Annotated in this window: 49 protein-coding genes and 1 riboswitch (2 of these 50 running past the window's edge); of the genes, 30 read left to right on the top strand and 19 right to left on the bottom strand. The window is 60.6% G+C overall.

Features of this window, described 5'->3' with window-relative positions; all coding sequences use genetic code 11:
- Positions 1-604: the 3' portion of a co-chaperone DjlA gene (gene djlA / locus ACJ8KE_RS15495; RefSeq protein WP_015376627.1), read on the top strand. The gene continues 218 nt to the left of window position 1, outside the view; only the last 604 of its 822 coding nucleotides appear in the window; its start codon lies beyond the left edge, outside the window; it ends in the stop codon at positions 602-604.
- A gap of 143 nt (positions 605-747) precedes the next feature.
- Here djlA and rluA read toward each other — a convergent pair whose 3' ends face one another.
- The 3 genes from rluA to ACJ8KE_RS15510 all read right to left on the bottom strand — a co-directional run bounded on the left by rluA (position 748) and on the right by ACJ8KE_RS15510 (position 6976).
- On the bottom strand, positions 748-1398 hold the full coding sequence (gene rluA, locus ACJ8KE_RS15500) for a bifunctional tRNA pseudouridine(32) synthase/23S rRNA pseudouridine(746) synthase RluA (RefSeq protein WP_016929114.1): 651 nt from the start codon (positions 1396-1398) through the stop codon (positions 748-750).
- Positions 1399-1455: 57 nt separating this feature from the next.
- Positions 1456-4362 (bottom strand): RNA polymerase-associated protein RapA, encoded by a 2907-nt coding sequence (gene rapA, locus ACJ8KE_RS15505; RefSeq protein ID WP_028127862.1) that lies wholly within the window; start codon positions 4360-4362, stop codon positions 1456-1458.
- Between the two features lie 247 nt (positions 4363-4609).
- On the bottom strand, positions 4610-6976 hold the full coding sequence (locus ACJ8KE_RS15510; protein WP_239442109.1) for a DNA polymerase II: 2367 nt from the start codon (positions 6974-6976) through the stop codon (positions 4610-4612).
- A gap of 215 nt (positions 6977-7191) precedes the next feature.
- Between ACJ8KE_RS15510 and ACJ8KE_RS15515 the strand changes: the two genes are divergently transcribed.
- Positions 7192-7962, top strand: a complete 771-nt coding sequence (locus ACJ8KE_RS15515; protein ID WP_016929111.1) for a DedA family protein — start codon at positions 7192-7194, stop codon at positions 7960-7962.
- A 28-nt stretch (positions 7963-7990) separates the two neighbouring features.
- On the opposite strand, the gene ilvN (ACJ8KE_RS15520) is transcribed toward ACJ8KE_RS15515, so the two are convergent.
- The 7 genes from ilvN (ACJ8KE_RS15520) to sgrR all read right to left on the bottom strand — a co-directional run bounded on the left by ilvN (ACJ8KE_RS15520) (position 7991) and on the right by sgrR (position 15431).
- The gene (ilvN, locus tag ACJ8KE_RS15520) at positions 7991-8284 is read right to left on the bottom strand and encodes an acetolactate synthase small subunit (protein WP_016929110.1); all 294 of its coding nucleotides are present in this window, start codon (positions 8282-8284) and stop codon (positions 7991-7993) included.
- A 3-nt stretch (positions 8285-8287) separates the two neighbouring features.
- Positions 8288-9982, bottom strand: a complete 1695-nt coding sequence (ilvB, locus tag ACJ8KE_RS15525) for an acetolactate synthase large subunit (RefSeq protein ID WP_028127860.1) — start codon at positions 9980-9982, stop codon at positions 8288-8290.
- Positions 9983-10093: 111 nt separating this feature from the next.
- On the bottom strand, positions 10094-10207 hold the full coding sequence (gene ivbL, locus ACJ8KE_RS15530; protein WP_154747116.1) for an ilvB operon leader peptide IvbL: 114 nt from the start codon (positions 10205-10207) through the stop codon (positions 10094-10096).
- Positions 10208-10295: 88 nt separating this feature from the next.
- Entirely contained in the window at positions 10296-11000 is a 705-nt protein-coding gene (gene thiQ / locus ACJ8KE_RS15535; RefSeq protein WP_016929108.1) for a thiamine ABC transporter ATP-binding protein ThiQ, read from the bottom strand.
- Complete coding sequence (thiP, locus tag ACJ8KE_RS15540; protein WP_442517305.1) at positions 10987-12594, bottom strand: thiamine/thiamine pyrophosphate ABC transporter permease ThiP; 1608 nt, start codon at positions 12592-12594, stop codon at positions 10987-10989. The genes thiQ and thiP overlap by 14 nt, the downstream gene beginning before the upstream one ends.
- A complete protein-coding gene (gene thiB, locus ACJ8KE_RS15545; protein ID WP_261460064.1) occupies positions 12570-13556 on the bottom strand; it encodes a thiamine ABC transporter substrate binding subunit in 987 nt (328 codons plus the stop codon). Before thiB ends, thiP begins: the two co-directional genes overlap by 25 nt.
- A gap of 57 nt (positions 13557-13613) precedes the next feature.
- A riboswitch (TPP riboswitch) is annotated at positions 13614-13732 on the bottom strand.
- A gap of 37 nt (positions 13733-13769) precedes the next feature.
- Complete coding sequence (gene sgrR, locus ACJ8KE_RS15550) at positions 13770-15431, bottom strand: HTH-type transcriptional regulator SgrR (RefSeq protein WP_305179419.1); 1662 nt, start codon at positions 15429-15431, stop codon at positions 13770-13772.
- A gap of 90 nt (positions 15432-15521) precedes the next feature.
- Between sgrR and sgrT the strand changes: the two genes are divergently transcribed.
- The 3 genes from sgrT (at position 15522) to ACJ8KE_RS15565 (ending at position 18667) form a co-directional block, all read left to right on the top strand.
- The gene (gene sgrT / locus ACJ8KE_RS15555) at positions 15522-15695 is read left to right on the top strand and encodes a glucose uptake inhibitor SgrT (RefSeq protein ID WP_016929104.1); all 174 of its coding nucleotides are present in this window, start codon (positions 15522-15524) and stop codon (positions 15693-15695) included.
- Between the two features lie 158 nt (positions 15696-15853).
- Complete coding sequence (locus ACJ8KE_RS15560) at positions 15854-17050, top strand: sugar efflux transporter (RefSeq protein ID WP_079451071.1); 1197 nt, start codon at positions 15854-15856, stop codon at positions 17048-17050.
- Between the two features lie 144 nt (positions 17051-17194).
- Positions 17195-18667, top strand: coding sequence for a DASS family sodium-coupled anion symporter (locus ACJ8KE_RS15565; protein ID WP_016929102.1), 1473 nt, complete (start codon positions 17195-17197; stop codon positions 18665-18667).
- Between the two features lie 42 nt (positions 18668-18709).
- Here ACJ8KE_RS15565 and leuD read toward each other — a convergent pair whose 3' ends face one another.
- The 4 genes from leuD to leuA are packed head-to-tail and all read right to left on the bottom strand — an operon-like array spanning position 18710 to position 23392.
- Entirely contained in the window at positions 18710-19312 is a 603-nt protein-coding gene (leuD, locus tag ACJ8KE_RS15570; RefSeq protein WP_004932829.1) for a 3-isopropylmalate dehydratase small subunit, read from the bottom strand.
- Positions 19313-19321: 9 nt separating this feature from the next.
- The gene (leuC, locus tag ACJ8KE_RS15575; RefSeq protein WP_033637093.1) at positions 19322-20722 is read right to left on the bottom strand and encodes a 3-isopropylmalate dehydratase large subunit; all 1401 of its coding nucleotides are present in this window, start codon (positions 20720-20722) and stop codon (positions 19322-19324) included.
- Between the two features lies 1 nt (position 20723).
- Positions 20724-21815 carry a 3-isopropylmalate dehydrogenase gene (gene leuB, locus ACJ8KE_RS15580; RefSeq protein ID WP_028127858.1) on the bottom strand — a complete coding sequence of 364 codons (1092 nt, stop codon included), beginning with the start codon at positions 21813-21815 and terminating at the stop codon, positions 20724-20726.
- A gap of 2 nt (positions 21816-21817) precedes the next feature.
- Positions 21818-23392, bottom strand: a complete 1575-nt coding sequence (gene leuA / locus ACJ8KE_RS15585; protein ID WP_016929098.1) for a 2-isopropylmalate synthase — start codon at positions 23390-23392, stop codon at positions 21818-21820.
- An 874-nt stretch (positions 23393-24266) separates the two neighbouring features.
- On the opposite strand from leuA, the gene leuO reads away from it, so the two are divergent.
- The 5 genes from leuO (at position 24267) to cra (ending at position 31240) form a co-directional block, all read left to right on the top strand.
- Positions 24267-25214 carry a transcriptional regulator LeuO gene (gene leuO, locus ACJ8KE_RS15590; protein ID WP_016929097.1) on the top strand — a complete coding sequence of 316 codons (948 nt, stop codon included), beginning with the start codon at positions 24267-24269 and terminating at the stop codon, positions 25212-25214.
- Positions 25215-25679: 465 nt separating this feature from the next.
- On the top strand, positions 25680-27488 hold the full coding sequence (locus tag ACJ8KE_RS15595; RefSeq protein ID WP_097102759.1) for an AMP-dependent synthetase/ligase: 1809 nt from the start codon (positions 25680-25682) through the stop codon (positions 27486-27488).
- A 316-nt stretch (positions 27489-27804) separates the two neighbouring features.
- Positions 27805-29523, top strand: a complete 1719-nt coding sequence (gene ilvI, locus ACJ8KE_RS15600) for an acetolactate synthase 3 large subunit (protein WP_274985215.1) — start codon at positions 27805-27807, stop codon at positions 29521-29523.
- Positions 29524-29525: 2 nt separating this feature from the next.
- The gene (gene ilvN / locus ACJ8KE_RS15605) at positions 29526-30017 is read left to right on the top strand and encodes an acetolactate synthase small subunit (RefSeq protein ID WP_004932806.1); all 492 of its coding nucleotides are present in this window, start codon (positions 29526-29528) and stop codon (positions 30015-30017) included.
- A gap of 218 nt (positions 30018-30235) precedes the next feature.
- Positions 30236-31240 (top strand): catabolite repressor/activator, encoded by a 1005-nt coding sequence (gene cra / locus ACJ8KE_RS15610; RefSeq protein ID WP_016929094.1) that lies wholly within the window; start codon positions 30236-30238, stop codon positions 31238-31240.
- Positions 31241-31279: 39 nt separating this feature from the next.
- Here cra and ACJ8KE_RS15615 read toward each other — a convergent pair whose 3' ends face one another.
- Positions 31280-31720, bottom strand: a complete 441-nt coding sequence (locus ACJ8KE_RS15615) for an L-alanine exporter AlaE (protein ID WP_004932798.1) — start codon at positions 31718-31720, stop codon at positions 31280-31282.
- An 861-nt stretch (positions 31721-32581) separates the two neighbouring features.
- Between ACJ8KE_RS15615 and mraZ the strand changes: the two genes are divergently transcribed.
- The 16 genes from mraZ to lpxC all read left to right on the top strand — a co-directional run bounded on the left by mraZ (position 32582) and on the right by lpxC (position 50433).
- Entirely contained in the window at positions 32582-33040 is a 459-nt protein-coding gene (gene mraZ, locus ACJ8KE_RS15620; RefSeq protein WP_004932796.1) for a division/cell wall cluster transcriptional repressor MraZ, read from the top strand.
- A gap of 2 nt (positions 33041-33042) precedes the next feature.
- Positions 33043-33984, top strand: coding sequence for a 16S rRNA (cytosine(1402)-N(4))-methyltransferase RsmH (gene rsmH, locus ACJ8KE_RS15625; protein ID WP_016929092.1), 942 nt, complete (start codon positions 33043-33045; stop codon positions 33982-33984).
- Entirely contained in the window at positions 33981-34301 is a 321-nt protein-coding gene (gene ftsL, locus ACJ8KE_RS15630) for a cell division protein FtsL (protein WP_015376645.1), read from the top strand. Before rsmH ends, ftsL begins: the two co-directional genes overlap by 4 nt.
- 42 nt (positions 34302-34343) lie before the next feature.
- Positions 34344-36107, top strand: a complete 1764-nt coding sequence (locus tag ACJ8KE_RS15635) for a peptidoglycan glycosyltransferase FtsI (RefSeq protein WP_004932790.1) — start codon at positions 34344-34346, stop codon at positions 36105-36107.
- Positions 36094-37581 carry a UDP-N-acetylmuramoyl-L-alanyl-D-glutamate--2,6-diaminopimelate ligase gene (gene murE / locus ACJ8KE_RS15640; protein ID WP_060444862.1) on the top strand — a complete coding sequence of 496 codons (1488 nt, stop codon included), beginning with the start codon at positions 36094-36096 and terminating at the stop codon, positions 37579-37581. The genes ACJ8KE_RS15635 and murE overlap by 14 nt, the downstream gene beginning before the upstream one ends.
- The gene (gene murF, locus ACJ8KE_RS15645) at positions 37578-38939 is read left to right on the top strand and encodes a UDP-N-acetylmuramoyl-tripeptide--D-alanyl-D-alanine ligase (RefSeq protein WP_028127855.1); all 1362 of its coding nucleotides are present in this window, start codon (positions 37578-37580) and stop codon (positions 38937-38939) included. The genes murE and murF overlap by 4 nt, the downstream gene beginning before the upstream one ends.
- Entirely contained in the window at positions 38933-40015 is a 1083-nt protein-coding gene (gene mraY / locus ACJ8KE_RS15650) for a phospho-N-acetylmuramoyl-pentapeptide-transferase (protein ID WP_004932782.1), read from the top strand. Before murF ends, mraY begins: the two co-directional genes overlap by 7 nt.
- Before the next feature lie 2 nt (positions 40016-40017).
- Positions 40018-41337 (top strand): UDP-N-acetylmuramoyl-L-alanine--D-glutamate ligase, encoded by a 1320-nt coding sequence (murD, locus tag ACJ8KE_RS15655; protein ID WP_049300163.1) that lies wholly within the window; start codon positions 40018-40020, stop codon positions 41335-41337.
- The gene (gene ftsW, locus ACJ8KE_RS15660) at positions 41334-42536 is read left to right on the top strand and encodes a cell division protein FtsW (protein ID WP_015376649.1); all 1203 of its coding nucleotides are present in this window, start codon (positions 41334-41336) and stop codon (positions 42534-42536) included. The genes murD and ftsW overlap by 4 nt, the downstream gene beginning before the upstream one ends.
- Positions 42537-42539: 3 nt before the next feature.
- A complete protein-coding gene (gene murG, locus ACJ8KE_RS15665) occupies positions 42540-43604 on the top strand; it encodes an undecaprenyldiphospho-muramoylpentapeptide beta-N-acetylglucosaminyltransferase (RefSeq protein WP_028127853.1) in 1065 nt (354 codons plus the stop codon).
- Between the two features lie 84 nt (positions 43605-43688).
- A complete protein-coding gene (gene murC, locus ACJ8KE_RS15670; protein ID WP_028127852.1) occupies positions 43689-45164 on the top strand; it encodes a UDP-N-acetylmuramate--L-alanine ligase in 1476 nt (491 codons plus the stop codon).
- Positions 45157-46077, top strand: a complete 921-nt coding sequence (locus tag ACJ8KE_RS15675) for a D-alanine--D-alanine ligase (RefSeq protein ID WP_239442117.1) — start codon at positions 45157-45159, stop codon at positions 46075-46077. Before murC ends, ACJ8KE_RS15675 begins: the two co-directional genes overlap by 8 nt.
- Position 46078: 1 nt before the next feature.
- Positions 46079-46930, top strand: coding sequence for a cell division protein FtsQ (gene ftsQ / locus ACJ8KE_RS15680; protein ID WP_004932761.1), 852 nt, complete (start codon positions 46079-46081; stop codon positions 46928-46930).
- Positions 46927-48183, top strand: a complete 1257-nt coding sequence (gene ftsA / locus ACJ8KE_RS15685; protein ID WP_004932758.1) for a cell division protein FtsA — start codon at positions 46927-46929, stop codon at positions 48181-48183. Before ftsQ ends, ftsA begins: the two co-directional genes overlap by 4 nt.
- A 74-nt stretch (positions 48184-48257) precedes the next feature.
- Positions 48258-49412 carry a cell division protein FtsZ gene (gene ftsZ / locus ACJ8KE_RS15690; protein WP_004932757.1) on the top strand — a complete coding sequence of 385 codons (1155 nt, stop codon included), beginning with the start codon at positions 48258-48260 and terminating at the stop codon, positions 49410-49412.
- Between the two features lie 103 nt (positions 49413-49515).
- Positions 49516-50433, top strand: a complete 918-nt coding sequence (lpxC, locus tag ACJ8KE_RS15695; RefSeq protein WP_004932754.1) for a UDP-3-O-acyl-N-acetylglucosamine deacetylase — start codon at positions 49516-49518, stop codon at positions 50431-50433.
- Between the two features lie 106 nt (positions 50434-50539).
- On the opposite strand, the gene ACJ8KE_RS15700 is transcribed toward lpxC, so the two are convergent.
- Positions 50540-51055 (bottom strand): DUF721 domain-containing protein, encoded by a 516-nt coding sequence (locus tag ACJ8KE_RS15700; RefSeq protein ID WP_004932751.1) that lies wholly within the window; start codon positions 51053-51055, stop codon positions 50540-50542.
- A 26-nt stretch (positions 51056-51081) separates the two neighbouring features.
- Here ACJ8KE_RS15700 and secM point away from each other — a divergent pair, with 26 nt between their 5' ends.
- The 3 genes from secM to mutT all read left to right on the top strand — a co-directional run bounded on the left by secM (position 51082) and on the right by mutT (position 54889).
- A complete protein-coding gene (gene secM, locus ACJ8KE_RS15705) occupies positions 51082-51612 on the top strand; it encodes a secA translation cis-regulator SecM (RefSeq protein ID WP_033641259.1) in 531 nt (176 codons plus the stop codon).
- 82 nt (positions 51613-51694) lie between these two features.
- Positions 51695-54403 carry a preprotein translocase subunit SecA gene (gene secA, locus ACJ8KE_RS15710; RefSeq protein WP_033641260.1) on the top strand — a complete coding sequence of 903 codons (2709 nt, stop codon included), beginning with the start codon at positions 51695-51697 and terminating at the stop codon, positions 54401-54403.
- Between the two features lie 81 nt (positions 54404-54484).
- On the top strand, positions 54485-54889 hold the full coding sequence (mutT, locus tag ACJ8KE_RS15715) for an 8-oxo-dGTP diphosphatase MutT (protein ID WP_028127851.1): 405 nt from the start codon (positions 54485-54487) through the stop codon (positions 54887-54889).
- Between the two features lie 39 nt (positions 54890-54928).
- Here mutT and yacG read toward each other — a convergent pair whose 3' ends face one another.
- The 3 genes from yacG to coaE are packed head-to-tail and all read right to left on the bottom strand — an operon-like array spanning position 54929 to position 56544.
- A complete protein-coding gene (gene yacG, locus ACJ8KE_RS15720) occupies positions 54929-55120 on the bottom strand; it encodes a DNA gyrase inhibitor YacG (protein ID WP_004932737.1) in 192 nt (63 codons plus the stop codon).
- Positions 55121-55171: 51 nt separating this feature from the next.
- Entirely contained in the window at positions 55172-55924 is a 753-nt protein-coding gene (gene zapD / locus ACJ8KE_RS15725) for a cell division protein ZapD (protein ID WP_121976316.1), read from the bottom strand.
- Positions 55925-55929: 5 nt separating this feature from the next.
- Positions 55930-56544 carry a dephospho-CoA kinase gene (gene coaE, locus ACJ8KE_RS15730; RefSeq protein WP_079451066.1) on the bottom strand — a complete coding sequence of 205 codons (615 nt, stop codon included), beginning with the start codon at positions 56542-56544 and terminating at the stop codon, positions 55930-55932.
- A gap of 362 nt (positions 56545-56906) precedes the next feature.
- Here coaE and ACJ8KE_RS15735 point away from each other — a divergent pair, with 362 nt between their 5' ends.
- Positions 56907-57671: the 5' portion of a GMP reductase gene (locus tag ACJ8KE_RS15735; RefSeq protein WP_033641262.1), read on the top strand. It continues 279 nt past the right edge of the window; the window shows 765 of its 1044 coding nt (coding positions 1-765); it begins with the start codon at positions 56907-56909; the stop codon falls past the right edge of the window.

Genomic DNA, 57671 nt, shown 5'->3' on the forward strand with positions numbered 1-57671 from the left:
CGTTACCGAGGCGGATATCCAGATCGCCAGCCTGTTCATGGATCGCCTGCAGCTACACGGCGAAGCGCGCACCGCGGCGCAGCAGGCGTTCCGCGAGGGCAAACAGAGCCAGTTCCCGCTGCGTGAGACGCTGCAGCAGTTCCGCAGCATCTGTTTCGGCCGCTTCGATCTGATTCGGATGTTTCTGGAAATTCAGATCCAGGCGGCGTTCGCCGACGGCTCGCTGCACCCGAACGAACGTCAGGTGCTGTACGTCATCGCCGAAGAACTCGGCATTTCGCGCGCGCAGTTCGATCAGTTCCTCAGCATGATGGAGGGCGGGCGTCAGTTCGGCGGCGGTCAGCAGGGCGGGTATTCGCAGGGCGGCTATCAGCAGGCTCAGCGCGGCCCGACGCTCGACGATGCCTGCAAGGTGCTCGGCGTGCGCAGCAGCGACGATGCCGCCACCATCAAACGCGCCTACCGCAAGCTGATGAGCGAACACCATCCGGATAAGCTGGTGGCGAAGGGCTTGCCGCCGCAGATGATGGAAATGGCCAAGCAGAAAGCGCAGGAGATCCAGGCGGCGTACGACCTGATCAAACGCGAGAAAGGCTTCAAATAACGATACCCGTCATACTTCGAGCCGCAGGTGTATTGGCTGCCCGCGCTTACCCCGGTCACGTACTTTTTGTACGCTCCCGGGGCTGCGCTTGCTTGCCGCCTTCCTGCAACTCGAATTATTTAGGGTATCCCTGAGCGGTGGGCTCAGAAATCCGGCTCGGCGCGAAAGTGCATCGGCGTCTGGAAGGCGGGGTGGGTGATGCGCAGCTCTTGCGCATGCAGCTGTAGCCGTGGCGCCATCGCCTTAGCCTCCGGCGGGGCGTAGAAACCGTCGCCGAGGATCGGATGCCCCAGCGCCAGCATGTGCACCCGCAGCTGATGCGAGCGGCCGGTGATCGGCGTCAGCTTCACGCGCGTGCTGCCGTCGGCGTCGCGCGACAGCACCTGATATTCCGTTTGCGCCGCTTTGCCGGTGTCAAAACACACCTTTTGCAGCGGCCGGTTCGGCCAATCGCAGATCAGCGGCAAATCCACCAGTCCTTCGTCATGTTCCATATGCCCCCAAACGCGGGCGATATAGGATTTCTTCGGCTCGCGTTCGCGGAATTGACGCTTCAGCTCACGTTCGGCGGCCTTGTTGAGCGCCACCACGATCACCCCGCTGGTGGCCATGTCCAGCCGGTGCACCGATTCGGCGGCTGGATGATCGGCCTGAATGCGGGTCATCAGGCTGTCTTTGTTTTCCGGCGCGCGGCCGGGCACCGACAGCAAGCCGCTGGGCTTGTTGACCACCATGATGTGTTCATCCTGATACAGGATGTGCAGCGGGTCCTGCGGGGGATTGTAGGGTTCCATCTTGGCTCCGCGAAAAGGGCCGAACGGGGAGACGGTTGCCTCCCCATGTCGCGCCGGTTACTGGTGGGTGACCACCACCAGACGAATGGCGTCCAGGCGCCAGCCGGCTTCATTGAGGTTGGCCAGCACCTGACGGCGGTTGAACTCCAGCGCTTCGACTTCGTCGTCGCGGATGTTCGGGTTGACCGCCTTCAGCGCTTCCAGACGCGCCAGCTCGGCGCTCAGCTTGTCGTCCGCTTCTTGCTTCGCCTGTTCGATCAGCGTGCGCGCCTGCGCTTCCACCAGGCTTTCCGCCTGCTGCAGCATGGCGTGCACGTCTTGCTGCACGGCGTTGACCAGCTTGCTGGAGGTGTGGCGGTTGACCGCGTTCAACTGACGGTTGAAGCTTTCGAACTCGACCTGCGCCGCCAGGTTGGTGCCCTTGCGATCCATCAGCATGCGGATCGGCGTCGGCGGCAGGAAGCGGGTCAGCTGCAGGTGTTTCGGCGCCTGGGCTTCCACCACGTACACCAGCTCAACCAGCAGGGTGCCGACCGGCAACGCTTTGTTTTTCAACAGGGACACCGCGCAGCTGCCGGTATCGCCGGACAGGATCAGATCCAGGCCGTTGCGGATGATCGGGTGTTCCCAGCTGACGAACTGCGCGTCTTCACGTGACAGCGCCCGATCGCGATCGAAGGTGACGGTGCAGCCGTCCTGCGGCAGGCCCGGGAAGTCCGGCACCAACATATGGTCGGACGGCGTCAGCACGATCAGGTTGTCGCTGCGGTCTTCCTGATTGATGCCGACGATGTCGAACAGGTTGAGCGCGAAGCCCACCAGGTTGACATCGTTATCTTGCTCGGCGATGGCGGCGGCCAGCGCCTGGGCCTTGTCGCCGCCGTTGGAGTGCATCTCCAGCAGACGGTCGCGGCCCTGTTCCAGCTGCGCTTTCAACTGGTCATGCTGCTGGCGGCAGGCGTGGATGAATTCGTCCAGGCCTTCCTGCTCGGTCGGCGCGGCCAGATAGCCGATCAACTGCTCGTAGCAGCTGTCGTAGATGGTGCGGCCGGTCGGGCAGGTGTGTTCGAAGGCGTCGAGCCCTTCGTGGAACCAGCGGCCCAGCACCGCCTGTGCGGTGTGCTCCAGGTAAGGCACCATGATTTGGATATCGTGCATCTGGCCGATACGGTCCAGACGGCCGATGCGCTGTTCCAGCAGATCCGGGTTGAACGGCAGATCGAACATCACCAGTTGGCTGGCGAACTGGAAGTTGCGGCCTTCGGAACCGATCTCGGAACACAGCAGCACCTGCGCGCCTTCCTCTTCGGAGGCGAAGTAGGCGGCGGCGCGGTCGCGCTCGATGATCGACAGCCCTTCGTGGAACACCGCGGCGCGGATCGCTTCACGCTCGCGCAGCACCTGCTCCAACTGCAGCGCAGTATCGGCCTTGGCGCAGATCACCAGCACCTTTTCGTTGCGGTTGGCCAGCAGGTAATCCAGCAACCATTCGACGCGCGGGTCGAAGTTCCACCAGGTGGCGTTTTCGCCTTCGAATTCCTGATAGATCTGCTCCGGGTACAGCATGTCGCGCGCGCGCGCTTCGACGGATTTCTTGGCGCCCATGATGCCGGACACTTTGATCGCGGTCTGATATTGGGTTGGCAACGGCAGCTTGATCTGGTGCAGGTTGCGGTGCGGGAAGCCCTTCACGCCGTTACGGGTGTTGCGGAACAGCACGCGGCTGGTGCCGTGGCGATCCATCAGCATGGCCACCAGCTCCTGGCGCGCCTGCTCGGCGTTGTCGCCTTCGCTGTTGGCCGCTTTGAGCAGCGGTTCGATGTCCTGCTCGTCGATCAGCTCGCCCAGCAGGTTAAGCTTGTCGTCGGCCAGGCGTTCACCGCTCAGCAGCAGGGTGACGGCGTCGGCCACCGGACGGTATTTCTGCTGTTCGGCGACGAACTCGCCGTAGTCGTGGAAACGGTTCGGATCGAGCAGGCGCAGGCGCGCAAAGTGGCTCTGTTGACCCAGCTGTTCCGGGGTGGCGGTCAGCAGCAGTACGCCGGGGATATGCTCGGCCAACTGTTCGATCACCTGATATTCGCGGCTCGGCGCTTCTTCGCTCCAGGCCAGGTGGTGCGCTTCATCGACCACCAGCAGATCCCACTGGGCGTCCGCCAGCTCTTCCAGGCGCTGCTTGTTGCGGCGCACGAAGTCCAGCGAGCAGATCACCAGCTGTTCGGTCTCGAACGGGTTGCTGCTGTCGAGCTTGGCTTCGGCGTAGCGGCTGTCGTCGAACAGCGAGAAATAGAGGTTGAAGCGGCGCATCATCTCTACCAGCCACTGGTGCTGCAGCGTTTCCGGCACCACGATCAGCACGCGCTCGGCGCGGCCCGCCAGCAGTTGCTGGTGGATGATCATGCCGGCTTCGATGGTTTTGCCGAGGCCGACTTCGTCCGCCAGCAGAACGCGCGGCGCATGGCGCTGGCCGACTTCATGAGCGATGTGCAGCTGGTGCGGGATCAGGCTGGCGCGCATGCCGCGCAGGCCGGCGAACGGCAGGCGATACTGCTCGCTCTGGTATTTGCGGGCGCGAAAACGCAGCGCGAAACGATCCATGCGGTCGATTTGGCCGGCGAACAGGCGATCCTGCGGCTTGCTGAAGGTCAGTTTGCTGTCCAGCAGCACTTCGCGCATCGCCACGCCGCTTTCCTGGGTATCCAGGCGGGTGCCGATATAGGTCAACAGACCGTTTTCCTCTTTCACCTCTTCCACCTGCAGCTGCCACCCCTCGTGGCTGCTGACGGTATCGCCCGGGTTGAACATCACGCGGGTGATCGGCGAATCGTTTCTGGCATAGAGGCGGTTTTCACCGGTGGCGGGGAAAAGCAGGGTAATCATGCGCGCGTCCAGCGCCACGACGGTGCCCAGTCCTAATTCGCTTTCCGTGTCGCTGATCCAGCGTTGACCAAGAGTAAAAGGCATATATTGTCGGCTCGATTCTTTGTAAGTAAGTCTTGTTACCGGGCGGGAAGGGCCGCGGCACCTGTACTGAACGTCTGCTAATCCCGGTTTGTTTTAAATTTGGCGGGCAATAGCCGTTCACGCCATGCAGACGTCGCGAGACGGCAGGGCTAAGCGTGGTTCAGTTTTGGGAAGGGCGCTATGGTAATGGAAGGCGGCGCGTTCGTCACCTGCAAAACCGGATGATTTTTCTTAACCTGGCGCAATCTCAAAACAGCCCCATCTGCCCGGTGACCAGCGTGGTGAAGTCGTCGTGCAAGAAAGGGAGTATAGCGTCTGCCACCGGTTGCAGCTGGCGTTCAAGGTAGTGCTGATAATCGATGGGCGAATGGCGGGTTTCCAGCGGTTCCGGCCCGGCCACGGTCATCACGTAGCTGATCCAGCCGCCGTTCTGATACTGCAGCGGCCGCCCCTGACTGCGGTTGTAGTCGTCGGCGATGCGCGCGGCGCGGGCGTGCGGCGGCACGTTGCGCTGATAGTCATCGAGCTTTCTGCGCAGCCGTTTGCGGTACACCAGTTGATCGTCGAAGTCGCCGTTCAGGGTTTTGCCGACGTAGTCGCGCACATAGTCCTGATAAGGTTGCCGTTTGAAGATGCGCTGATAGAGCTGCTGCTGGAACTGCTGCGCCAGCGGCGTCCAGTCGGTGCGCACCGTTTCCAGGCCTTTATACACCATCTCTTCCTCGCCGTCGGCGCGCGCGACCAGGCCGGCGTAGCGTTTTTTGCTGCCCTGTTCGGCGCCGCGAATGGTCGGCATCAGGAAGCGGGAATAGTGGGTTTCGAACTCCAGCTCCAGCGCGTTCTCCAGCCCGAACTGCTGTTGCAGATGCTGCTGCCACCAGGCGTTGACCCGTTGCACCAGCGCCCGGCCGATCTGCGCCGCCTGTTGCTCGTCATGCGGCTGTTTCAGCCAGACGAAGGTGGAGTCGGTGTCGCCGTAAATCACCTGATAGCCTTCGGCTTCGATCAGCTCGCGGGTTTGGCGCATGATCTCGTGGCCGCGCAGGGTGATCGACGACGCCAGCCGCGGATCGAAGAAGCGGCAGCCGCTCGATCCCAGCACGCCGTACAGCGCGTTCATGATGATCTTCAGCGCCTGCGACAGCGGCTTGTTGTGCTGGCGTTTGGCGGCCTCGCGCCCTTGCCAGATCTGCTCGACGATCGCCGGCAGGCAGTGTTTGCTGCGCGAGAAGCGGGCGTTGCGAAAGCCGGGCACCGAGTCGGCGTCGTTTGGGTGGCGCATGCCTTCCACCAACCCGACCGGATCGATCAGGAAGGTGCGGATGATCGACGGGTACAGGCTTTTATAGTCCAGCACCAGCACCGAGTCGTACAGGCCGGGCCGGGAATCCATCACGAAGCCGCCGGGGCTGTGCTCTTCCGGCTGTTCGCCGAGGTTGGGGGCGACAAAGCCAAGGCGATGCATGCGCGGCATATAGAGGTGGCTGAAGGCCGCCACCGATCCGCCGCTGCGATCGGCCGCCAGCCCGGTGACGGTGGCGCGCTCCAGCAGGAAGTTGAGCAGATCGGCCTTGGCGAAGATGCGCGTCACCAGTTCACAGTCCTTCAGGTTGTAGCGTGCCAGCGCCGGCTTGTCTTCGGCGAAGCGCCGGTCGATCTCCGCCATGCGTTGATAAGGATTGTCGATCGCCTTGCCTTCGCCCAGCAGTTCCTGCGAAACGTACTCCAGGCTGAAGGAGGGAAAATTCCAGGTGGCGGATTTCAGCGCCTCGATGCCGTCGATGATCAGGCGGCCGGCGGCGGCGGCGAAAAAGTGATTCTGCTTGAAGCCATGCTCGCGCCACTCCAGCAGGTTGCCGCCACGTCCCAGCCGCAGCGGGATTTGGTAGCGCTCGGCGTGCTTCTGCAGCACTCGCAGATCGAACTGCACCAGGTTCCAGCCGATGATGGCGTCGGGATCGTGCCGCTCCAGCCAGGCGTTCAACTGCTCCAGCAGCTGAGGGCGGCTGGCGCAGTACTCCAGATCGAAATCCAGCGGCGCATCGCCGCCGTTGGCCGGCCCCAGCATATAGACCTGACGCTGGCCGCAGCCCTCCAGCGCGATAGAGTAAAGTTCGCCGTGGGCGGTGGTTTCGATATCCAGCGACACCAGTTTTAGCGTTGGACGGTACTCCGGCGCCGGCTTCATCTGGCCGTTGAGCAACGGGCCGCCGCCGTCGGGGCTGCCGTTGAACCATACCGGCGCGGTGATGAAGCGTTCCATCAGGTAACGCTCCGGCGGGCGAATGTCGGCCTCGTAGACCGTAACGCCGCCTTCCCGCAGCAGTTTTTCCAGCTTGATGAGCTGACGGTGCTGGCGGCAGTACAGCCCCAGCATCGGGCGGTGATGAAAATCCGTCAGCGCCAGCGGTTTTAGTTCGACTTGCCGCTCTTCCCGCAGCAGCAGTTCCGCGCGCTGCCTTTGTTCGGCGGGGATAAACGCCACCGAGGTCTGCGGCGGCAGACGCAGCTGACGCGGGCCTGCGTCGGTCGCCAGCCAAAATTCGACCTCGGTGCCGGCTGGCGTGTCGCGCCAGTGGCGAGTGAGCAGGAAACCCTGTTGCAGTGCAGTCATAACCCCTTCGTTTTCCACCGGGCGGCGTGCGCGACGTTCAGCGTGATGTCGGTTTTGGCGCTAATATAGATAAATTATAGTATGGGTTTTTATACAGTAATTGTCCATCGCCGCGCGGCGTTGCCAAATACGCATACAATTCATCGATTGACTCGTCAGCGGCGGCGCTGGAAAATCCTCCGCCCCGTTTGGCCCGAATAATCCGCAGAGGTGTAATGGAAGCCTATTTACAAGATTTGATCACCCAGTCACTGGCTTTCACCCTGATGGTCGTCCTGCTGGTCGCTTTTCTGGAGTCGCTGGCGCTGGTGGGGCTGTTGCTGCCCGGCACGGTGATGATGGCCAGCATCGGCGCGCTGATCGGCAGCGGCAAGGTGGACTTTTACTACGCCTGGGCGGCGGGCATCGTCGGCTGTCTGCTCGGCGACTGGATCTCTTATTTCGTCGGCCGCGCGTTCAAGGGGCCTTTACACCGTTGGTCATTCCTGAAGAAGAACAAGGCGCTGCTCGACAAAACCGAGCATGCCTTGCACCAGCACAGCATGGCGACCATTCTGATCGGCCGCTTCGTCGGCCCGACGCGCCCGCTGGTGCCAATGGTGGCCGGCATGCTCGATTTGCCGCCGTACAAGTTCGCGCTGCCGAACATCATCGGTTGCCTGACCTGGCCGCCGGTTTATTTCTTCCCCGGCATTCTGGCGGGCGTGGCGATCGATATTCCCGCCGGCGCCGACAGCGCGATGTTCAAGTGGCTGCTGCTCGCGGCGGCGCTGCTGGTCTGGCTGGCGGTATGGTTGAGCTGGCGTTGGTGGCGTGAGGGTAAGCGCAACGCCGATCGACTGAGCCGTTGGCTGACGCCGCTGCGGCTGCGCGTGGTTTGCGGATTGAGTTGGCTGGCGGCGCTGGCGGTCGGTTATGCGCTGAGTCAGCAGCCGCTGATGCCGGTGTATCGCCACCTGCTGTGGCAGGTGTTGTCGGGTCAATGACCAAAGGGGGCGAAAGCCCCCGTTCGCCTTATTGGAAGAACGCTTCCAGCTGTTCAAATACCCGCACGTCTTCGCTGTGGCGCTTCACCTGCAGCACGTCTTCCAGCTTTTCCACCTGGCTGATCATTTGCTCCAGCCGCTGATCGTCGGCGACCAATAGCCAAATGCGGCTCTGCTGGCCGTCTTTTAGCGGCAGACACAGAATGCCTTCGACGTTGAACGCGCGGCGGGCGAACAGCCCGCAAACGTGCGACATCACGCCGGGATGGTTACGCACTGCCAGCTCCAGGATCACTTGGGGTTTATCTTGTGGTTGCAGCATGGCTTATTCTCCAATCATGTCGATGTTGGCGGCGCCCGGCGGCACCATCGGGAATACTTTTTCGTTGATATCGATCAGCGCGTGGATCAGGCAGGGGCCCGGGCGTTGGATCGCCTCGGCCAGCGCCGCCTGCGGATCTTCCGCGGCGTTCAGATCGCAGGTATCCAGCCCGAATCCGGCGGCGATCTTCAGGAAGTCGGTGCGCTTCGGGTAGGCGGCGGCGAAGATGCGCTGCTGGTAGAACAGGGTTTGCTGCTGGTGCACCAGCCCCAGCGCCTGGTTGTTCATCAAAATGATTTTCACGTCCAGATTGTGCTCGACCGCGGTGGCCATTTCCTGAATGTTCATCATCAGGCTGCCGTCGCCGGAGAAGCACAGCACTTTGCGCTCGGGCTCCGCCAGCGCTGCGCCGATCGCCGCCGGCAGACCGAAGCCCATGGTGCCCAGACCGCCCGACGTCAGCCACTGGCGCGGCCGGCTCAGCGGATAGGCTTGCGCCACCCACATCTGATGCTGGCCTACGTCGGTGGTGATGATGGCGCTGTCGTCCACACAGCGCGCGGCGGCCAGCACCAGGCCGTAATGGCTCAGCGGATCGTCGGCGTTCGGCATGTTGAACGGGAATTCGCGTTTCAGGTCATTGACGGTGTTCAGCCATGCGCTGCGCGGCTGCGTGTCGATCTGCGGCAGCAACTGGCGCAGCACCTGGCCGACGTCGGCATGGATCGCAACGTTGGCCTGTTTGACCTTGCCCAGCTCGGCGCGGTCGATATCCACATGAATGATGGCGGCGTTAGGGCAGAACTGCTCGGTTTTGCCGATCGCCCGATCGTCGAAGCGCGCGCCCAGCACGATCAGCAGATCGGCTTCCTGCAGAATGAAGTTGGTGCTGCGCGCCGCGTGCATGCCCAGCATGCCCAGCGACAGCGGGTGTTCCACCGGCATCGCGCCCAGCGCCATCAGCGTCATGGTGGTGGGCAGACCGGCGCGTTCGGCCAGTTCCACCGCTTGCCGGTGGGCGTCGGCGCAGATGATGCCGCCGCCCAGGTAGAGGATCGGGCGTTTCGCCTGATTGATCATCGCGGCCGCTTGCGAAACCAGCGCCGGATCGAAGCTTGGAGCGGCGTCCGGCACGGCGATCGGCGGCAGCTCTTCCAGCGTGATGGTGGCGGTTTGCACGTCTTTCGGCACATCGATCCAGACCGGGCCGGGGCGGCCGGACTCGGCGATACGGAAGGCGTCGCCAATCACCTGCGGCAGTTCACGGATATCGCGCACCAGATGGTTGTGCTTGGTGATCGGGATGGAAATGCCGTAGGTATCCACTTCCTGGAAGGCGTCGGTGCCGATCATCGAGGAGGGCACCTGACCGGTGATGCACACCAGCGGAATGGAGTCGAGCTTGGCGTCGGCGATGGCGGTGACCAGGTTGGTGGCGCCCGGCCCGCTGGAGGCGATGCACACCGCCGCCTTGCCGTTGGCGCGCGCCATGCCTTGCGCCATAAAGCCCGCGCCCTGTTCGTGGCGCGCCAGCACGTGGTGAATGCGGGTGCTTTGGCTCAGCGCGTCATACAGCGGCAGCGCGGCGCCGCCGGGAATGCCGGCGACGGTGGTGATGCCCTGACGCTCCAGCAGATGAACGATCAATTGTGCGCCGGTGAAGCGGGTACTCGGTTGAGGCGTGCCCGAAGTTGCCATGTTCCTGTCCTTTCTCAAGGCCGGTGAGCTTTGCTGGACAGGGTGCTAAAACAAGAAACCCCGCCCGGTTTGCGCCGGCGGGGTTTGGGAATCGATGCGTTGATTCGGACCCTACGGCGCATTGCCGACGACCACCACCACACGCACGACGACCACCGCGGCTGGTAGCGCGGTAACTAGTAGGGTCGAAGTCAGCGAGGATGCGATCACAGGGAACCTTATCATCAGTAAAAAAAGTCAGGTTTTTATAAAAACACAGGCGCAAAATTCGCACAACAGGTTTATTGGCGCAGCATAAAAAACGCGCGTCAGATCACGCTTTGCCCGAAATGCCCAGCACGCGCGCTTCGGGCGCGCTGCCGTCCATCAGGGCCTGCGTCGTGCCGTCGTAATAGATGTGGCCGTCGACCACCAGCAGCGTGCGCGGCGCGATGCGTGCGGCGTCGTCGAGGTTGTGCGACACCATCAGCAGCGTCAGGTTGCGCTGTTCGCATACCGTTTGCAGCAGCTGCAGCATCTCGTTGCGCAGCGCCGGATCGAGCGCCGAGAAGGGTTCGTCGAGCAACAGGATCGGCCGTTGGCGAATCAAACAGCGCGCCAGCGCGGCGCGCTGACGCTGGCCGCCGGAAAGTTGCGACGGCAGGCGCTCCAGGTGCTCTTCCAGGCCGACCTGACGGGCGATGTGCTCCCGCTGTTGGCGCTGTTGTTCAGTCAAGCGCAGACCGGGATCCAACCCCAGCCCGATGTTCTGCGCTACCGTCAGGTGCGCGAACAGGTTGTTCTCCTGAAACAGCATCGACACCGGCCGCTTGGCCGGCGGGGTGGCGGTGTGGTCTTCGCCGTTCAGCAGCAGCCGGCCGCTGGCCGCCGGCAGAAAACCGGCGATCAGGCTCAGCAAGGTGCTTTTACCGGCGCCGCTGGGGCCGAGCACCGCGACGCGCTCGCCCGGCTGGATGCGCAGATCAAAGCGCATCGGCAGGTGTTCATACAGGTAGGTCAGTTTTTCAAGCGTCAGCATGGCGGCCCGGTAAGCGTTCAATCAGGGTAAACAACAGGAAGCACAGCAGCAGCAACAGCAGCGCGGTCACCGCCCCGTCGTTGCTGCGGTAGGCGCCAATCTGCTGATACAGGTAAAAAGGCAGGGTACGGAAATGCTCGTTGCCAAACAAGGCGACCACGCCGAAGTCGCCGATCGACAGCACGCAGGCGAAGGCCAGCGCCTGCGCCAGCGGGCGGCGCAGGGCGCGCAGCTCAATCAGCCGCAGCCGTTGCCAGCCGCGGATATCCAGCGACAGGCACAGCGGATTGTAACGTTCGGCGAGGTCGCGCATCGGGTTCTCCAACACCTTTAGCGCGTAGGGCACCGCCATCAGCGCATTGGTGAGGATCACCAGCGCATAGGGCGACTGCGGCAACCCAATTGTATCGCTCAGCAGCAGGAAGAAGCCGGTGGCCAGCACGATGCCCGGCATCGCCAGGATCACCATGCCGCTCAGCTCCAGCGCCTGGCCGCCGTGCAGCTGCTGCCGCAGTTTCAGCTCGCGGCTGCTCCACAGCAGCATCATCGTGAGCGCCACGCACAGCAGCCCGGCGCCGAGGGCGATGCGCAGCGACGTGAACAGCGCCTGCCACAGCACCGGCTGGCGCAGCACGCTGACAATGGCCTGATTGGCGCCGTCGGCGATCACCGCCAGCAGAGGCGGCAGCAGCAGCAGCAGGGTGGCGGCGATCAGCAGAAAATCGCTGATGCGCCGCCACAGGCTGTCTTCCGGATTGCGCCAGCGCTGGGCGTGGGTATGCCCCACCGGCAATGCCTGGCTCAGGCGCTGACTGATCAACACCAGCCCGAGGCAACAGCCCAGCTGGATCAGCGCCAGCATGGCGGCACGCCCCAGATCGTAGTCGTAACTCAGCGCCTGGTAGATCGCCAGTTCGATGGTGGTGGCCTGCGGCCCGCCGCCCAGCGACAGCACGGTGGCGAAGCTGGCGAAGCACAGCATGAAGATCAGCGCGCCGCTCGGCAGGATCTGGCGACGCAGCGCCGGCCATTCGACGAAACGGAACTGCTGCCAGCCGTTCATACCCAGTTGGGCGGCCAGCTGGCGCTGCTCCACCGGAATGTTCTCCAGCGCCTGCAGCAACAGGCGGGTGGCCAGCGGCAGGTTAAAGAACAGGTGCGCCAGTAGAATGCCCTGCAGCCCGTAGGGCGAGAAGCCATACTCGACGCCCAGCCAGCCGCACAGCGTCGCCAGCCAGCCCTGGCGCCCATAGACGCTGAGCAGGCCGAACACCGCCACCAGCACCGGCAGCACCAGCGTCATGGCGCACAGCCGCAGCAGCAGCTGTCGGCCGGGGAAACGGCGGCGATAGAGCGCACGCGCCAGCAGAACGGCGGGCAGCACCGAAATCAGCGCCGACAACAGCGCCTGCCAGAAGGTGAAGCGCACCACGTGCCACAGGTAACTGTCCTGCCACAGGCCGCGCCAGTCGCTGTCCGGCGCGTGACGCCACAGTGAACCCATCGCCAGTGCGGCGACCAGCAGGATCACGCCGGCGGCCAGCAGCCCCGGCCAGAGCCAGCGGGGGATCAGCGGCTGACGGCGGTTTGCCATGCCCGGATCCAACCGCCGCGTTGTTTGGCCACCTCTTCGGCGCTGTATTGCAGCGCGGTCTGCGGCACGTTCATCTGCTCAAAACCGACGGGCAGCGGGGTGTTGATCACCGGGTACATCCAGTTGCCGGTCGGGATGGTGTTCTGGAATGCCGGCGTCACCATGAACTGCATGAAGCGCTCGGCCAGCTCAGGCTGTTTGGCGGCTTTCAGCTTGCCCGCCACTTCCACCTGCAGGTAGTGGCCTTCGCTGAACGTGGCGGCGGCGTAAAGGTCTTTTTTCTCTTCGATCAGGTGATAGGCCGGAGACGTGGTGTAGCTGAGCACCAGGTCGCCTTCGCCTTTCAGGAACAGGCCGTAGGCCTCGCTCCAGCCTTTGGTGACGGTGACGGTCTTCTTCGCCAGCTGCTGCCAGGCGGCCGGCGCCTTGTCGCCATACACTTTTTGCATCCACAGCAGCAGGCCGAGCCCCGGCGTGCTGGTGCGCGGATCTTCGTAGATCACTTTCCAGTTGCGGTCGCCGCTGACCAGCTCCTGCAGGCTTTTCGGCGGGTTCTTCAGTTTTTCTTTGTTGTAGACGAAGGCGAAGTACCCGTAGTCGTAAGGCACGAAGGTCGCGTCCTGCCAGCCGCCCGGCACCGTCAGCTTGGCGGTGTCGACGCCGCTTGGCGCGAACAGGCCGGTTTGCTGCGCCGCCTGCAGCAGGTTGTTGTCCAGCCCCAGCACCACGTCGGCGGCGCTGTTTTTGCCTTCCATGCGCAGGCGGTTCAGCAGCGAGACGCCGTCTTCCAGCGCGACGAACTTCAGTTCACAGCCGCATTCGGCTTCGAAGGCTTTTTTCACCGCCGGGCCAGGGCCCCAGTCGGCGGCGAAGGAATCGTAGGTGTAAACCGTCAGCGTCGGCTTGGCGAACGCCGGCGCGGCGCACAGCAGCAATAAGCAGGGCAGAAATTTTTTGACCACGTTGCACTCCTGAAAAATAAGGGGGCAAGGGCATCTGAGGGGGCGAGGCGGCGTCGCCGGTTCGCTGGGCTCAAATCCCTCCGCCGGTATTGACCGGATCAGGTTCGACGGGTGTGCTCTCAGCGGAAAATCGGGCTTATTAGGCGGCCCGGCTCTCCGCACCCCGTTGAGACGGCGCTATTGTAAAGATTAACCGACTTGGGCGAAAGGCGCTTATGTCTCCGGCGGGGCAAACCAGGCGGACTTGAAGTCGAACCAGCCGAGGGTGTTCATCCGCACGCCGCGCATGCTGCGCTGGCCGTGCAGCTGCAGCCAGTGGTGGAACAGCGGATGCAGCTGGTGGTTGCTGACCAGACGCTGGCAGAACTCCGCCAGCGGCAAGCGGTTGGCGCGCCACAGCGCCGCGTCCTGCGCCAGATCTTCGTTCATGCAGTGCTGCATCAGCGGCAGTTCGTACAGCGTGGCGAACAGCGAAAACTCCAGCGGCAGATAGAAGTTGGCGCTGCCGAGCCACAGATCGCTGCGCGCGTCGCCCTGGTGCCAGGTGGCGTAATCCACGCTTTGCACAATCAGGCGGATGCCGTGCTGCGCCAGCAGCGGTTCAATCGCCTGGCGAATGGCGTGAAACTCCGAATGCTCATTGAAGTGGGTCATCGTCAGTTCGGTCAACCCCGCCGGTTTGGGCTGCTGCGCCAGCGCGCGGTTGTGGTGCCAGCGGGGCAGCAGGCCGTACGCCGGCGACCAGTAGCGCTGGTAGAGCGGCCCGGCGCGGCTCAGCAGCGAAATGGGGTTGATCAATTCGCACAGCCAGCTGCGAATGGCGGGGTCGGCGGCCAGCGGGGAGCGCTGATCGAACAGCAAGAAATAACAGCCCTCTTCCAGTCGGCTTTCCAGTTCGTTTTTGCCGGTTTCATCGCCCTGCAGCTGCACGCCGGAGTGCACCAGCTCTTCGGAGAACTCCGGCAGCACCCAGATGTTCACCTCGTCGATCAGCGCCCGGTAGCCGAAATAGTCGTCGAAGGCGTGGATCTTCATCTGGCTGGGAAGATTGCGCACCACGCGGTAGGGGCCGGTGCCGACCGGATGGCGGGCGAAATCCGGCAGTTCGCGCCATTCGCGCGGCAGGATCATGGCCTGCACGCTGCCCAGCAGCCAGGGCAGCCAGTGGTCGGGGCTGCGCAGATGCACGTCGATAATGAACGGCGTCGGCGAGGTGACGCTTTCGATATGCGAGAACAGCGGTTGCGAGGTCAGACGCGAGAGGGAAGTGATGACGTCCGCCATCTCCAGCTCGCGGCCGTGATGAAAATGGATCGCCGGGCGCAGGTAAAACCGCCAGTGCAAGGGCGTCAGCGCCTGCCAATGGTGGGACAGATCGGACTCCAGTTCCCCGTTTTCCTCATTTATGCGCGTCAGGCCGTTGAAGATCTGACGCGCCAAATGGGTCTCGGAACGCCGCAGCGCCGAGCCGGGCAGCAGATTGTACAACTGCCGATAGTAGAGCACCCGCAGGATGTGTTTCCCCTGGCGGAAGCTGCGCCCCAGCTGCGACAGCAGCATCTGGCGCACCACGCTTTTGTCGCCCACCAGTTGTACCAGCTGATCGATGCGATCCTGTTCCAGCAACTCCTCGGCCCGCTGTTGCTGCAGCGCCAGGCCGGTGTAGTGGAAGGTTAGCCGCGAACGCTTGCCGCGCCCCGACTCCGCCTGCCAGGTGAGCCAGCCTTCCCGCTGCATGGCGCTCAGCAGGGAACGCACGTGGCGCCGCGAGCAACTGAGCACCTCCGCCAGATCCTGCAGCGTGGTGTCGGTGGTTTCACCGTGGCAGCGCTGCCACAGGCGGATGAACTGCTGCTGCAATCTGGACGTGGACATAAAAGAGGAACGCTCCCGCTTCAACTCGTCAATTTTTCTTTCCCTATATTACGCCGATAATTTTCATCAATGAAAGGGGAGGACGTAATCATGAAAGCTTTCTTATCCAAACCGTTCTATCAGCGCTATTTCCGCGCGGTGCGCCGCCAGCGCGCCGACTGGCTGAGCCTGGTGCCCGAACAGGCACGGCTGGCGATGCTGGCGCACCTGACGCAATGGGACATTAAAGAGATGACCGATAAGCAGTATCGCGAGCACCTGTAGGGGCTGCGGCAACAAGTTTCTGAGTAATGGTGCTGTTTCACCAGCCAGTGGGGCGACCCACTGGTTTTTTTATGCGCGGTCATGGCGATGCGCTTGCTTTTTCCTCGCCGTGGCCTAAGGTTCTCTCTTCTGTCTGCTTTGAGGTCAGGGAAGACAATATGCAACGCCTGAGCCGGTTGTCACTGCGCATTAACCCCATCTTCGCCGCCTTCCTGCTGATCGCTTTTCTCTCCGGCATCGCCGGCGCGTTGCTGACGCCGACGCTCAGTCTGTTTCTGACCACCGAAGTCAAAGTGCGGCCGCTGTGGGTCGGGCTGTTTTACACCGCCAACGCGGTGGCCGGCATCGTGGTCAGCTTCTTGCTGGCCAAACGTTCCGACACCCGCGGCGATCGGCGCAGGTTGATCCTGCTGTGCTGCCTGATGGCGGTCGGCAACTGCCTGCTGTTCGCCTTTAACCGCGACTACCTGACGCTGATCACCGCCGGGGTGCTGATGTCCGCCGTTGCCAACACCGCCATGCCGCAGATTTTCGCGTTGGCGCGGGAATACGCCGACAGCGAGGCGCGTGAAGTGGTGATGTTCAGCTCGGTGATGCGCGCCCAGCTTTCGCTGGCGTGGGTGATCGGCCCGCCGCTGTCGTTTGCGCTGGCGCTGAACTACGGGTTCACCGTGATGTTCCTGATCGCCGCCGCCACCTTCGCGGTTTGCGTGCTGCTGGTGGGATTTATGCTGCCTTCGGTGCCGCGTGCGGCGGAGAATGGGGGGCTGCAAGGCGGGATGTCTGCGCCGATCGCGCCCGCCAGCGCCTGGCGCAATCGCGATGTGCGGCTGCTGTTCATCGCTTCGATGCTGATGTGGACCTGCAATACCTTGTATATCATCGATATGCCGCTGTATATCACCGCCGATCTCGGGTTGCCGGAAGGGCTGGCCGGGGTGCTGATGGGCACTGCCGCCGGGTTGGAAATCCCGGCAATGCTGCTGGCCGGTTATTACGTCAAACGCTTCGGCAAGCGCAACATGATGCTGCTGGCGGTGGCGGCGGGCGTGCTGTTTTATCTCGGGCTGACGGTGTTGGCGACCAAGCCGGCCCTGATCGCGCTGCAACTGCTTAACGCGGTGTTTATCGGCATCGTCGCCGGTATCGGCATGCTCTATTTTCAGGATTTGATGCCGGGCCGGCCGGGCGCCGCCACCACGCTGTTCACCAACAGCATCTCTACCGGGGTGATCCTGGCCGGGGTGCTGCAGGGCGCGCTGGTGGAGAATTTCGGTCATGGTTCGGTGTATTGGATGGCGGCGCTGCTGGCGCTGGCGGCGCTCGGGATGAGCGCCAAAGTGCGTGAAGTGTGAGGTTAAACGACGGCATTCTTGATGCAAGTCATTGAGAAGGCTAAGCCGGACGCTCAAGCTGAAGGCATATGGCGCGCGATCGCTGCGCCCACGCCCATCTCGCTATTGAGATGCCGCCCTGTCGTTTAGAACAGTGGGAACGTTATGGATAAACTCACACCGCTCAAACCGCTTCCTTCCCTGTGCGCCCTTGGCGCCACGCTGATTATCTGGTTCCTCATTCCCGTGCCGGAGGGCGTTGCGCCCAACGCCTGGCAACTGCTGGCGCTGTTTATCGGCACCATCATCGCCATCATCGGCAAGGCGATGCCGATCGGCGCGGTTTCGGTGATCGCCATCGCTCTGGTGGCGGTGACCGGCGTCACCAATCCGGGCAAGCCGGGCGCCGCGCTGGACGATGCGCTCAGCGGCTTCTCCAACCAGCTGATCTGGCTGATCGGCTTTTCGATCATGATTTCCCTCAGCCTGAACAAAACCGGGCTGGGCGCGCGCATTGGCTATTACTTTATTTCGCTGTTCGGCAAGAAGACGCTGGGCATCGCTTACGCGCTGACGCTGGCGGAAACCACGCTGGCGCCGGTGACGCCGAGCAACACCGCGCGCGGCGGCGGCATCATTCACCCGATCATGAAGTCGATCGCCGACAGCTTCGGTTCCAAACCCGAGCTCAATACCTCCGGCAAGATCGGCCGCTACCTGTCGCTGGTGAACTACAACATCAACCCGATCACCTCGGCGATGTTTATCACCGCCACCGCGCCTAACCCGTTGATCGTCAGCCTGATCGCCAAAGGCACCCACGGCAGCTTCGAACTGTCCTGGTCGATGTGGGCGATTGCCGCCCTGGTGCCGGGGCTGTGTTCGCTGCTCGTGATGCCGCTGGTCATCTATCTGCTGTATCCGCCGGAGGTGAAAAGCACGCCGGACGCGCCGCGCTTTGCGCGCGAAAAACTGCAGACGCTGGGGCCGGTGACGCTGCCGGAGAAAATTACTCTCGGGGTGTTCGCGCTGCTGTTGGTGCTGTGGGCCGGCATTCCGGCGATGATTTTCGGCCCGGCGCTGGCGGTCAATCCCACCACCGCGGCGCTGATCGGCCTGGCGGTGCTGCTGGCTACCGGGGTGCTGAGCTGGGAGGATGTGCTGAAGCATAAAGGGGCCTGGGACACCGTGGTGTGGTTCTCGGCGCTGGTGATGATGGCCAGCTTCCTCGGCAAGCTGGGGCTGATCGGCTGGCTGTCGCAAACCGTCGGCAACGGCATCGACCGTATGGGCATGAGCTGGGTGGGCGGTACGATCTTGCTGACCCTCATCTATTTGTATTCACACTATTTCTTCGCCAGCACCACCGCGCACGTGACGGCGATGTTCGCCGCCTTCTTCGCCGCCGGCATCGCGCTCGGGGCGCCGCCGGCGTTGCTGGGCCTGATCCTGGCGTTCTCTTCTTCGCTGATGATGTCGCTGACCCATTACGGCACCGGCACCGCGCCGATCGTCTTTGGCTCCGGCTATGTGACGCTGGGGGAGTGGTGGAAAGCGGGATGGGTGATGAGCGTGGTTAACCTACTGATCTGGATGCTGATCGGCGGGGCATGGTGGAAGCTGCTGGGCTACTGGTGAGGAAAGAATTCACCCGCCGGGCGGCGGGTGAAGTGAAGGGGATTAATTCAGAAACGCCGGCTGCTGCGCTTCGTAGCGGGAGATGTCCGCTTCGTGCTGCAGCGTCAGGCCGATGCTGTCCAGCCCGTTGATCATGCAGTGGCGGCGGAAGCTGTCGATTTCGAACGGATAGCTTTTGCCGCCGGCGTTGACCGTCTGGTTCTCCAGATCCACCACGAACTCCGTCCCCTCGTTGGCGTCCACCAGTTTGAACAGCTCGTCCACCTGCTGCTCGCTCAGCGTCACCGGCAACAGCTGATTGTTGAACGAGTTGCCGTAGAAGATGTCGGCGAAGCTCGGCGCGATCACCACTTTGAACCCGTAGTCGGTCAGCGCCCAGGGGGCGTGTTCGCGCGAAGAGCCGCAGCCGAAGTTTTCGCGCGCCAACAGGATGCTGGCGCCTTTATAGCGCGGTTTGTTCAGCACGAACGCCGGGTTCGGTTGCTGGCCGGCGTCGTCGAGGAAGCGCCAGTCGTTGAACAGGTGCTGGCCGAAACCGGTGCGGGTGACCTTCTGTAAAAACTGCTTGGGAATAATGGCGTCGGTGTCGACGTTGGCCGCATCCAAAGGCACCACTAAGCCGGTATGTTGAGTAAATTTAGCCACGTTAGCCCCTTAGTGAATATCACGGATGTCGGCGAAGTGACCGGCGACGGCGGCCGCGGCGGCCATCGCCGGGCTGACCAGGTGGGTGCGCCCGCCGCGGCCCTGACGCCCTTCGAAGTTACGGTTGCTGGTGGACGCGCAGCGCTCGCCCGGATTCAGACGGTCGTTGTTCATCGCCAGACACATTGAGCAACCCGGCAAACGCCATTCGAAACCGGCTTCGATAAAGATTTTGTCCAACCCTTCGGCTTCCGCCTGGGCCTTCACCGGGCCGGATCCCGGCACCACGATGGCCTGCACGCCGCTGGCGACCTTGCGCCCTTTGGCGATAGCCGCCGCCGCGCGCAGATCTTCGATGCGTGAGTTGGTGCAGGAGCCGATGAACACTTTGTCGATCGGCACGTCGGTCAATTTGATGCCCGGCTTCAAATCCATGTAGGCCAGCGCTTTCTCGGCGGAGGCGCGCTCGACCGGATCGCTGAACGATTCCGGCGCCGGGATCGCCTGATTGACGGCGATCACTTGGCCGGGATTGGTGCCCCAGGTGACCTGCGGCGCGATCTCTTCGGCGCGCAGCGTCACCACGGTATCGAACTGGGCGTCGGCGTCGGACTTCAGCGTGCGCCAATAGGCGACCGCCTGCTCCCAGTTTTCGCCGGTTGGCGCAAACTGACGCCCCTTCAGATAGGCGAAGGTGGTGTCATCCGGTGCGACCAGCCCGGCCTTGGCGCCCATTTCGATCGCCATGTTGCACAAGGTCATGCGGCCTTCCATGCTCAACGCTTCGATCGCCTTGCCGCAGAACTCCACCACGTGGCCGGTGCCGCCGGCGCTGCCGGTTTTGCCGATCACCGCCAGCACGATGTCTTTGGCGGTGATGCCCTCGGCGGCGTCGCCGGTGACTTCAATCTTCATGGTCTTGGCGCGGCCCTGTTTCAGGGTCTGGGTCGCCAGCACGTGTTCCACTTCGGAAGTGCCGATGCCGAACGCCAGCGAGCCGAAAGCGCCGTGGGTGGCGGTGTGCGAGTCGCCGCAGACGATGGTCATGCCCGGCAGCGTCATGCCTTGCTCAGGCCCGATCACGTGCACGATGCCCTGGAACGGGTGATTCAGGTCATACAGCGAAACGCCGAATTCCGCGCAGTTCTTGATCAACTCCTGCATCTGGATGCGCGCCATTTCGCCGCTGGCGTTGATGTCTTTGGTTTGGGTCGACACGTTGTGATCCATGGTGGCGAAGGTTTTGCCGGGCTGGCGCACCTTGCGGCCCATGGCGCGCAGGCCGTCGAACGCCTGCGGCGAGGTGACTTCGTGCACCAGGTGACGGTCGATATACAGCAACGGCGTTTCGTTCGGCGCTTCGTGCACCACGTGGGCGTCGTACAGCTTCTGGTATAAGGTCTTGGCCATGTTATGCCCCCTGAGCTACAAAGCGGGCGATGATGTCGCCCATTTCATCGGTGCTGATGGCTTTGCCGTCACCGGCCAGATCGGCTGTGCGGTAGCCCTGTTCCAGCGCCTGGTTGATGGCGCGCTCCACGGCGTCGGCCGCTTCATCGGCGCCCAGGCTGTAACGCAGCAGCAGGGTGGCGGACAGGATCTGCGCAATCGGGTTGGCGATGCCTTTGCCTGCAATATCCGGCGCGGAACCGCCCGCCGGTTCGTACAGGCCGAAGCCTTGCTCATTCAGGCTGGCGGACGGCAGCATGCCCATTGAGCCGGTGATCATCGCGCACTCGTCGGACAGAATGTCGCCGAACAGATTGGAGCACAGCAGCACGTCGAACTGGGACGGATCCTTGATCAACTGCATGGTGGCGTTGTCGATATACATGTGCGACAGCGATACGTCCGGGTAATCCTTGGCGACCTGATTGACCACTTCACGCCACAGAATGGAGCTTTGCAGCACGTTGGCCTTGTCGATCGACGTCACTTTGTGGCGGCGCTTGCGGGCGGATTCGAAGGCGATGCGCGCGATGCGTTCAATCTCGAAACGGTGATACACCTCGGTATCGAAGGCGCGTTCCTGCATGCCCTGGCCTTCGCGGCCCTTCGGCTGGCCGAAATAGATGCCGCCGGTCAATTCGCGCACGCACAGAATGTCGAAGCCGCGGGCGGCGATGTCGGCGCGCAGCGGGCAGAATGCCTCCAACCCTTGATACAGGCGCGCCGGGCGCAGGTTGCTGAACAGTTTGAAGTGCTTGCGCAGCGGCAACAGCGCGCCGCGTTCCGGCTGCTCGGCCGGCGGCAGGTGTTCCCATTTCGGGCCGCCCACCGAGCCGAACAGGATGGCGTCGGCCTGCTCACAGCCGGCGACGGTCGCCGCCGGCAGCGGGCTGCCGTGGCGATCGATGGCGATGCCGCCGACGTCGTACTCGGCGGTGGTGATGCGAATGTCAAAGCGTTGACGCACCGCGTCCAACACTTTGCGCGCCTGAGCCATTACTTCCGGGCCGATGCCGTCTCCGGGCAAGACGGCAATGTGATAAGTCTTCGTCATGTTCACACCGTTTCCTGATTATTTTGATGTTTGTTTTGCTGCAGGCGCTGCTTTTCTTTTTCTACCTGCTGTGAGCGCCAAATATTGTTCAACACGTGCACCATCGCCTTGGCGGAGGATTCGACGATGTCGGTCGCCAGACCCACGCCGTGGAAGCGGCGGCCGTTGTAAGAGACCACGATATCCACCTGGCCCAGCGCGTCGCGGCCATGGCCCTTGGCGGTCAACTGGTACTTCACCAGCTCGATCGGGTAGTCGGTGATGCGATTTATCGCCTGATAGACCGCATCGACCGGGCCGTTGCCGGTGGCGGCTTCGGCTTTCTCTTCGCCGCCGCAGATCAGTTTCACCGAGGCGGTGGCCATGATGCTGCTGCCGGACTGCACGCTGAAGTAACCCAGGCTGAAGTGCTCCGGCTCTTCCTGCTGTTTGTTGATGAAGGCCAGCGCCTCCAGATCGTAGTCGAATACCTGGCCCTTTTTGTCGGCCAGCTTCAGGAAGGCGGCGTACAGGCTATCCAGGTTGTAATCCTGTTCCTGGTAGCCCATCTCTTCCATGCGGTGTTTCACCGCCGCGCGGCCGGAGCGGGAGGTCAGGTTCAACTGCACGTCTTTCAGGCCGATCGACTGCGGGGTCATGATTTCGTAGTTTTCGCGGTTCTTCAGCACGCCGTCCTGGTGAATGCCGGAGGAGTGGGCGAAGGCGTTGGAGCCGACGATCGCCTTGTTGGCCGGGATCGGCATGTTGCACAGCTGGCTGACGATCTGGCTGGTGCGGAAGATTTCCTGGTGATTGATGTTGGTGTGCACGTTCATGATGTCCTGGCGCACTTTAATCGCCATGATTACTTCTTCCAGCGAACAGTTGCCTGCGCGTTCACCAATGCCGTTCAGGGTGCCTTCCACCTGGCGGGCGCCGGCCTGCACCGCGGCGATGGAGTTGCCGACCGCCATGCCCAAATCGTCGTGGCAGTGCACGGAGATGATGGCTTTGTCGATGTTCGGCACGCGGTCATACAGGGTCGTGATGATGCCGCCGAACTGGTTTGGCGTGGTGTAGCCGACGGTGTCCGGGATATTGATGGTGGTGGCGCCGGCGTTGATGGCGGCTTCAACCACGCGACACAGATTGTCGATCGGCGTGCGGCCGGCGTCTTCACAGGAGAACTCCACGTCGTCGGTGTAGTTGCGGGCGCGTTTTACCGAGCGCACCGCCATCTCCAGCACTTCGTCGAACGAGCGCTTCAGTTTCGATTCGATGTGCAGGGTCGAGGTGGCCAGGAATACGTGGATGCGGAACGCTTCGGCGACGCGCAGCGCTTCGGCGGCCACGTCAATGTCTTTGTCCACGCAGCGGGCCAGGCCGCAGACGCGGCTGTTCTTGATCTGGCGCGCGATGGTTTGCACCGACTCGAAGTCGCCCGGCGAAGAGACCGGGAAGCCGACTTCCATCACGTCAACGCCCATTCTTTCCAGCGCCAGCGCAATCTGAATCTTCTCTTTTACGCTCAGGCTGGCCTGCAGCGCCTGCTCGCCATCACGCAGCGTGGTATCGAAAATAATGACTTGTTGGCTCATCGGTGCATTCCTTATCGTGTTGATTTCACGCTAAGCGGGCAAAAAAAAACCCGCGCAGTAGCGCGGGTTTCTTATGGGTGATCGGCTGAGTCAGCTCCGAACTTCGTCCATAGGCATACCGCGCAAACAAGATGCGTTAAGTAGTAGGCCTAGTAGACGGTGAGTACGGATCATAAGGGTTCAGCTTCTCTTAAATTGGGTGTCTGCCTAATTTGATACGTGATTGGCCTGGCGATGTCAACACCTGATTGAATGCGGGGACAATGCATCAGCCCATTAGCTAAACAGAGGATCATTCGGCAAAAAAACGACGCCTTAGAGAAAAAAATGGGACCAGTTTGCGTGCTGCTTAGCATAAACGAATCGAATATATACTGCGCTAATTGCTTCTGGATTTCGTTGCGTTAAGATTTGTGATGAAAAAAACAAGAGGGATTAATCACGGGGAGCAATGAAATAACATTTTCAATACAAATGGTTTAAATTGAACTCATATGAATAATTGATTGTTTTAGTCATAATATAACAAAATAATGCGTTTTTACACAAAGTGAGCGGTGTTTTTAGATGGTTTGATTGCTTATGATGTGTTTTTATAGTTTGTCTCATACAGTGCGGCGACGTTGTTCAATTGTATTAATCATTGTTGATACCTAATTATTAGTACTACCCAGGTGGCATTCTTCTCGCTGACGGGGGATGCTGCTGACATGTATTCCATATACGACTTATATCGTGTCGATAACACGAGGTTTTTTATCGGTTGATGACGGTAATGGCAGAATTTGTCGTGCAAAGATAAGACAATGCGGCGTTTCATTGTTTGTCGAGCATAAGGATTAGATTATCTACACAGGATTTAGTGGAGTGAAATATGGCTGAATATGATTCAGAAATCGCCATGGTCAAAGAGCCGGCGGACATTCATTTGCGCAGCGTCGATCTTAATTTACTGACGGTGTTTGACGCCGTGATGCAAATGCAAAATATTACGCGAGCCGCTAATTCGTTAGGGATGTCGCAGCCGGCGGTGAGCAATGCGGTAGCGCGCCTGAAGGTGATGTTCAACGACGAACTGTTCGTGCGCTGCGGCCGCGGGATCCAGCCCACCATGCGGGCCAGGCAGCTGTTCGGGCCGGTGCGGCAAGCGCTGCAGCTGGTGCAGAATGAGTTGCCGGGATCTGAGTTTGAGCCGCTGACCAGCACGCGAGCGTTCTCCCTGTCGCTGTGCAGCCCGCTCGATTTGCGTCTGGGCGCCGGGATAATTAATCACGTCAAACAGATAGCGCCGCAGCTTAACCTGCAAATAAAGTCATACATTAACAATAATATTGAACATCAATTGCGTTATCAGGACGTCGAGTTTGTCATCGGCTACAGCCGTTTCGAGTCGGCGGAGTTTCGCAGCCTGGCGATGTTCGACGACGAATTAGTGCTGGCGGTTGCGCAGGCGCACCCGAGAATAGGCGAGGAGGTGACGCCGGAGCACATGCTGGCCGAGCAGCATGCTGCGGTTTCCCTGGAAAGTTTTGGATCGTTCAGTAAACCTTTTTATTCAGACGAGCCGATGCTGCGTGCCGTGACGCAGCAGTGCACGGATCTTTACAGCGTGTTGAATATGGTGTCGCAAACGGAAATGGTGGCGATTGCGCCCGCCTGGTTGGTGCGACAGCTGACGGAGGCGTTGAAAATAAAGGCGGTTCCTTTATGTGGCAACGATAATAAAGCCACCTGCTACCTATCCTGGCATGAATCTTCAGAGCGGGATAAAGGCCACCAGTGGATGAAATCTGTCCTGATTGAGGCGGGTAACCCAAAGTAAAGCGATAAAGATGGGAGCCATATAAAGATAATATTCAACTGAGCGTTTTTTTCTCATGATAAAAGCTAAGAACTATCTGTGTTTTTATTAAGATATTTCTTGGTTTTGCGGCGATAGAATAACTTATTATTAGGGTAAATTTGTTCATTTAGCGAAAACAATTAATATAAATTAATATTCTGATTTTTACTTTCCAGTTGGGATTTTAAACTAACTCGATGTGGCGGCCCGAACGGGCCGCGTTTTATGGCCGCCATCAAACCTTTTCCTTCCCATTCTGTCCAACCCATGAAAGCGCGAAAGCCGGCTTGAGTTTTGGCTCACACTTCTACGCTGAAATCGCTTTTCCCCCTGCCTGAGAGTAGGTAGACTGCGCGGAAAAAAGTAAACACGTGTAAGCTGAGATGAGGGCCGCAAGGCGTCGTTCAGGCTTAACGGTATGATTCATTTCAGGCTTAGAGCACTATGATCACTAATCTGCTGCAATACCATTTGATCCATCGTATACAGCATCAAATCACCCACCGAGCCGATCGCACAGCATTTCGCCAATGGTCGCCCAACGGCGAGTTTCAACTGACTTGGGGAGCGGCGGCTGCCCGCATTGATCGCATTGCCGCCGGGCTGCTGGCGCTGGGCGCCGAAGTGCAAGAACGTATCGGTATCTTCGCCAATAACACGATGGCCTGGTCGTTGACCGATCTCGCGATCCTGCACCTGCGTGGCGTCAGCGTACCGCTCTATTCCACCAATACGCCGGCGCAGGCGGCCTTCGTCATCAATGACGCTGACATTCGCATCCTGTTCGTTGGCGAACAGGCGCAGTTGGACGCCGCCATCGCGCTGCGCGGCGTCTGTCCGCAACTGCGTCATATTATCGTGTTCGACGAGGATGCCGATCTGCGCGATTGCGAGATAGCCCAACACCTGAGCGCTTTCGAGCATGCCGTCGATCCGGCGGCTTTTATCGCTCAACGTCGGCAGCGCATTGAAGAGTGCGACCTGCAGGATCTCTTCACCCTGATCTATACCTCGGGCACCACCGGCGAGCCGAAAGGGGTGATGCTGGATTATCGCAACCTGGCGGCACAGCTCTACCTGCATGATGAGAGACTGACGGTCGGCGAAGAGGATGTGTCGCTCAGTTTCCTGCCGCTGTCGCACGTGTTCGAGCGTGCCTGGAGCTTCTTTGTCATGCATTCCGGCGCGCAGAACGTTTTCCTGCCGAACACCGACTGGGTTCGGGAAGCGATGGGGCAGGTGCGGCCGACGTTAATGTGCGCGGTGCCGCGTTTCTACGAGAAGATTTTCAGCGCGGTGCATGAAAAAGTGGCGCGTGCCCCTTGGCTGCGCCGCGCGCTGTTCCACTGGGCGATCGTCTGCGGGGAGCGCAAGTTCCTGCAAGAGCGGGCCGGCAAACCGTTGGGCAAACTGTTCGAATTCTCTCACCGCTGGGCCGACAAGCTGGTATTGAGCAAGCTGCGCGGTATCCTCGGCGGCCGGGTGCGCTTCCTGCCGGCGGCGGGCGCCAAGCTGGATGACAATGTGATCCTGTTTTTCCAGGCGATGGGCGTCAACATCAAGTACGGTTACGGCATGACCGAAACCTGTGCGACCGTGTCCTGCTGGGAAGAAGGGCATTTCCGCTTCGGCTCTATCGGTAAACCGCTGCCGCAGGTCGAGGTGCGCATCGGTGAAGAAAATGAAATTCAGGTGCGCGGGCCGATCGTGATGCGCGGCTATTTTAACAAACCGTTGGAAACCGCCGCGACCTTTACCGCAGACGGCTGGCTGAAAACCGGCGACGCCGGGGCGATCGATGAAGAGGGCAATCTGTTCATCACCGAGCGCCTTAAGGATTTGATGAAAACCTCTGGCGGCAAATACATCGCGCCGCAGATGCTGGAAGGCACGTTGGCGCAGGACCGCTTTATCGAGCAGGTGGCGATCATCGCCGATGCGCGCAAGTTCGTTTCCGCGCTGATCGTGCCGTGCTTTGAGTCGCTGGAAGAGTACGCGAAGTCAGTCAACCTGAAGTATCAGGATCGCCTGGAGCTGCTGCGCAACGGCGAGATCCTCGCGATGTTCGAAAAGCGCCTGCGCGAGATGCAAAAGGAGCTGGCGCGCTTCGAACAGGTGAAGAAGTTCACTCTGCTGCCGGCGGCTTTTTCCATGGAGTTGGGGGAGCTGACGCCAACCCTGAAGCTGCGCCGCAAAGTGATCCTGCAGCGCTATCAGCGCGAAATCGACTCGATGTACCGGGAACAGGCCTGACGCCGCCGCCGGGCCACGTGCCCGGCGAAAAAAGCGGCATATCCTTCACCTGATTTAGTTCTGTAATTTTCCTCCTGTTCGAAACAATGCCTAGCCCAACAACCCTGAGGCTAGCGCATTGTTTTTATAAAGCTGCGATCTCCAGCCGCTTGGCAATAACCCCGCCGCCGTTAAGCCATTTTGCCGTTTGCCTGCCCCATATTCTGACGTTATGTTAATTCGATAGCGACAACCCATAAAAATTTAGGGGCATTGCCCCGCAGCAGGCGCTACGTTCCGGCGCCAGAGAAGAATAAGCAAGCCTGGAGGCAAACCCATGGAGATGTTGTCAGGAGCCGAGATGGTCGTCCGATCGTTGATCGATCAGGGCGTTAAACATGTATTCGGCTACCCCGGCGGGGCGGTGCTCGATATCTACGACGCCCTGCATACGGTCGGAGGGATCGATCATATTCTGGTGCGCCACGAGCAAGGGGCAGTGCACATGGCCGACGGTTACGCGCGCGCCACCGGCGAAGTGGGCGTGGTGCTGGTGACCTCCGGCCCCGGCGCCACCAACGCCATTACCGGCATCGCCACCGCCTATATGGACTCGATACCGATGGTGGTGCTGTCGGGGCAGGTGCCCAGCTCGCTGATCGGCTACGACGCCTTCCAGGAGTGCGATATGGTGGGGATTTCTCGGCCGGTGGTGAAGCACAGCTTCCTGGTGAAACGTACCGAAGACATCCCGGCGGTGTTGAAGAAGGCCTTTTACCTGGCTTCCAGCGGCCGCCCCGGCCCGGTGGTGATCGATCTGCCGAAAGACATCGTCGGCCCGGCGGTGCGGATGCCTTATTCCTACCCGCAGGACGTGAGCATGCGTTCTTATAACCCGACGGTGCAGGGCCATCGCGGGCAAATCAAACGCGCGTTGCAAACCATCCTGGCGGCCAAGAAGCCGGTGATGTATGTCGGCGGCGGCGCGATCAACGCCGGTTGCGAAGCCGAACTACTGGCGTTGGCGGAGCAGCTGAACCTGCCGGTGACCAGCAGCCTGATGGGACTGGGCGCTTTCCCCGGCACCCATCGCCAGAGTGTCGGCATGCTCGGCATGCACGGCACTTATGAAGCCAACAAAACCATGCACCATGCCGACGTGATCTTCGCCGTCGGCGTACGTTTCGACGATCGCACGACCAACAATCTAGCCAAATACTGCCCGGATGCCACCGTGCTGCATATCGATATCGATCCGACCTCGATCTCCAAAACGGTGGATGCCGATATTCCGATCGTCGGCGATGCCAAACAGGTGTTGGTGCAGATGCTGGAGCTGTTGGCGCAGGATGACAAGGCGCAGGATCACGATGCGTTGCGCGATTGGTGGCAGTCTATTGAACAGTGGCGCGCCCGCGACTGTTTGGGGTACGACAAAAACAGCGGCACCATCAAGCCGCAGGCGGTGATCGAAACCCTGCATCGCCTGACCAAAGGCGACGCCTATGTGACCTCCGACGTGGGGCAGCACCAGATGTTCGCCGCGCTCTATTACCCGTTCGACAAACCGCGCCGTTGGATCAACTCCGGCGGCCTCGGCACCATGGGCTTTGGCCTGCCGGCGGCATTGGGCGTCAAGCTGGCGCTGCCGAAGGAAACCGTGGTGTGCGTCACCGGCGACGGCAGCATCCAGATGAACATTCAGGAGCTGTCCACCGCGCTGCAATATAACCTGCCGGTGGTGGTGGTGAACCTCAACAACCGTTATCTGGGCATGGTCAAGCAGTGGCAGGACATGATTTATTCCGGCCGCCACTCGCAGTCTTACATGGATTCGCTGCCGGACTTTGTCAAGCTGGCCGAGGCTTACGGCCATGTCGGCATCGCCATCCGCACGCCGGATGAGCTGGAAAGCAAGCTGGCGCAGGCGCTGGCGGAAAAAGAGCGGCTGGTGTTCGTCGACGTGACCGTCGATGAAACCGAACATGTTTACCCGATGCAGATCCGCGGCGGAAGCATGGACGAAATGTGGCTTAGCAAAACGGAGAGGACCTGATCATGCGCCGTATTTTATCTGTCTTGCTGGAAAACGAATCCGGCGCCCTCTCGCGCGTGGTGGGGTTGTTCTCCCAGCGCGGTTACAACATCGAGAGCCTGACGGTGGCGCCGACCGACGATCCGACGCTGTCGCGCATGACTATCCAGACCGTCGGCGACGAGAAAGTGCTGGAGCAGATTGAGAAGCAGTTGCACAAGCTGGTGGACGTGCTGCGCGTTAGCGAGCTGGTGCAGGGCGCCCACGTCGAGCGCGAGATCATGCTGGTGAAGCTGCAGGCCAGCGGCTACGGCCGTGAAGAAGTGAAGCGCTGCGCCGACATTTTCCGCGGCCAGATCGTTGATGTGACGGCGACGCTGTATACGGTGCAGCTGGCCGGCACCAGCGATAAACTGGACGCCTTCCTGAGCGCGGTGCGTGAAGTGGCGGAGATCGTGGAAGTGGCGCGTTCCGGCGTGGTCGGCGTGTCGCGCGGCGACAAAATCATGCGCTGAGCGTGGTCTGGCGGCGAATAATTCGGGGCGCGGCGTGGCTGCGCCCTTTGTTTTTCGGTATTTTTTGCCCGATTGCTGGCACCTTTCGGCAAAAGCGGTTGCTAGGTAGTGTTTTCTGCTGTTAGATCGCAGAGGCTGGATTGAATAACCGTACGGGATGCCATGGTTAATCCGAGCACAGCCTTCACTTCTATTTTCAGCGTCATTAAGGGGTTAATGTGAAACTGGATGAAATCGCGCGTCTCGCGGGCGTTTCGCGCACGACGGCCAGTTATGTCATCAACGGCAAGGCGAAGCAGTATCGTGTCAGCGATAAAACCGTCGAGAAAGTGATGGCCGTGGTTAGGGAGCACAACTATCACCCGAATGCCGTCGCGGCAGGGCTGCGTGCCGGGCGCACCCGTTCTATCGGTCTGGTGATCCCGGATCTGGAAAATACCAGCTATACCCGTATCGCCAACTACCTGGAGCGTCAGGCGCGCCAGCGTGGTTATCAATTGCTGATCGCCTGTTCCGAAGATCAGCCGGACAACGAGATGCGCTGTATCGAGCATTTGCTGCAGCGTCAGGTGGACGCCATCATCGTTTCCACCGCCTTGCCGCCGGAGCACCCCTTCTATCAACGCTGGGCCAACGATCCGCTGCCGATCATCGCGCTGGACCGCGCGTTGGATCGCGAACATTTCATCAGCGTCGTCGGGGCCGACGAGGAAGATGCCTTTGCGCTGGCGCAGGAGCTGCGCACCTTCCCGGCTGAATCGGTGCTGTATCTGGGCGCCTTGCCGGAGCTTTCGGTCAGCTTCCTGCGTGAGCAGGGCTTCCGCCGGGCCTGGCAAGAGGATCCCCGCCACGTCGATTACCTGTATGCCAACAGCTATGAGCGTGAAGCCGCCGGCGCGCTGTTTGCCGAATGGCTGAAGACGCACCCGATGCCGCAGGCGCTGTTCACCACCTCGTTCTCGCTGTTGCAGGGAGTGATGGACGTGACGCTGAAGCAACGCGGCCGTTTGCCGACCGATCTGGCGATTGCCACCTTCGGCGACCATGAACTGTTGGATTTCCTGGAGTGCCCGGTGCTCGCGGTGGCGCAGCGCCATCGTGACGTGGCCGAACGCGTGCTGGAGCTGGTGTTGGCCAGCCTGGACGAACCGCGTAAACCCAAGCCTGGATTGACGCGTATTCGCCGCAATCTGTTCCGCCGCGGCAGCCTGAGCCGCAAGTAGTTTGCCTGGCAGGAGCCCCCGCGTTGGCGGGCTCCTGGTTTAGACGTAGTCCGCCACCCGGAACAGCCGCCGGCAGTATTCCAGGAAATAGCCATACACCACGCCCATCGCCATGGAGACCAGCGCATTGCTGGTTACCGCCGCCAGCATTTGTTGGCCGTCGGCGCCTACGCTCCATAGAATGGCGGCATAAACCGGCGACTGGAAGCTGACGTAGGCCAGCAGATCGGCGAGGTTGCGCAGCAGGAACTGGCCGCGCGGGCAGCGGCGCGCCGTGCGGATAAACAGATCGCGATAGCGGCCGTAAGGCCAGGCGATCAGGATGTTGACCGGGATCGACAGCAGGCGCGAAGAGAGGGATTGCTGGAAGCTCATGCCTGAGATCAACACTTCTATCGCCATGCCGGCGATAAAGCAGTACACCACCAGTGCGAACGTATCGGCAGCGGCGCTACGCCAGTGAGTCGCGGGCGAAAGCATGCGTCATCCTCTTTGGTTAAAATTCTGTTAAGTTATTAATTGTTGGATGTTAAGGCTGGTTTTTTGCCTTTTTTATAGTGTACTAATCTGAATTGTCTTTTTTAACTAGGTTTATATTTTTATTTTTAACATTTGTTCGCTTTTTGTCCCGCAGAGCTGGGGCATAGGATGGGGCGGAGAGATTAAAATCGGCGTTTTTAAATAAATCGATTAAAAACATAAGGTTGCGATTTTTCGTTTTTGAAGGGGATTTTTCCGGCAAAAATTGTGGAAATAAAGGTGTAAGAAAATGAAACCATAATTGTAAACAGGTATTTTGGGAATAATCTTACCAAATTGATTTGAATCGAAATTACTTCTGCTCGTAATATCCGAGCCATTTATTTTTATCGCGCCCTCATCACGGCGGTGCAAATTGAAGTAAAATAGCGCCCGGCTTTACGGTGAATAACGATTGAGCGTTATTAACTCAAGGGGTTATGGCCTTATTCCGCGATCGGTTCGCCTGGCGCCGAGCCTTGGCGGGCGCGGCTCGCCAGCGGTTACAGCCCTGAGATTGCCGAGCTGAAAAATGAGACATGGCTTGCAGAAGGAAGTAATGAGTTAATTAATCGCCAGTTCGTCAGGTTTTTAATCAGATTCTTTCCGCTTAGAAAATTCTCTCCGTTTATCATGGTGTTAATTTTTAATCGTCGAATAATCAGAGTTTCTTTCGCGAGTCAGCTCCCAAAATGACCAGAGAAATATTGCCAAAGCGCTGGCGCTCTGGCTTGACAAGGTTTTCATACCCTCCGTAAACTCCATTGTGTGGGAATTTGTGGGGTAAAGTGGTGAAAACGGTCACTAAGGGGTAGCTCAGGAATGTTCCGTGGAGCGACGATGGTCAACCTCGACAGCAAAGGGCGGCTCGCCGTACCTACCCGATATCGGGAATTGCTCAACGAGGAATCGCAAGGCCAAATGGTCTGTACCATTGACCTCCATCAGCCCTGCCTGCTGCTTTATCCTTTGCCCGAATGGGAAATTATTGAACAAAAATTATCACGTCTGTCGAGCATGAATCCCGCCGAGCGCCGCGTTCAGCGCCTGCTGCTGGGGCATGCCAGTGAGTGTCAGATGGATAGTGCCGGTCGTTTGCTGTTAGCCAGTACGCTGCGGCAACACGCCGGGCTCACGAAAGAAGTGATGCTGGTCGGTCAGTTCAACAAGTTTGAACTGTGGGATGAACAGACCTGGTATCAACAAGTCAAGGATGATATTGACGCTGAACAGTCGACTCAGGAACCGTTGTCTGAGCGGCTACAGGACTTGTCGCTATAAGCATGTTGGAAAACTATAAACACACCACCGTCCTGCTGGACGAAGCCGTCAACGGCCTCAACATCCGCAGCAACGGCATATATATCGACGGTACTTTTGGTCGCGGTGGCCATTCTCGTCTGATTCTGTCCCAACTGGGGCCGGAAGGGCGCTTGCTGGCGATTGACCGTGACCCTCAGGCGATTGCAGCCGCCAAATCTATTGAAGATCCTCGTTTTACCATCGTACACGGCCCATTTTCCGAGTTGTCGCACTATGTGCGGGAGCGCGACCTGGTGGGCAAGATCGACGGCGTTCTGCTCGATCTGGGCGTTTCCTCGCCGCAGCTTGACGACGCGGAGCGCGGATTCTCCTTTATGCGTGACGGTCCGCTGGACATGCGCATGGATCCGTCCACCGGCCTGTCCGCCGCCGAATGGCTGATGAAGGCCGAAGCGGACGATATCGCCTGGGTGCTGAAAACCTTTGGCGAAGAGCGTTTCGCCAAGCGCATCGCGCGCGCCATCGTGGAAAGAAACCGCGTGGAGCCGATGACGCGCACCAAAGAGCTGGCGGATCTGATCGCCGATGCCAGCCCGTTCCGTGAAAAGCACAAGCATCCGGCGACGCGCAGCTTCCAGGCGATCCGCATCTATATCAACAGCGAGCTGGAAGAGATCGAGCGTGCGCTCGACGGCGCGCTGGAAGTGCTGGCCCCGCAGGGCCGTTTGTCGATCATCAGCTTCCACTCGCTGGAAGACCGCATCGTCAAACGCTTTATGCGTCACCACAGCCGCGGTGCTCAGGTGCCGGCGGGCATTCCGTTGACCGAAGAGCAGCTGCGCGGCATGGGCGGCCGGACGCTGAAAGCGCTGGGCAAAATGATGCCGTCGGAAGCGGAAGTGGCGGACAACCCGCGTGCGCGCAGCTCGGTGCTGCGTATTGCTGAGAGGATGCCCGCGTGATCGGCAACGAACGTCACGGTTTGGTCGGGGTGATTGGCGGCGATCTGCTGCGCAATGCCAAGATCCCCCTGATTTTACTGATTGCGTCACTGGTTTCCGCGATTTTCGTGGTGACTACCGCGCACCGCACCCGCCTGCTGACCGCCGAGCGCGAACAGCTGGTTCTGGAGCGCGATGCGCTGGATATCGAGTGGCGCAACCTGATTTTAGAAGAGAACGCCCTCGGCGATCACAGCCGGGTTGAACGTATCGCGACAGAAAAACTGCAGATGCAACACGTTGATCCATCGCAGGAAAATATCATCGTTAAACAATGAATGGTTTAACCGGAATAATGACACGGAGTAGAAAGGAAACGCATGAAAGCAGCGCGCCCCGGTAAGTTGAGACGCCAGGAAGATCAGGCCAGCTTTGTCAGCTGGCGTTTTGCGTTGCTGTGCGGCTGCATTTTGCTGGCGATGGTTGGCCTGATGTTGCGCGTCGCGTACCTGCAGGTCATCAACCCCGATCGTCTGGTGAAAGAAGGCGACATGCGTTCGCTGCGCGTGCAGGAAGTGCCGACTGCGCGCGGCATGATCAGCGATCGCGCCGGCCGTCCATTGGCGGTCAGTGTGCCGGTGAATGCGGTGTGGGCCGATCCGAAAGAGCTGAACGAGCGCGGCGGCATCACGCTGGACAGCCGCTGGAAAGCGCTTTCCGATGCGCTGAACATCCCGCTGGACCAGCTTTCCAACCGCATCAACGCCAACCCGAAAGGGCGTTTCGTTTATCTGGCGCGCCAGGTTAACCCGGCGATCGGCGATTACATTCACAAACTCAAGCTGCCGGGGATCTACCTGCGGCAGGAGTCGCGCCGTTACTACCCGGCGGGGCAGGTGACGTCGCACATCATCGGCGTGACCAACATCGACGGGCAAGGTATCGAAGGCGTCGAGAAGAGCTTCGACCGCTGGCTGACCGGGCAACCGGGCGAGAGAACGGTGCGTAAGGACCGCTTCGGCCGGGTGATCGAAGATATCTCCTCCGTCGACAGTCAGGCGGCGCACAACCTGGTACTGAGCGTCGATGAGCGCCTGCAGGCGCTGGTGTATCGCGAGCTGAACAACGCGGTGGCGTTCAACAAGGCCGAATCGGGCACTGCGGTGCTGATCGACGTGAACACCGGCGAAGTGCTGGCGATGGCCAACAGCCCGTCTTACAACCCGAACAACATGGCCGGTACGCCGAAAGAAACCATGCGTAACCGCGCCATCACCGATATTTTTGAACCCGGTTCAACCGTGAAGCCGATGGTGGTGATGACCGCGCTGCAAAACGGCGTGGTGAGAGAAAACAGCGTGCTGAACACCATCCCGTACCGCATTCAGGGCCACGAGATCAAAGACGTGGCGCGGTACTCGGAGCTGTCATTGACCGGGATCTTGCAGAAGTCGAGTAACGTCGGTGTTTCAAAGCTGGCGTTAGCGATGCCGTCCTCAGCGTTAGTAGATACTTACTCTCGTTTTGGGCTGGGAAAAGCGACCAATTTGGGGCTGGTCGGAGAAAGCAGTGGCATATACCCAAAAAAACAACGGTGGTCTGACATAGAGAGGGCCACCTTCTCTTTCGGCTACGGGCTGATGGTAACTCCGTTACAGTTGGCGCGAGTCTATGCAACGATCGGCAGCCTGGGCGTGTATCGCCCATTGTCGATCACCAAGGTTGACCCTCCGGTCGCCGGCGAACGCGTTTTCCCTGAACCTCTGGTGCGCACCGTGGTGCACATGATGGAAAGCGTGGCCTTGCCGGGCGGTGGCGGCGTGAAAGCCGCCATCAAGGGATACCGTATCGCCATCAAAACCGGTACCGCGAAAAAAGTGGGCCCGGACGGCAAATACGTCAACCGATACATCGCTTATACCGCCGGCGTCGCGCCGGCAAGTAACCCCCGTTTTGCCCTGGTGGTCGTCATCAACGACCCGCAGGGTGGGAAATACTATGGTGGCGCAATCTCCGCGCCGGTGTTCGGCGCCATCATGGGCGGCGTATTGCGCACCATGAACGTCGAGCCTGACGCGTTGCCCACCGGTGACAAAAGCGAATTAGTGATTAACAAGAAAGAGGGTTCAGGTGGCAGATCGTAATTTGCGCGACTTACTCGCCCCGTGGGTGCCGACGGCACCCGGGCGCGCGCTGCGGGAAATGACATTAGACAGCCGCGTGGCGGCTGCCGGGGATCTGTTTGTCGCCGTGGTCGGCCATCAAACGGATGGACGCCGCTATATTCCGCAGGCCATCGCGCAGGGCGTCGCCGCTGTGATCGCCGAGGCTGACGGTCAGGCCGAAGACGGCGCCATCGTTGAGATGCACGGCGTGCCGGTGATCTACCTGAGCCAACTGAACCAGCGCCTTTCCGCGCTGGCCGGGCGTTTTTACCATCAGCCGGGCGAGCGTCTGCGCCTGGTTGGGGTGACCGGCACCAACGGCAAAACCACCACCACGCAACTGCTGGCGCAGTGGAGCCAACTGCTGGGCGAAACCAGCGCGGTAATGGGCACCGTCGGCAACGGCCTGCTGGGCCAGGTGTGTCCGACGGAGAATACCACCGGTTCTGCGGTGGATGTTCAACACGTATTAAACGAGTTGGCGGAACAGGGCGCGACCTTCGCCGCGATGGAAGTCTCATCCCACGGTCTGGTGCAACACCGGGTGGCGGCGCTGCCGTTCGCTGCGGCGGTTTTCACCAACCTGAGCCGCGATCACCTGGATTATCACGGTGACATGGCCAATTACGAAGCGGCCAAATGGTCGCTGTTCGCCGCCCACAACGTGGGGCAGGCGATCATCAATGCCGACGATGAAGTCGGCCAGCGCTGGCTGAGCAAGCTGCCGGATGCGGTAGCGGTGACGATGCAGGACAACCTGCAGCCTGGCTGCCACGGCCGCTGGCTGAAAACCACGGCGGTCGACTATCACGACAACGGCGCCACGGTTCGTTTCAGCTCCAGCTGGGGCGACGGCGAGATCGAAAGCCGCCTGATGGGCGCTTTCAACGTCAGCAACCTGCTGTTGGCCTTGGCGACGCTGCTGTCGTTGGGCTACCCGCTGGAGGCGCTGGTGGAAACCGGCAGCCGTCTGCAGCCGGTCTGCGGCCGCATGGAAGTGTTTAACGCGCCGGGCAAACCGACGGTGGTGGTGGATTACGCCCACACGCCGGATGCGCTGGAGAAAGCGCTGGAAGCCGCGCGCCTGCACTGCCAGGGGCAGCTGTGGTGCGTGTTCGGCTGCGGCGGCGATCGCGACAAGGGCAAACGTCCGCTGATGGGCGGCATCGCCGAGCAGTTCGCCGATCGCGTGGTGATCACCGATGACAACCCGCGGACCGAAGAGCCGCGCGCGATTATCAACGACATCCTGACCGGATTGCTGGACGCCGGGCAGGCGCTGGTGATCCACGGCCGCGCCGAAGCGGTGACCAGCGCCATCATGCAGGCGCAGGAGCAGGATGTGGTGTTGGTGGCGGGCAAAGGCCACGAAGATTATCAGCTGGTGGGCAACCGCCGTCTGGATTATTCCGACCGCACGACGGTCGCACGGCTGCTGGGGGTGCTGGCATGATCCCTGTCTCTCTTCAGACACTGGCTGAGGTATTGAGCGCTGAACTGATCGGCGCCGATTGCCAAATTGTCGAGGTGACGACAGACACCCGCAAGGTGACCGCCGGTTGCCTGTTTGTAGCGCTGAAAGGCGAGCGTTTCGACGCTCACGACTTCGCGGCGGATGCCGTAGCCGCAGGCGCCGGGGCGTTGCTGGTCAGTAAGCGCTTATTGGTGGACGCGCCGCAGCTGGTGGTGAAAGACACCCGTCTGGCGCTGGGGCAGCTTGGCGCCTGGGTGCGTCAACAGGTGCCTGCGCGCGTGGTGGCGCTGACCGGCTCCTCGGGCAAGACATCGGTGAAAGAAATGACCGCTGCCATTCTGCGTGAATGCGGCGAAGTGCTGTATACCGCCGGCAACTTCAATAACGACATCGGCGTGCCGCTGACGCTGTTGCGTCTGGAGCCGCAGCATGACTTTGCCGTGATAGAGCTGGGCGCTAATCACATTGGCGAAATTGCTTACACCACCGCATTGACGCGTCCGCAGACCGCTTTGGTGAACAACCTGGCGGCAGCGCACCTGGAAGGCTTCGGCTCGCTGGCCGGCGTCGCCCAGGCGAAAGGTGAAATCTTTACCGGCCTGCCGGCCGACGGCGTGGCGATCATCAACGCCGATAACAACGACTGGCCGCACTGGCAGAGCATGCTGGGCGGCAAAACCGTCTGGCGCTTCTCGCCGCAGGCCGCCGAAGGCGTGGACTTCTTCGCGGACGACGTGCGGGTGAACGGCGCAGGCACGCAGTTTACGTTACACAGCCCGTTCGGTACCGCCGAGATCGCGCTGCCGCTGCCGGGGCGCCACAACGTGGCCAACGCGCTGGCGGCCACGGCGCTGGCGATGTCGGTGGGCGCCACCCTTGAAGCGGTGCGTCAGGGGTTGAAGCAATTGCAGGCGGTGCCGGGGCGTTTGTTCCCGGTGGCGCTGGCCGAAGACAAGCTGCTGCTGGATGACAGCTATAACGCCAACGTCGGGTCGATGACCGCGGCGGCGCAGGTGCTGGCGGAAATGCCGGGCTATCGCGTGATGGTGGTCGGCGATATGGCCGAGCTGGGCGCAGAAGCGGAAGAGTGCCACCGTCAGGTGGGTGAAGCCGCCCGTCTGGCCGGGGTCGACAAAGTGATCAGCGTCGGCGGGTTGAGCCGCGTGCTGAGCGAAGCCTCCGGCAATGGCGAACATTATCAGGACAAGACAGCAGTGATCGCGCGCGTGGCGGAATTACTGTCGGAACATGCGGTCATCACCGTGTTAATCAAAGGTTCACGTAGTGCCGCAATGGAGCAGGTAGTACGCGCGTTACAGGAGAAAGCACCATGTTAGTTTGGCTGGCCGAGCATTTGGTCAAGTATTACTCAGGCTTCAACGTCTTTTCTTATCTGACGTTCCGAGCCATTGTCAGCCTGCTGACCGCGCTGTTCCTGTCGCTGTGGATGGGCCCGCGGGTGATCAAGCGTCTGCAAGAAATGTCCTTCGGGCAGGTAGTGCGTAACGACGGCCCCGAGTCGCACTTCAGCAAGCGCGGCACGCCGACCATGGGCGGTATCATGATCCTGACCTCCATCACCATTTCGGTGCTGATGTGGGCCTACCCGTCCAACCCGTATGTCTGGTGCGTGCTGTTTGTGCTGGTGGGTTACGGCATCGTCGGTTTCGTCGACGACTACCGCAAGGTGGTGCGTAAGGACACCAAAGGGCTGATCGCCCGCTGGAAGTATTTCTGGCAGTCGGTGATTGCGCTGATTGTCGCATTCGCCATGTACGCCGTAGGAAAAGACACGCCAGCCACCGAGCTGGTTGTGCCGTTCTTTAAGGACGTGATGCCGCAGCTGGGCTTGCTGTACATCCTGCTGGCCTATTTCGTCATCGTCGGCACCAGCAACGCGGTCAACCTGACCGATGGCCTGGACGGCCTGGCGATTATGCCGACGGTATTCGTGGCGGCCGGTTTCGCGCTGGTGGCCTGGGCGACCGGTAACATGAACTTCGCCAACTACCTGCATATCCCGTATCTGCGTCATGCCGGTGAGTTGGTGATCGTCTGCACCGCCATCGTCGGCGCCGGCCTCGGGTTCCTGTGGTTCAACACCTACCCGGCGCAGGTATTTATGGGCGACGTCGGTTCGCTGGCGCTGGGCGGCGCGCTGGGCACCATCGCGGTGCTGCTGCGTCAGGAGTTCTTGTTGGTGATCATGGGCGGCGTATTCGTGGTAGAGACGCTGTCGGTGATCCTGCAGGTGGGGTCGTTCAAGCTGCGCGGACAACGCATTTTCCGCATGGCGCCGATTCACCACCACTATGAATTGAAAGGCTGGCCGGAACCGCGCGTGATCGTGCGCTTCTGGATCATTTCGCTGATGCTGGTGCTGATTGGCCTGGCAACGCTGAAGGTGCGTTAATCATGGCAGACTATCAGGGTAGAAAAGTCGTCATCATCGGGTTGGGCCTCACCGGCCTGTCCTGTGTCGATTTCTTCATGGCGCGCGGCGTTACGCCGCGCGTGATGGATACCCGTATCGCGCCGCCAGGGTTGGACAAACTGCCTGAAAGCGTGGAGCGCCATCTGGGTGATTTGAATCAGGACTGGCTGCTGGCGGCGGATCTGATCGTCGCCAGCCCGGGCGTCGCGCTGGCGACCCCGGCATTGAGCGCCGCGGCTGACGCCGGCGTGGAAATCGTCGGCGATGTCGAGCTGTTCTGCCGCGAGGCGCAGGCGCCGATCGTGGCGATCACCGGCTCCAACGGCAAAAGCACCGTCACCACCCTGGTGGGCGAGATGGCGAAAGCCGCCGGTTGGGCGGTGGGCGTGGGCGGCAATATCGGCCTGCCGGCGCTGAGCCTGCTGCGCCAGGAATGCCGGCTGTACGTGCTGGAGCTGTCCAGCTTCCAGCTGGAAACGACGCATAGCCTGCGGGCGGCGGCGGCGACCATCCTGAACGTGACCGAAGACCATATGGATCGCTATCCGTTCGGCCTGCAGCAGTATCGCGGCGCCAAGCTGCGCGTGTATGAAAACGCCGCCGTGTGCGTGGTGAACGCGGACGATGCGCTGACCATGCCGGTGCGCGGCGCCGACGAGCGCTGCGTCAGCTTCGGTGCGGACGTGGGCGACTATCACCTGAACCGTCAGCAGGGGGAAACCTGGCTGCGGGTGCGCGGTGACAAGGTGCTGAATACGCGCGAGATGAAACTGACCGGCCGCCACAACTACACCAACGCCCTGGCGGCGCTGGCGTTGGCGGATGCGGTCAATATCCCGCGCGCGTCCAGCCTGAAGGCGCTGACCACCTTCACCGGCCTGGCGCACCGCTTCCAGCTGGCCTGGGAGAACAACGGCGTGCGTTGGATCAACGATTCCAAAGCCACCAACGTCGGCAGCACCGAAGCGGCGCTGAACGGCCTGCAGGTGGACGGCACGCTGCATCTGCTGCTGGGCGGCGACGGCAAGTCCGCCGATTTCTCGCCGCTGGCGCGCTATCTGCAGGGTGACAACGTGCGTCTGTATTGCTTTGGCCGCGACGGCGCCCAGCTGGCGCAGCTGCGGCCGGAAGTGGCGACGCTGACCGAGACCATGGAGCAGGCGATGCGCACCATCGCCGGCCGCGTACAGCCCGGCGATATGGTGTTGTTGTCGCCGGCCTGCGCCAGTCTCGATCAGTTCCGTAATTTTGAAGTGCGCGGCGATGAGTTCGCCCGCCTGGCGCAGGAGCTTGGCGGATGAAACTACGCTTGCCGAACTTCGGGCTGACAGAACGGCTGAAAGACTGGGTGACCGGCGCGCGCGACAACGACGCGGTCAACATGGTGCTGTACGATCGCACCCTGCTGTGGCTGACCTTCGGGTTGGCGATCATCGGCTTCGTGATGGTGACTTCGGCGTCGATGCCGATCGGCCAACGCCTGGCGGACGATCCGTTCCTGTTCGCCAAACGTGATGCGTTGTACCTCGGCCTGGCGTTCGGTCTGTCGCTGGTGACGCTGCGCATCCCGATGGAAGTTTGGCAGCGCTACAGCAACGTAATGCTGCTGATGTCGATCGTGATGCTGCTGATCGTCCTGGTGGTGGGGAGCTCGGTAAACGGGGCCTCGCGTTGGATCGCGCTCGGCCCGCTGCGTATTCAGCCCGCAGAGCTGTCCAAGCTGTCGCTGTTCTGCTACCTGGCGAGCTATCTGGTGCGCAAGGTGGAAGAGGTGCGCAGCAACTTCTGGGGCTTCTGTAAGCCGATGGGCGTGATGGTGGTGCTGGCGGTGCTGCTGCTGGCGCAGCCGGACCTCGGTACCGTGGTGGTGCTGTTCATCACCACGCTGGCGATGCTGTTCCTGGCCGGCGCGAAAATGTGGCAGTTCCTGGCGATCATCGGCTCCGGCGTGTTCGCCGTGGTGCTGCTGATTATCGCGGAACCGTACCGTATGCGCCGCGTGACCTCGTTCTGGAACCCGTGGGCCGACCCGTTCGGCAGCGGCTACCAGTTGACCCAGTCGCTGATGGCATTCGGCCGCGGTGAGTTCTGGGGGCAGGGGCTCGGCAACTCGGTGCAGAAACTGGAGTATTTGCCGGAAGCGCATACCGACTTCATCTTCTCCATTTTGGGTGAAGAACTGGGCTATATCGGTGTGGTTTTAGCCCTGTTAATGGTATTCTTCGTCGCTTTTCGCGCGATGTCCATCGGGCGCCGCGCGCTGGAGATCGACCAACGCTTCTCCGGCTTCCTGGCCTGCGCGATCGGCGTGTGGTTCAGCTTCCAGGCGCTGGTTAACGTCGGCGCCGCCGCGGGCATGCTGCCGACCAAAGGTCTGACGCTGCCGCTGATCAGTTACGGCGGCTCGAGCTTGCTGATTATGTCGACGGCGATCGTGCTGTTGCTGCGAATTGATTATGAAACGCGCCTGACCAAGGCTCAGGCGTTTGTGAAGAGGTAAGGGATGAGCGGGAAACCTAAGCGTTTAATGGTGATGGCAGGCGGTACCGGCGGGCACGTGTTCCCGGGGCTGGCGGTCGCGCATCATCTGATGGCGCAGGGCTGGCAGGTGCGCTGGCTCGGAACCGCAGACCGAATGGAAGCCGATTTGGTGCCGAAGCACGGGATCGAGATTGATTTTATCCGCATCTCCGGCCTGCGCGGCAAGGGCCTGAAGGCCCAGTTGACGGCGCCGCTGCGGATCTGGCAGGCGGTGCGGCAGGCGAAAGCCATTATGCGCAGCTATCAGCCGGATGTGGTGCTGGGGATGGGCGGTTACGTTTCCGGCCCCGGCGGCCTGGCGGCCTGGCAGTGCGGCATCCCGGTGGTGCTGCACGAGCAGAACGGCATCGCCGGTTTGACCAACCGCTGGCTGGCGCGCATCGCCGCCAAAGTGATGCAGGCCTTCCCCGGCGCGTTCCCGAACGCCGAGGTGGTGGGCAACCCGGTGCGTACCGACGTGTTGGCGCTGCCACTGCCGGCGGAGCGGTTGCAAGGGCGCGAAGGCCCGATCCGTGTGTTGGTGATTGGCGGAAGTCAGGGCGCGCGCGTGCTGAATCAGACAGTTCCTGAAGTCGCGGCGCGTTTGGGCGATAGAATTACGCTCTGGCATCAGGTTGGCAAGGGCGCGCTGGAAACGGTGCTGCGCGACTACGAGAGGGTAGGGCAGACGCAGCACAAGGTGACCGAGTTCATCGACGACATGGCAGCCGCCTATGCCTGGGCCGACGTGGTGGTCTGCCGCTCCGGCGCGTTGACCGTCAGCGAAATCGCGGCGGCGGGGCTGCCGGCGATCTTCGTGCCGTTCATGCACAAGGATCGTCAACAGTACTGGAACGCACGTCCGCTGGAAGAAGCCGGCGCGGCGAAGATTATCGAACAGCCGCAGTTCAACGCCGATGTGGTGGCCGAACTGCTGGCGAGCTGGGATCGCAAGACGCTGCTGGCCATGGCCGAGAAAGCGCGCGCGGTCGCCATTCCGGACGCCACCGAGCGCGTGGCGGCGGAGCTGGTGCGGCTCGCCAGGTAACGAGTGCAGGGGTTCGGCGCGCCGAACCTGAATAAAAGCAATGTGATGTAGGGCCGGGGTACCGGATCCGGATTAGAGAGAGTGATGAATACACAACAACTGGCGAAACTACGTACTATCGTGCCCGAGATGCGTCGCGTCCGGCACATTCACTTTGTCGGCATCGGTGGTGCCGGCATGGGTGGTATCGCCGAAGTGTTGGCAAACGAAGGGTATCAGATCAGCGGCTCCGACCTGGCGCCGAATCCGGTGACCCAACAGTTGAGCGCGCTCGGGGCGACGATTTACTTCAATCATCGTCCGGAAAACGTGCTGGATGCGAGCGTGGTGGTGGTGTCTACCGCCATCTCCGCCGACAACCCGGAGATCGTCGCCGCTCGTGAAGCGCGCATCCCGGTGATCCGCCGCGCTGAAATGCTGGCGGAGCTGATGCGTTTTCGCCACGGCATTGCTATCGCCGGCACGCACGGCAAAACCACCACCACGGCGATGGTCTCGAGCATTTATGCCGAAGCCCGCCTGGACCCGACCTTCGTCAATGGCGGGCTGGTGAAGGCGGCAGGCACCCACGCGCGACTGGGGTCCAGCCGTTATCTGATCGCGGAAGCGGATGAGAGCGATGCGTCGTTCCTGCACCTGCAGCCGATGGTGGCCGTGGTCACCAACATCGAAGCCGACCATATGGACACTTACCAGGGCGACTTCGAGAACCTGAAGCAGACGTTTATCAATTTCTTGCACAACCTGCCGTTCTACGGCCGTGCGGTGATGTGCATCGACGATCCGGTAGTGCGCGAGCTGTTGCCGCGCGTGGGTCGCCATATCACCACTTATGGCTTCAGTGAAGATGCTGATGTGCGCATCGAAGACTACCGGCAGATTGGGCCGCAGGGGCACTTTACCCTGAGCCGTCAGGACAAGCCGTTGCTGACGGTGACGCTGAACGCGCCGGGCCGCCACAATGCGTTGAACGCGGCGGCGGCGGTAGCGGTAGCGACCGAAGAAGGCATCGACGACGAAGATATCCTGCGCGCGCTGGCGGGTTTCCAGGGTACCGGGCGTCGCTTCGATTTCCTCGGCGAGTTCCCGCTGGAGCCGGTCAACGGCAAAGCGGGCAGCGCGATGCTGGTGGACGACTACGGCCACCATCCGACCGAAGTGGACGCCACGCTGAAGGCGGCGCGCGCCGGTTGGCCGGACAAGCGTCTGGTGATGATCTTCCAGCCGCACCGCTACACGCGTACTCGCGATCTGTACGACGATTTCGCCAACGTGCTGTCGCAGGTGGATGTGCTGCTGATGCTCGACGTGTACGCCGCCGGCGAAGCGCCGATCCCGGGCGCGGACAGCCGCTCGCTGTGCCGCACCATCCGCAGCCGCGGCAAGCTGGATCCGATCCTGGTTTCCGATGCCGATAGCGTGCCGGAAACGCTGGCGCAGCTGCTGCAGGATGAAGACCTGGTGCTGGTGCAGGGCGCCGGTAACGTGGGCAAAATCGCCCGTAAACTGGCCGAGCTGAAGCTGCAGCCGCCGAAGAAAGAGGAGGAGCACCATGGCTGATAAAGTTGCAGTTCTGCTGGGCGGCACCTCCGCTGAACGTGACGTTTCTCTGCAATCCGGCGCCGCGGTGCTGGCCGGGTTGCGCGAAGCCGGTATCGATGCGCACGGCGTCGATACCCGCGATTTCCCGGTGACCCAGCTGAAAGAGCAGGGGTTCACCAAAGTGTTTATCGCGCTGCACGGCCGCGGCGGCGAGGATGGCACCCTGCAGGGGCTCCTGGAGTTCCTCGAGCTGCCTTATACCGGCAGCGGCGTGATGGCCTCGGCGCTGACCATGGACAAATGGCGCACCAAGATGGTGTGGCAGTCGATGGGCTTGCCGGTGGCGCCTTACGTGGCGTTGAATCGCCAACTGTACTTCGGCACCGAAAAAGCGGCGCTGCTGGCGCGCGTGGCGGATCTCGGTCTGCCGCTGATCGTCAAGCCAAGCCGTGAAGGCTCCAGCGTCGGCATGAGCAAGGTCACCGAGAGCGCTGTGTTGGAAGCGGCGTTGGAAGAAGCCTTCCGCCATGACGACGATGTGCTGGTGGAGAAGTGGTTGAGCGGGCCGGAATACACCGTGGCAATGCTGGGCGACCAGGTGCTGCCGTCGATCCGCATCCAGCCGGCCGGTGTGTTTTACGACTACCAGGCCAAGTACATTTCGGACGATACGCAGTACTTCTGCCCGAGCGGTTTGAGCGCCGAGCAGGAAGCCGAGATGGCGGCATTGGCGCTGCGCGCCTACCGCGGTCTGGACTGCAGCGGCTGGGGCCGCGTCGACGTAATGCAAGACAGCGATGGCAGCTTCTATCTGCTTGAGGTGAACACCTCTCCGGGCATGACCAGTCATAGCCTGGTGCCGATGGCAGCGCGCCAGTTTGGATTAAGCTTCTCGCAGCTAGTGGCGAGAATTTTGGAGTTGGCCGACTGATATGTCGCAAGCTGCCCTGAATGCGCGCGATCGCGAGGTGGATAACGGCCCGCGCCGCAGCAATGGAACCCAGTTGGCGGGAATGATTTTCCTGCTGATGGTGTTGGGAACGGTCGTGTGGAGCGGTTGGGCGGTGCTTGGCTGGATGAAAGACGCCAGTCGCCTGCCGCTCTCAAGGCTGGTGGTGACCGGCGAACGCCACTACACCACCAACGATGATATTCGTCAGGCGATCCTGGCGCTGGGCGCACCCGGCACCTTTATGACGCAGGATGTGGACGTCATCCAGCAGCAGATCGAACGTCTGCCGTGGATCAAGCAGGCCAGCGTGCGCAAACAATGGCCGGATGAGCTGAAGATCCATCTGGTGGAGTACGTCCCGGTGGCGCGCTGGAACGATTTGCACATGGTGGACGCCGAGGGCAAAGCGTTCAGCGTGCCGGCGGAGCGGGCGGGCAAGCAGAAGTTGCCGCTGCTCTACGGGCCGGAAGGGAGCGAGCAGGATGTGCTGGAGGGCTATCGGGCGATGAGCGCCACGTTGGCGGCCAGCAAATATACGCTGAAAATGGCGGCGATGACCGCGCGCCATTCCTGGCAGCTGGCGCTGGACAACGATGTTCGGCTTGAGCTGGGGCGCGATGACCGCAACGGGCGTTTGCAGCGGTTTATCGAGCTTTACCCGGTATTGCAACAGCAGGGCCAGGCGGAGAGCAAGCGTGTCAGCTATGTCGATCTGCGCTACGAGTCCGGCGCTTCGGTAGGGTGGGCTCCGGTGTTGGTCGATCCGCAGGCGCTTGGCGGTCAGCAAAACAGTAATCAGCAACAGAATCAGGCACAGGCAAAACAACAATGATCAAGTCGACGGACAGAAAACTGGTAGTTGGACTGGAGATCGGTACTGCAAAAGTCTCCGCATTGGTAGGGGAAGTTCTGCCCGATGGCATGGTCAACATTATCGGGGTGGGCAGCTGCCCGTCTCGCGGCATGGATAAGGGTGGCGTAAACGACCTGGAGTCGGTGGTGAAGTGCGTACAGCGCGCCATCGATCAGGCCGAGCTGATGGCGGACTGCCAGATCTCGTCAGTGTATCTGGCGCTGTCGGGCAAGCACATCAGCTGCCAGAACGAAATCGGTATGGTGCCGATCTCGGAAGAGGAAGTGACGCAGGACGACGTGGAAAACGTGGTGCATACCGCCAAATCGGTGCGCGTGCGCGACGAACACCGCATCCTGCATGTGATTCCTCAGGAATACGCCATCGATTATCAGGAAGGCATCAAAAACCCGGTTGGGCTGTCCGGCGTGCGCATGCAGGCCAAGGTGCATCTGATTACCTGCCATAACGATATGGCGAAGAACATCGTCAAGGCCGTGGAACGTTGCGGCCTGAAAGTTGACCAACTTATTTTCGCCGGTCTGGCCGCGAGCTACGCGGTGCTGACCGAAGATGAACGCGAACTCGGCGTTTGCGTGGTGGATATCGGTGGCGGCACCATGGATATGGCGGTGTACACCGGCGGCGCGCTGCGCCACACCAAAGTGATCCCTTACGCCGGGAACGTGGTCACCAGCGACATCGCTTACGCCTTTGGCACGCCGCCGACCGACGCGGAAGCGATTAAAGTTCGACACGGTTGTGCGCTTGGGTCGATTGTTAGCAAGGATGAGAATGTAGAGGTGCCTAGCGTTGGGGGACGTCCCCCACGCAGTCTGCAAAGACAGACGCTGGCTGAAGTCATTGAGCCACGCTACACCGAACTGTTGAATCTGGTTAACGATGAAATTTTGCAATTGCAGGAGCAACTGCGTCAGCAAGGGGTGAAGCATCATCTGGCGGCAGGTATCGTGCTGACCGGTGGCGCCGCCCAGATTGATGGCCTGGCAGCCTGTGCGCAACGGGTGTTCCACACCCAGGTACGCATCGGCCAACCCTTGAACATCACGGGTCTGACGGATTATGCGCAGGAGCCTTACTACTCGACGGCGGTAGGTCTGCTGCACTATGGAAAAGAGTCTCACCTGAGCGGTGAGACGGAAGTAGAAAAACGCGCCTCGGTGGGCAATTGGTTTAAACGCATCAATAGCTGGCTGAGAAAAGAGTTTTAATGTTTCAACAAAGAGATCATGCTGAGTAATCTTTTTATGATCTCGCAGCGACAGGCACAAAACGGAGAGAAACTATGTTTGAACCAATGGAACTAACCAATGACGCGGTGATTAAAGTCATCGGCGTCGGCGGCGGCGGTGGCAACGCCGTTGAACACATGGTGCGCGAGCGCATCGAAGGTGTTGAATTCTTCGCTGTGAACACGGACGCCCAGGCGCTCCGCAAAACGGCGGTTGGCCAAACCATCCAGATTGGTAGCGGTATTACCAAAGGTCTGGGTGCGGGCGCGAACCCTGAGGTGGGTCGCAATTCAGCGGAAGAAGACCGCGAAGCCCTGCGCGCAGCGCTGGACGGCGCAGACATGGTCTTCATCGCAGCCGGCATGGGCGGCGGTACCGGTACCGGTGCGGCACCAGTGGTGGCTGAAGTGGCTAAAGATTTGGGTATTCTGACCGTGGCCGTGGTGACCAAGCCTTTCAACTTCGAAGGCAAGAAGCGCATGGCATTCGCGGAGCAGGGTATCGCTGAGCTGTCCAAACACGTGGACTCGCTGATCACCATCCCGAACGACAAGCTGTTGAAAGTGCTGGGGCGCGGGATCTCTCTGCTGGACGCGTTCGGTGCGGCCAACGACGTGTTGAAAGGCGCGGTGCAGGGTATCGCCGAGCTGATCACCCGTCCGGGCCTGATGAACGTCGACTTCGCCGACGTGCGCACCGTGATGTCCGAAATGGGCTACGCGATGATGGGTTCCGGCGTGGCTTGCGGTGAAGACCGTGCCGAAGAAGCGGCCGAAATGGCGATCTCCAGCCCGCTGCTGGAAGACATCGACCTGTCCGGCGCGCGCGGCGTGCTGGTCAACATTACCGCTGGCTTCGATCTGCGTCTGGATGAGTTCGAAACCGTGGGTAACACCATCCGTGCGTTCGCTTCCGACAACGCTACCGTGGTTATCGGTACCTCGCTGGATCCGGAAATGAACGACGAACTGCGCGTAACCGTGGTTGCAACCGGTATCGGTATGGACAAGCGTCCAGAAATCACTCTGGTGACCAATAAGCAGGCCAGCCAGCCAGTGATGGATCACCGTTATCAGCAGCACGGCATGTCGCCTCTGCCGCAGGAAGTGAAACCTGCCGCCAAGGTGGTCAACGACCAAGCTGCGCAGCCGAATAAAGAGCCCGACTATCTTGATATTCCAGCCTTCCTGCGTAAACAGGCAGACTAAGAATATCCTGAGAATTTGGAATCTCCGCTCTTTGTGCTAAACTGTCCCGCCGGCCATGCTGTATGCTTGGCTGGTAGGATGGATAACATTGCGAGATAAAACGATGATCAAACAAAGGACATTAAAACGTATTGTTCAGGCGACTGGCGTCGGTTTGCATACCGGCAAGAAAGTCACGCTGACAATGCGCCCAGCGCCGGCTAATACCGGGGTCATCTATCGTCGCACTGACTTGAATCCACCGGTTGATTTTCCGGCTGATGCAAAATCCGTGCGTGATACCATGCTCTGTACTTGCCTGGTGAATGAGCATGACGTGCGTATTTCGACCGTTGAGCACCTCAACGCCGCGCTGGCTGGGCTGGGCATCGACAACATCGTCATTGAAGTCGACGCCGCTGAAATCCCAATCATGGACGGCAGCGCCAGCCCGTTCGTGTTCTTGCTGCTGGATGCCGGCATCGAAGAACTGAACTCGGCGAAGAAATTCCTGCGTCTGAAAGAGACCGTACGCGTTGAAGACGGCGACAAATGGGCCGAGCTGTCCCCGCACAACGGGTTCCGCCTGGACTTCACCATCGACTTCAACCACCCGGCCATCGACGCCAGCTCTCAGCGCTATCGTCTTGATTTCTCGGCTGAGTCGTTCGTGCGTCAAATCAGCCGCGCGCGCACCTTCGGGTTCATGCGTGATATCGAATACCTGCAGTCCCGCGGCCTGGCCCTGGGCGGCAGCTTCGACTGCGCCATCGTGGTAGATGACTACCGCGTGCTGAACGAAGACGGTCTGCGTTTCGAAGACGAATTCGTACGTCACAAAATGCTGGACGCCATCGGCGACCTGTTCATGTGCGGCCACAACATCATTGGCGCGTTCACCGCGTTCAAGTCTGGCCACGCGCTGAACAACAAACTGCTGCAGGCCGTACTGGCCAAGCAGGAAGCGTGGGAATACGTGACCTTCCAGGACGAAGCCGAAATGCCGTTGGCATTCAAGGCGCCGTCTACCGTATTGGCGTAAGGTCCGAATTCCTCGCCTGCGAATAACGGCAGGCGCATCCCCTGAGAGCCTGATCATTCAGGCTCATGATGCTGGCTGTCGGGTGTTTTGCAGTTTGTGTCGCTGATTACTTATCACGACTGGTTGTGTTGGTACCCTCTCCGGCCAATGCAGCCAGCCGTTCCAATATCTTGCGCAGTTTCTCCGGGCTACGGCTCGCCAACCCTCTCAGCTCTTCCGCACTCTCCAGACTCAAATGCCGCATCGGCACGGGTTTTTCCGGCGCTTTTTCGGCGTTTTGCACCTGGTTGCTGCCTTTCGCCATCAAGGCCGGATTAATCCTGATGTCGATCGACGACAATGATGGTAGAATTTGCGCTCGTAGTGCAGACAGCAAAGCGGGTTGTTCGTAGCGCAAGCGCATCATCCAACTGGCATTTGCCGTTTCGAGCACTAAAATACCCTGTCGGAAATTCGCGACGCGGCACCAGGGATGCAGGGGAGCGGGCAACAGGCCCTTCACTGCACGGTTAAGCTTGAGCAGCGCCACCGCGCGTTGCTGGACGTTATGCAGCGGCCCTTTGCTGCCGGCAGACGCGTCGTCGAACAGGACATCTAATAATTGTGGACGGCTATCGCGCATAATGGGCTCCGGCGGATTATAAACTCGTGATCGGTATTCTAAATCGTTGGCGACAATTTGGCAGACGTTATTTCTGGCCCCATCTCCTGTTAGGGATGGTTGCGGCCACGCTTGGCGCGTCTTCCAATTTGTCCGGCGCCCCCGATCAGGCCGCACTGCCGAATACGTCGTCCAGCCTTAACCGGCAAAATTCGGCCAATGGCACGTTCAACAGCCTGGCCCTGCTGCAGGACGCGCATCGCCGTCCTACCTTCAGCGTAGATTATTGGCAGCAACATGCGCTGCGCACCGTCATTCGTCACCTCTCTTTCGCGCTGGCGCCGCAGGCGGTTTATGCGCGGGTGCAGGAGAGCGAAGCCGAAGCGGAACCCCCTTTGCAGGTAGCGCAACTGGCGCTGCTGTCTACCCTCAACGCGCTGCTGACGCACGAGCCGAAACCGCCGACCATTATTCGCCACACTCACCTTGAGGTGCTGCCCACGCTGGCGCGCCACCAGACCGGCCTGTGGGTGGCGCAGGTGCAGGGCATTCGCGCCGGGCCCGCCGCCCTCGTCTGATCTCGCCCTTCGGGCACAAAAACCATAAATAATAGCAAGTTGACTGCCGTGTTCGGCGGTCATGACAGAGATATCAAACATCATGTTAGTGAAATTATTAACCAAAGTTTTTGGCAGCCGTAACGATCGTACCCTGCGCCGCATGCGCAAAGTGGTTGAGCAGATCAACCGCATGGAACCGGACATGGAAAAACTGTCCGATGACGAGCTGAAAGCGAAAACCAACGAGTTCCGCGCACGCCTGGAGAAAGGCGAGTCGCTGGACAGCCTGATCCCTGAAGCCTTCGCCGTGGTGCGCGAGGCGAGCAAGCGCGTGTTCGGCATGCGTCACTTCGACGTGCAGCTGCTGGGCGGCATGGTGCTGAACGACCGCTGCATCGCCGAGATGCGCACCGGTGAAGGTAAAACCCTGACCGCGACGCTGCCGGCCTACCTGAACGCCCTGAGCGGCCGCGGCGTGCACGTCGTGACCGTCAACGACTATCTGGCGCAGCGTGACGCCGAAAACAACCGTCCGCTGTTCGAGTTCCTCGGCCTGAGCATCGGCATCAACCTGCCGGGCATGCCGGCGCCGGCCAAGCGCGAAGCTTACGCCGCCGACATCACCTACGGCACCAACAACGAATACGGCTTCGACTACCTGCGCGACAACATGGCGTTCAGCCCGGAAGAGCGCGTGCAGCGCAAACTGCACTATGCGCTGGTGGATGAGGTGGACTCCATCCTGATCGATGAAGCGCGTACGCCGCTGATCATCTCCGGCCCGGCCGAAGACAGCTCTGAGATGTACATCAAGGTCAACAAGCTGATCCCTAAACTGATCCGCCAGGAAAAAGAAGACTCCGACACCTTCAAGGGTGAAGGGCACTTCTCGGTGGACGAGAAGGCGCGTCAGGTCCACCTGACCGAACGCGGTCTGATCCTGATCGAAGAGATGCTGGTGGACGCCGGCATCATGGATGAAGGCGAATCGCTGTACTCGCCGACCAACATCATGCTGATGCACCACGTTACCGCCGCGCTGCGCGCCCACGTGCTGTTCACCCGCGACGTGGACTACATCGTGAAAGATGGTGAAGTGATCATCGTCGATGAACACACCGGCCGTACCATGCAGGGCCGCCGTTGGTCCGACGGTCTGCACCAGGCGGTGGAAGCCAAAGAAGGCGTGGAGATCCAGAACGAGAACCAGACGCTGGCTTCGATCACCTTCCAGAACTACTTCCGTCTGTACGAGAAGCTGGCCGGGATGACCGGTACCGCCGATACCGAAGCCTTCGAATTCAGTTCGATCTACAAGCTGGACACGATCGTGGTGCCAACCAACCGTCCGATGATCCGTAAGGATATGCCGGATCTGGTGTACATGACCGAGAAAGAGAAGATCGGCGCCATCATTGAAGATATCCGCGAGCGTACCGCCAAAGGCCAACCGGTGCTGGTGGGTACCATCTCAATCGAGAAATCCGAAGTGGTGTCCCGTGAGCTGACCAAAGCGGGCATCGACCACAAGGTGCTGAACGCCAAATTCCACGCCATGGAAGCGGACATCGTCGCCCAGGCCGGCCAAAGCGGTGCGGTGACCATCGCTACCAACATGGCGGGCCGTGGTACCGACATCGTGCTGGGCGGCAGCTGGCAGGCCGAAGTGGCGCTGCTGGAAGAACCGACCGAAGAGCAGATCGAAGCTATCAAAGCCGCCTGGAAAGAGCGCCACGACGCGGTGCTGGCGGCGGGCGGCCTGCATATTATCGGCACCGAGCGCCATGAATCGCGCCGTATCGATAACCAGCTGCGCGGCCGTTCCGGTCGTCAGGGCGACGCCGGTTCATCCCGCTTCTACCTGTCGATGGAAGATGCCCTAATGCGTATCTTCGCCTCGGATCGCGTGTCCGGCATGATGCGTAAACTGGGTATGAAAGAAGGCGAAGCGATTGAGCACCCGTGGGTGACCAAGGCGATCGCCAATGCTCAGCGCAAGGTAGAGAGCCGCAACTTCGACATCCGTAAGCAGCTGCTGGAATACGACGACGTCGCCAACGATCAGCGCCGTGCCATCTATAGCCAACGCAACGAATTGCTGGACGTGTCCGACGTGAGCGAAACCATCGCCAGCATCCGCGAGGACGTGTTCAAGAGCACCATCGACAACTACATCACGCCTCAGTCGCTGGAAGAAGAGTGGGACATTCAGGGGCTGGAAGAGCGCCTGAAGAACGACTTCGATCTGGAGATGCCGATTGCCCAGTGGCTGGACAAAGAGCCGGAGCTGCACGAAGAGACGCTGCGCGAACGCATTCTGGAGAACGCCAAAGAGCAGTATCAGCGTAAGGAAGAAGTGGTCGGCAGCGAGATGATGCGCAACTTCGAGAAGGGCGTGATGCTGCAGACGCTGGATTCTCTGTGGAAAGAGCATCTGGCGGCGATGGACTACCTGCGCCAGGGTATCCACCTGCGCGGTTACGCGCAGAAGGATCCGAAGCAGGAGTACAAGCGTGAATCCTTCAACATGTTCGCCACCATGCTGGAATCGCTGAAATATGAAGTGATCAGCGTGCTGAGCAAGGTACAGGTGCGGATGCCGGAAGAGGTGGAAGCGCTGGAACAGCAGCGCCGTGAAGAGGCCGAGCGTCTGGCGCAGCAGCAACAGCTGAGCCACCACGACGAGAACGCGCTGGCGACTGAAGATCCGAATGCACCGGCGACCGCCGAGCGTAAAGTGGGCCGCAACGATCCTTGCCCATGCGGTTCCGGCAAGAAATACAAGCAGTGCCACGGTCGCCTGCAGTAATGCCGGCCGCGGTTGACCGATAACACCCAGGGGTTCAGCTTGCTGAGCCCCTGTTTTTTTGACACCCATCAGGAGGGTGAGATGAAACATCTGAATATCGCCGTGGGCATCATCCGTAATGCTCAGCGGGAAATTTTTATTACCCGCCGCGCCGCTGACGCGCACATGGCCGGATTCTGGGAGTTTCCCGGCGGCAAGATCGAACAGGGTGAAACGCCGGAACAGGCGTTGAGCCGCGAGCTGCGGGAAGAGACCGGTATCGAAGCCGAACGTGCCGAACTGCTGGAGGTGGTGGAGCACCGCTTCAGCGATCGTATCGTGACGCTGAATTTTTATCTGGTAGAAGCCTGGGCGGGTGAGCCGTTCGGCCGTGAGGGGCAACCGATGCGCTGGGTAAAACAGGCGGATCTGCGTGAAGACGAGTTCCCCGAAGCCAATGTCGGCATTATTCAATTGCTGGTGGCGCAGGCGAACGCCGCGCAATAACAAGGTTGGCCTGGCGTCCGCCAGGCCAATAGCGGGCGATCAGCGATCGTCCATTTCACTCCAGTCTTCGCTTTCCGACAGATCGCTGTTGCTCGGAATGCGCTTCTCTTCATCGGCCCACTCGCCGAGATCGATCAGCTGGCAGCGTTTGCTGCAAAACGGCCGGAATGGGCTGACTTCACCCCAAACCACGCCGGTGCCACAGGTTGGGCATTTTACTACGGTCGTCATAACGGTTCCTTACGCCTTCTGTCAGTGCTGAGAAGGCTTTCTTTCACAAGTTCAACAACAGGCCAGTTCGAACGTCAGGCGTTCAGGCACCGCGCCATTTTCGCTATCCAGCGGCAGGAAACGAATGGCATAGCGCGTCTTATGGCCGGAAATCTGCGGATAAAGCTGCGGTGCCAGATGGAGGCGCAAGCGCAGCAGATCCGCCCCTTCGGCGTTGTCCTGGAAAAAACCGTTCAGACTGATTTGATTGCGGAACGGCCCGGATTGGCGGATCAGATCCAACACTATGATCAGCGCCTGGTTCAGCGGATCCAGCGACTGCAGCCAGGCGGCGACGTCGGCATCGCGATCCTGCTGCGGCGCGTGCATCCACATGTGCAGGGTCGGCAGATCGAAGCTGCAGCAGCCGCCGGGAATATTCAGCCGCTGACGCACCAGGCCGATCAGCCGGTCTTCGCGCAGCGCCTGGCCGAGGCGCGGCGCCGCCATCAGCGCCGATGAGCGCGACTTCAGCTGGCCACGCAGCTGGTCGATCAGCGCCATATCCACGCCCGGCACATCGGCCCAGGCCAACAGTTTCTGCTGCTGGCGTTCCAACTCTTTGAGCAGTTCGGTGCGTACTTCGCCGCGCTCCAGCACGTCCAGCAAATCGGAGACGGTGCGAAAGAAGGTGAGGGCGATGGCGGTCTCGCTCAGGGCGCGTTGGCCGTGCAGCTGTTGCAGCAGGAATTCGATGCGCAGCCAGGTGCGCATTTTTTCGTTCAGCGGGTGTTCAAAGAGAACGGTTGGGGAAACATCACTCATGCAGTTTAATCCTGTTGGGGCGCTGTTGCCGCCAGTTCAAGGTAGCGACGATGCAGTGCGGCGACCTGTGGCTCTATCCCCTGAGCGGCGCCGCTGTTGTCAATAATGTCATCCGCCACGGCGAGGCGCTGCTGGCGCGTGGCCTGGGCGGCGAGAATGCTCTGCGCTTGCTCACGGCTGACGCCGTCGCGCGCGATGGTGCGAGCCAGCTGGGTTTCGGCGTCGACGTCGATCACCAGCACCCGATCGGCGCGATCCTGCAGACCGTTTTCCACCAGCAGCGGTACCACCCACAGCGCGTACGGGCTGGTGGCCTGCGCCAGTTGGCGCTGGGTTTCACGGTGTATCAGCGGGTGCAGCAGCTGGTTCAGCCAGGTTTTGTCATCGGGATGGCTGAAGATGCGCTGACGCAGCGCAGCGCGGTTCAACGCGCCGTCCGGCAGCAACATTTCATTACCAAATCGTTCGGCGATCGCGGCCAAGGCAGGGGTGCCCGGCTCGACGACCTGACGGGCGATCACGTCGGCGTCGACAAGGGTTGCGCCGTGGCGCGCAAAGGCGTTCGCGACGGTCGTCTTGCCGCTGCCTATGCCCCCGGTCAACGCAACAATGTAGGCCATGGTGTTAGGTGCATCCGATGTTCATAAAAAAATAATAGTCGAATCATAAAGCGATCGCGCAGAAGTGCAAGTCGGCAGGCGGCGCTTGCGCATCGGCACCGATCGGGTGGCGAGAAAAAACGCAGCGGCACGGCAAAAATGAGCGGGCAATCACACTGCGATTATGCAGGTAAATTTGTCGGATTGTAGCGTAAATAAAGGCGAATTCGCAGTCTTGTTCGGCGATTATTAGCGCGTATTATAACGTCACTGGAACTGGCATTAATCTCGCCGCCGTCTTTTTGCGCCACTGGAAAGCCGTCGGGCAGAGGTTCGAATATCCTCCTTGCGATCCGTCGCCATTAACCAGGAAATCATAAGTCATGCGTATTGAAGAAGATTTGAAGTTGGGCTTTAAAGACGTGTTGATCCGCCCTAAGCGCTCCACGCTGAAAAGCCGCTCCGAGGTTGAACTGGAACGTCAGTTTGCCTTCAAGCATTCAGGTTGCAGCTGGTCCGGCGTGCCGATTATCGCGGCCAACATGGACACGGTGGGCACCTTCCGCATGGCCGAGGCCCTGGCTTCTTTCGACGTTCTCACCGCCGTACACAAACATTACAGCGTCGAGCAATGGGCTGACTTCGTGCAGCGCATGCCGGAATCGGTGCTGCGCCACGTGATGGTCTCCACCGGCACCTCCGAAGCCGACTTCGCCAAAATGCAGCAGATCCTGGCCCTGTCTCCGGCGCTGAAATTCATCTGTATCGACGTGGCCAACGGCTACTCTGAACACTTTGTCGCCTTCCTGCAGAAAGCGCGCGAAGCCTGCCCGGATCACGTCATCTGCGCAGGTAACGTGGTCACCGGCGAGATGGTGGAAGAGTTGATCCTCTCCGGCGCCGACATCGTTAAAGTTGGCATCGGCCCGGGGTCGGTATGCACCACCCGCGTGAAGACCGGCGTGGGCTACCCGCAGCTGTCGGCGGTGATCGAATGCGCCGACGCGGCCCATGGGTTGGGCGGCCAAATCGTCAGCGACGGCGGCTGTTCGGTGCCGGGCGATGTCGCCAAAGCCTTCGGCGGCGGCGCGGACTTCGTGATGCTGGGCGGCATGCTGGCCGGCCACGACGAGTGCGAAGGCACCGTG

It is taken from the genome of Serratia sp. CY56464 (genome assembly GCF_052168435.1).
Taxonomy (GTDB): Bacteria; Pseudomonadota; Gammaproteobacteria; order Enterobacterales; family Enterobacteriaceae; genus Serratia; species Serratia marcescens.

Bases quoted from the DNA above. Each gene is read 5' to 3' on its own strand.
- rluA (WP_016929114.1), bottom strand. From the start codon at position 1,398: ATGGAACCCTACAATCCCCCGCAGGACCCGCTGCACATCCTGTATCAG.
- rapA (WP_028127862.1), bottom strand. From the start codon at position 4,362: ATGCCTTTTACTCTTGGTCAACGCTGGATCAGCGACACGGAAAGCGAA.
- ACJ8KE_RS15510 (WP_239442109.1), bottom strand. From the start codon at position 6,976: ATGACTGCACTGCAACAGGGTTTCCTGCTCACTCGCCACTGGCGCGAC.
- ACJ8KE_RS15515 (WP_016929111.1), top strand. From the start codon at position 7,192: ATGGAAGCCTATTTACAAGATTTGATCACCCAGTCACTGGCTTTCACC.
- ilvN (WP_016929110.1), bottom strand. From the start codon at position 8,284: ATGCTGCAACCACAAGATAAACCCCAAGTGATCCTGGAGCTGGCAGTG.
- ilvB (WP_028127860.1), bottom strand. From the start codon at position 9,982: ATGGCAACTTCGGGCACGCCTCAACCGAGTACCCGCTTCACCGGCGCA.
- ivbL (WP_154747116.1), bottom strand. From the start codon at position 10,207: ATGATAAGGTTCCCTGTGATCGCATCCTCGCTGACTTCGACCCTACTA.
- thiQ (WP_016929108.1), bottom strand. From the start codon at position 11,000: ATGCTGACGCTTGAAAAACTGACCTACCTGTATGAACACCTGCCGATG.
- thiP (WP_442517305.1), bottom strand. From the start codon at position 12,594: ATGGCAAACCGCCGTCAGCCGCTGATCCCCCGCTGGCTCTGGCCGGGG.
- sgrR (WP_305179419.1), bottom strand. From the start codon at position 15,431: ATGTCCACGTCCAGATTGCAGCAGCAGTTCATCCGCCTGTGGCAGCGC.
- sgrT (WP_016929104.1), top strand. From the start codon at position 15,522: ATGAAAGCTTTCTTATCCAAACCGTTCTATCAGCGCTATTTCCGCGCG.
- ACJ8KE_RS15560 (WP_079451071.1), top strand. From the start codon at position 15,854: ATGCAACGCCTGAGCCGGTTGTCACTGCGCATTAACCCCATCTTCGCC.
- ACJ8KE_RS15565 (WP_016929102.1), top strand. From the start codon at position 17,195: ATGGATAAACTCACACCGCTCAAACCGCTTCCTTCCCTGTGCGCCCTT.
- leuC (WP_033637093.1), bottom strand. From the start codon at position 20,722: ATGGCCAAGACCTTATACCAGAAGCTGTACGACGCCCACGTGGTGCAC.
- leuB (WP_028127858.1), bottom strand. From the start codon at position 21,815: ATGACGAAGACTTATCACATTGCCGTCTTGCCCGGAGACGGCATCGGC.
- leuA (WP_016929098.1), bottom strand. From the start codon at position 23,392: ATGAGCCAACAAGTCATTATTTTCGATACCACGCTGCGTGATGGCGAG.
- leuO (WP_016929097.1), top strand. From the start codon at position 24,267: ATGGCTGAATATGATTCAGAAATCGCCATGGTCAAAGAGCCGGCGGAC.
- ACJ8KE_RS15595 (WP_097102759.1), top strand. From the start codon at position 25,680: ATGATCACTAATCTGCTGCAATACCATTTGATCCATCGTATACAGCAT.
- ilvI (WP_274985215.1), top strand. From the start codon at position 27,805: ATGGAGATGTTGTCAGGAGCCGAGATGGTCGTCCGATCGTTGATCGAT.
- ilvN (WP_004932806.1), top strand. From the start codon at position 29,526: ATGCGCCGTATTTTATCTGTCTTGCTGGAAAACGAATCCGGCGCCCTC.
- ACJ8KE_RS15615 (WP_004932798.1), bottom strand. From the start codon at position 31,720: ATGCTTTCGCCCGCGACTCACTGGCGTAGCGCCGCTGCCGATACGTTC.
- mraZ (WP_004932796.1), top strand. From the start codon at position 32,582: ATGTTCCGTGGAGCGACGATGGTCAACCTCGACAGCAAAGGGCGGCTC.
- rsmH (WP_016929092.1), top strand. From the start codon at position 33,043: ATGTTGGAAAACTATAAACACACCACCGTCCTGCTGGACGAAGCCGTC.
- ACJ8KE_RS15635 (WP_004932790.1), top strand. From the start codon at position 34,344: ATGAAAGCAGCGCGCCCCGGTAAGTTGAGACGCCAGGAAGATCAGGCC.
- murF (WP_028127855.1), top strand. From the start codon at position 37,578: ATGATCCCTGTCTCTCTTCAGACACTGGCTGAGGTATTGAGCGCTGAA.
- mraY (WP_004932782.1), top strand. From the start codon at position 38,933: ATGTTAGTTTGGCTGGCCGAGCATTTGGTCAAGTATTACTCAGGCTTC.
- murD (WP_049300163.1), top strand. From the start codon at position 40,018: ATGGCAGACTATCAGGGTAGAAAAGTCGTCATCATCGGGTTGGGCCTC.
- ftsW (WP_015376649.1), top strand. From the start codon at position 41,334: ATGAAACTACGCTTGCCGAACTTCGGGCTGACAGAACGGCTGAAAGAC.
- murG (WP_028127853.1), top strand. From the start codon at position 42,540: ATGAGCGGGAAACCTAAGCGTTTAATGGTGATGGCAGGCGGTACCGGC.
- murC (WP_028127852.1), top strand. From the start codon at position 43,689: ATGAATACACAACAACTGGCGAAACTACGTACTATCGTGCCCGAGATG.
- ACJ8KE_RS15675 (WP_239442117.1), top strand. From the start codon at position 45,157: ATGGCTGATAAAGTTGCAGTTCTGCTGGGCGGCACCTCCGCTGAACGT.
- ftsQ (WP_004932761.1), top strand. From the start codon at position 46,079: ATGTCGCAAGCTGCCCTGAATGCGCGCGATCGCGAGGTGGATAACGGC.
- ftsA (WP_004932758.1), top strand. From the start codon at position 46,927: ATGATCAAGTCGACGGACAGAAAACTGGTAGTTGGACTGGAGATCGGT.
- ftsZ (WP_004932757.1), top strand. From the start codon at position 48,258: ATGTTTGAACCAATGGAACTAACCAATGACGCGGTGATTAAAGTCATC.
- lpxC (WP_004932754.1), top strand. From the start codon at position 49,516: ATGATCAAACAAAGGACATTAAAACGTATTGTTCAGGCGACTGGCGTC.
- ACJ8KE_RS15700 (WP_004932751.1), bottom strand. From the start codon at position 51,055: ATGCGCGATAGCCGTCCACAATTATTAGATGTCCTGTTCGACGACGCG.
- secA (WP_033641260.1), top strand. From the start codon at position 51,695: ATGTTAGTGAAATTATTAACCAAAGTTTTTGGCAGCCGTAACGATCGT.
- mutT (WP_028127851.1), top strand. From the start codon at position 54,485: ATGAAACATCTGAATATCGCCGTGGGCATCATCCGTAATGCTCAGCGG.
- yacG (WP_004932737.1), bottom strand. From the start codon at position 55,120: ATGACGACCGTAGTAAAATGCCCAACCTGTGGCACCGGCGTGGTTTGG.
- zapD (WP_121976316.1), bottom strand. From the start codon at position 55,924: ATGAGTGATGTTTCCCCAACCGTTCTCTTTGAACACCCGCTGAACGAA.
- coaE (WP_079451066.1), bottom strand. From the start codon at position 56,544: ATGGCCTACATTGTTGCGTTGACCGGGGGCATAGGCAGCGGCAAGACG.